Annotated in this window: 50 protein-coding genes (2 of these 50 running past the window's edge); 25 read left to right on the top strand and 25 right to left on the bottom strand. The window is 58.6% G+C overall.

What is annotated here, in order from left to right:
* Positions 1-389, top strand: partial view of a DUF3461 family protein gene (locus DBY66_RS10520; RefSeq protein WP_039382714.1) — the 3' portion only. Its footprint begins 4 nt before the window's first position; the window shows 389 of its 393 coding nt (coding positions 5-393); the start codon falls outside the window, past its left edge; its stop codon occupies positions 387-389.
* Between the two features lie 42 nt (positions 390-431).
* Here the strand turns inward: DBY66_RS10520 and DBY66_RS10515 are convergent, their stop codons facing one another.
* The 3 genes from DBY66_RS10515 to dgt all read right to left on the bottom strand — a co-directional run bounded on the left by DBY66_RS10515 (position 432) and on the right by dgt (position 4,818).
* Complete coding sequence (locus DBY66_RS10515; RefSeq protein ID WP_104085519.1) at positions 432-1,589, bottom strand: CdaR family transcriptional regulator; 1,158 nt, start codon at positions 1,587-1,589, stop codon at positions 432-434.
* 160 nt (positions 1,590-1,749) lie between these two features.
* The gene (gene degP, locus DBY66_RS10510) at positions 1,750-3,189 is read right to left on the bottom strand and encodes a serine endoprotease DegP (RefSeq protein ID WP_039382707.1); all 1,440 of its coding nucleotides are present in this window, start codon (positions 3,187-3,189) and stop codon (positions 1,750-1,752) included.
* A 135-nt stretch (positions 3,190-3,324) separates the two neighbouring features.
* The gene (gene dgt, locus DBY66_RS10505; protein WP_039382705.1) at positions 3,325-4,818 is read right to left on the bottom strand and encodes a dGTPase; all 1,494 of its coding nucleotides are present in this window, start codon (positions 4,816-4,818) and stop codon (positions 3,325-3,327) included.
* A 96-nt stretch (positions 4,819-4,914) separates the two neighbouring features.
* Between dgt and mtnN the strand changes: the two genes are divergently transcribed.
* From mtnN to DBY66_RS10490, 3 genes are all read left to right on the top strand, one after another.
* Positions 4,915-5,613 (top strand): 5'-methylthioadenosine/S-adenosylhomocysteine nucleosidase, encoded by a 699-nt coding sequence (gene mtnN, locus DBY66_RS10500; protein WP_039382702.1) that lies wholly within the window; start codon positions 4,915-4,917, stop codon positions 5,611-5,613.
* Complete coding sequence (btuF, locus tag DBY66_RS10495; protein ID WP_108570004.1) at positions 5,606-6,400, top strand: vitamin B12 ABC transporter substrate-binding protein BtuF; 795 nt, start codon at positions 5,606-5,608, stop codon at positions 6,398-6,400. The genes mtnN and btuF overlap by 8 nt, the downstream gene beginning before the upstream one ends.
* Before the next feature lie 118 nt (positions 6,401-6,518).
* A complete protein-coding gene (locus DBY66_RS10490) occupies positions 6,519-6,770 on the top strand; it encodes a hypothetical protein (RefSeq protein ID WP_039382696.1) in 252 nt (83 codons plus the stop codon).
* A gap of 32 nt (positions 6,771-6,802) precedes the next feature.
* Here the strand turns inward: DBY66_RS10490 and erpA are convergent, their stop codons facing one another.
* The gene (erpA, locus tag DBY66_RS10485) at positions 6,803-7,150 is read right to left on the bottom strand and encodes an iron-sulfur cluster insertion protein ErpA (protein ID WP_039382693.1); all 348 of its coding nucleotides are present in this window, start codon (positions 7,148-7,150) and stop codon (positions 6,803-6,805) included.
* A gap of 231 nt (positions 7,151-7,381) precedes the next feature.
* On the opposite strand from erpA, the gene hemL reads away from it, so the two are divergent.
* Entirely contained in the window at positions 7,382-8,662 is a 1,281-nt protein-coding gene (gene hemL / locus DBY66_RS10480; protein ID WP_039382689.1) for a glutamate-1-semialdehyde 2,1-aminomutase, read from the top strand.
* 81 nt (positions 8,663-8,743) lie between these two features.
* Here hemL and fhuB read toward each other — a convergent pair whose 3' ends face one another.
* The 6 genes from fhuB to hrpB all read right to left on the bottom strand — a co-directional run bounded on the left by fhuB (position 8,744) and on the right by hrpB (position 19,978).
* The gene (gene fhuB, locus DBY66_RS10475; protein WP_108570003.1) at positions 8,744-10,720 is read right to left on the bottom strand and encodes a Fe(3+)-hydroxamate ABC transporter permease FhuB; all 1,977 of its coding nucleotides are present in this window, start codon (positions 10,718-10,720) and stop codon (positions 8,744-8,746) included.
* On the bottom strand, positions 10,720-11,598 hold the full coding sequence (gene fhuD / locus DBY66_RS10470) for a Fe(3+)-hydroxamate ABC transporter substrate-binding protein FhuD (protein ID WP_108570002.1): 879 nt from the start codon (positions 11,596-11,598) through the stop codon (positions 10,720-10,722). The genes fhuB and fhuD overlap by 1 nt, the downstream gene beginning before the upstream one ends.
* 9 nt (positions 11,599-11,607) lie before the next feature.
* Positions 11,608-12,402, bottom strand: a complete 795-nt coding sequence (gene fhuC, locus DBY66_RS10465) for a Fe3+-hydroxamate ABC transporter ATP-binding protein FhuC (RefSeq protein ID WP_104085522.1) — start codon at positions 12,400-12,402, stop codon at positions 11,608-11,610.
* Positions 12,403-12,445: 43 nt separating this feature from the next.
* Positions 12,446-14,653: a ferrichrome porin FhuA gene (fhuA, locus tag DBY66_RS10460; RefSeq protein WP_108570001.1), complete on the bottom strand. Its 2,208-nt coding sequence runs from the start codon at positions 14,651-14,653 to the stop codon at positions 12,446-12,448.
* Between the two features lie 212 nt (positions 14,654-14,865).
* The gene (gene mrcB / locus DBY66_RS10455; protein WP_108570000.1) at positions 14,866-17,406 is read right to left on the bottom strand and encodes a bifunctional glycosyl transferase/transpeptidase; all 2,541 of its coding nucleotides are present in this window, start codon (positions 17,404-17,406) and stop codon (positions 14,866-14,868) included.
* Between the two features lie 97 nt (positions 17,407-17,503).
* A complete protein-coding gene (hrpB, locus tag DBY66_RS10450) occupies positions 17,504-19,978 on the bottom strand; it encodes an ATP-dependent helicase HrpB (RefSeq protein WP_108569999.1) in 2,475 nt (824 codons plus the stop codon).
* Positions 19,979-20,014: 36 nt separating this feature from the next.
* On the opposite strand from hrpB, the gene thpR reads away from it, so the two are divergent.
* The 9 genes from thpR to panD all read left to right on the top strand — a co-directional run bounded on the left by thpR (position 20,015) and on the right by panD (position 27,086).
* On the top strand, positions 20,015-20,545 hold the full coding sequence (gene thpR, locus DBY66_RS10445; protein WP_039382671.1) for an RNA 2',3'-cyclic phosphodiesterase: 531 nt from the start codon (positions 20,015-20,017) through the stop codon (positions 20,543-20,545).
* Positions 20,546-20,554: 9 nt separating this feature from the next.
* A complete protein-coding gene (sfsA, locus tag DBY66_RS10440; protein WP_039382667.1) occupies positions 20,555-21,274 on the top strand; it encodes a DNA/RNA nuclease SfsA in 720 nt (239 codons plus the stop codon).
* 240 nt (positions 21,275-21,514) lie between these two features.
* Positions 21,515-21,970 carry an RNA polymerase-binding protein DksA gene (gene dksA, locus DBY66_RS10435; protein WP_039382663.1) on the top strand — a complete coding sequence of 152 codons (456 nt, stop codon included), beginning with the start codon at positions 21,515-21,517 and terminating at the stop codon, positions 21,968-21,970.
* Between the two features lie 85 nt (positions 21,971-22,055).
* Positions 22,056-22,979: a tRNA glutamyl-Q(34) synthetase GluQRS gene (gluQRS, locus tag DBY66_RS10430; protein ID WP_104085526.1), complete on the top strand. Its 924-nt coding sequence runs from the start codon at positions 22,056-22,058 to the stop codon at positions 22,977-22,979.
* Between the two features lie 40 nt (positions 22,980-23,019).
* Positions 23,020-24,441: a polynucleotide adenylyltransferase PcnB gene (gene pcnB / locus DBY66_RS10425; RefSeq protein ID WP_233499582.1), complete on the top strand. Its 1,422-nt coding sequence runs from the start codon at positions 23,020-23,022 to the stop codon at positions 24,439-24,441.
* Entirely contained in the window at positions 24,438-24,923 is a 486-nt protein-coding gene (gene folK, locus DBY66_RS10420) for a 2-amino-4-hydroxy-6-hydroxymethyldihydropteridine diphosphokinase (RefSeq protein ID WP_039382657.1), read from the top strand. The genes pcnB and folK overlap by 4 nt, the downstream gene beginning before the upstream one ends.
* 81 nt (positions 24,924-25,004) lie before the next feature.
* Entirely contained in the window at positions 25,005-25,799 is a 795-nt protein-coding gene (gene panB / locus DBY66_RS10415) for a 3-methyl-2-oxobutanoate hydroxymethyltransferase (protein WP_108569997.1), read from the top strand.
* A gap of 15 nt (positions 25,800-25,814) precedes the next feature.
* Positions 25,815-26,669, top strand: a complete 855-nt coding sequence (gene panC / locus DBY66_RS10410; protein ID WP_039382651.1) for a pantoate--beta-alanine ligase — start codon at positions 25,815-25,817, stop codon at positions 26,667-26,669.
* Between the two features lie 36 nt (positions 26,670-26,705).
* Entirely contained in the window at positions 26,706-27,086 is a 381-nt protein-coding gene (panD, locus tag DBY66_RS10405; protein ID WP_039382649.1) for an aspartate 1-decarboxylase, read from the top strand.
* A gap of 83 nt (positions 27,087-27,169) precedes the next feature.
* Here panD and DBY66_RS10400 read toward each other — a convergent pair whose 3' ends face one another.
* The 3 genes from DBY66_RS10400 to hpt form a co-directional block, all read right to left on the bottom strand.
* Positions 27,170-27,940 (bottom strand): ABC transporter permease, encoded by a 771-nt coding sequence (locus tag DBY66_RS10400; protein WP_039382646.1) that lies wholly within the window; start codon positions 27,938-27,940, stop codon positions 27,170-27,172.
* On the bottom strand, positions 27,937-28,863 hold the full coding sequence (locus DBY66_RS10395) for an ABC transporter ATP-binding protein (protein WP_039382642.1): 927 nt from the start codon (positions 28,861-28,863) through the stop codon (positions 27,937-27,939). The genes DBY66_RS10400 and DBY66_RS10395 overlap by 4 nt, the downstream gene beginning before the upstream one ends.
* A 235-nt stretch (positions 28,864-29,098) precedes the next feature.
* On the bottom strand, positions 29,099-29,635 hold the full coding sequence (gene hpt / locus DBY66_RS10390) for a hypoxanthine phosphoribosyltransferase (protein ID WP_094110743.1): 537 nt from the start codon (positions 29,633-29,635) through the stop codon (positions 29,099-29,101).
* 167 nt (positions 29,636-29,802) lie between these two features.
* Here hpt and DBY66_RS10385 point away from each other — a divergent pair, with 167 nt between their 5' ends.
* Positions 29,803-31,095 (top strand): cystathionine gamma-synthase family protein, encoded by a 1,293-nt coding sequence (locus tag DBY66_RS10385; protein WP_071669064.1) that lies wholly within the window; start codon positions 29,803-29,805, stop codon positions 31,093-31,095.
* A 42-nt stretch (positions 31,096-31,137) separates the two neighbouring features.
* On the opposite strand, the gene cueO is transcribed toward DBY66_RS10385, so the two are convergent.
* Positions 31,138-32,736, bottom strand: coding sequence for a multicopper oxidase CueO (gene cueO, locus DBY66_RS10380; RefSeq protein WP_108569996.1), 1,599 nt, complete (start codon positions 32,734-32,736; stop codon positions 31,138-31,140).
* 166 nt (positions 32,737-32,902) lie between these two features.
* Between cueO and DBY66_RS10375 the strand changes: the two genes are divergently transcribed.
* Positions 32,903-33,250, top strand: coding sequence for a YacC family pilotin-like protein (locus DBY66_RS10375; protein WP_039382635.1), 348 nt, complete (start codon positions 32,903-32,905; stop codon positions 33,248-33,250).
* A 26-nt stretch (positions 33,251-33,276) separates the two neighbouring features.
* On the opposite strand, the gene yacL is transcribed toward DBY66_RS10375, so the two are convergent.
* The 6 genes from yacL to pdhR form a co-directional block, all read right to left on the bottom strand.
* Positions 33,277-33,639, bottom strand: coding sequence for a protein YacL (yacL, locus tag DBY66_RS10370; RefSeq protein ID WP_094110740.1), 363 nt, complete (start codon positions 33,637-33,639; stop codon positions 33,277-33,279).
* Between the two features lie 171 nt (positions 33,640-33,810).
* On the bottom strand, positions 33,811-36,408 hold the full coding sequence (acnB, locus tag DBY66_RS10365) for a bifunctional aconitate hydratase 2/2-methylisocitrate dehydratase (protein WP_104085531.1): 2,598 nt from the start codon (positions 36,406-36,408) through the stop codon (positions 33,811-33,813).
* A gap of 336 nt (positions 36,409-36,744) precedes the next feature.
* Positions 36,745-38,169, bottom strand: a complete 1,425-nt coding sequence (lpdA, locus tag DBY66_RS10360; protein WP_039385712.1) for a dihydrolipoyl dehydrogenase — start codon at positions 38,167-38,169, stop codon at positions 36,745-36,747.
* A 173-nt stretch (positions 38,170-38,342) separates the two neighbouring features.
* Positions 38,343-40,241, bottom strand: a complete 1,899-nt coding sequence (gene aceF, locus DBY66_RS10355) for a pyruvate dehydrogenase complex dihydrolipoyllysine-residue acetyltransferase (RefSeq protein WP_071669067.1) — start codon at positions 40,239-40,241, stop codon at positions 38,343-38,345.
* 13 nt (positions 40,242-40,254) lie between these two features.
* Positions 40,255-42,930 carry a pyruvate dehydrogenase (acetyl-transferring), homodimeric type gene (gene aceE, locus DBY66_RS10350; RefSeq protein WP_039382627.1) on the bottom strand — a complete coding sequence of 892 codons (2,676 nt, stop codon included), beginning with the start codon at positions 42,928-42,930 and terminating at the stop codon, positions 40,255-40,257.
* A gap of 126 nt (positions 42,931-43,056) precedes the next feature.
* Positions 43,057-43,821, bottom strand: coding sequence for a pyruvate dehydrogenase complex transcriptional repressor PdhR (gene pdhR / locus DBY66_RS10345; protein WP_039382625.1), 765 nt, complete (start codon positions 43,819-43,821; stop codon positions 43,057-43,059).
* Between the two features lie 523 nt (positions 43,822-44,344).
* On the opposite strand from pdhR, the gene aroP reads away from it, so the two are divergent.
* The 3 genes from aroP (at position 44,345) to DBY66_RS10330 (ending at position 48,217) form a co-directional block, all read left to right on the top strand.
* Positions 44,345-45,700: an aromatic amino acid transporter AroP gene (aroP, locus tag DBY66_RS10340; RefSeq protein ID WP_039382624.1), complete on the top strand. Its 1,356-nt coding sequence runs from the start codon at positions 44,345-44,347 to the stop codon at positions 45,698-45,700.
* A 160-nt stretch (positions 45,701-45,860) separates the two neighbouring features.
* Entirely contained in the window at positions 45,861-47,267 is a 1,407-nt protein-coding gene (locus tag DBY66_RS10335; RefSeq protein ID WP_039382621.1) for an MFS transporter, read from the top strand.
* Complete coding sequence (locus DBY66_RS10330) at positions 47,264-48,217, top strand: family 43 glycosylhydrolase (RefSeq protein WP_039382619.1); 954 nt, start codon at positions 47,264-47,266, stop codon at positions 48,215-48,217. Before DBY66_RS10335 ends, DBY66_RS10330 begins: the two co-directional genes overlap by 4 nt.
* Here the strand turns inward: DBY66_RS10330 and ampE are convergent.
* Complete coding sequence (ampE, locus tag DBY66_RS10325; RefSeq protein ID WP_039382616.1) at positions 48,199-49,044, bottom strand: beta-lactamase regulator AmpE; 846 nt, start codon at positions 49,042-49,044, stop codon at positions 48,199-48,201. The two genes, DBY66_RS10330 and ampE, sit on opposite strands and share 19 nt — an antisense overlap.
* 16 nt (positions 49,045-49,060) lie before the next feature.
* Positions 49,061-49,612 (bottom strand): 1,6-anhydro-N-acetylmuramyl-L-alanine amidase AmpD, encoded by a 552-nt coding sequence (ampD, locus tag DBY66_RS10320; protein WP_039382614.1) that lies wholly within the window; start codon positions 49,610-49,612, stop codon positions 49,061-49,063.
* A gap of 305 nt (positions 49,613-49,917) precedes the next feature.
* Between ampD and ppdD the strand changes: the two genes are divergently transcribed.
* Genes ppdD through hofC form a run of 3 tightly spaced genes read left to right on the top strand, consistent with a single transcriptional unit; the run spans position 49,918 to position 52,940 of the window.
* Complete coding sequence (gene ppdD, locus DBY66_RS10315) at positions 49,918-50,367, top strand: prepilin peptidase-dependent pilin (RefSeq protein WP_039382612.1); 450 nt, start codon at positions 49,918-49,920, stop codon at positions 50,365-50,367.
* Positions 50,360-51,748 carry a type II secretion system protein GspE gene (gspE, locus tag DBY66_RS10310; protein WP_108569995.1) on the top strand — a complete coding sequence of 463 codons (1,389 nt, stop codon included), beginning with the start codon at positions 50,360-50,362 and terminating at the stop codon, positions 51,746-51,748. The genes ppdD and gspE overlap by 8 nt, the downstream gene beginning before the upstream one ends.
* Positions 51,741-52,940 carry a protein transport protein HofC gene (hofC, locus tag DBY66_RS10305; protein ID WP_104085534.1) on the top strand — a complete coding sequence of 400 codons (1,200 nt, stop codon included), beginning with the start codon at positions 51,741-51,743 and terminating at the stop codon, positions 52,938-52,940. Before gspE ends, hofC begins: the two co-directional genes overlap by 8 nt.
* Positions 52,941-52,969: 29 nt before the next feature.
* Here hofC and DBY66_RS10300 read toward each other — a convergent pair whose 3' ends face one another.
* Positions 52,970-54,010, bottom strand: coding sequence for a GMP reductase (locus tag DBY66_RS10300; RefSeq protein WP_104085535.1), 1,041 nt, complete (start codon positions 54,008-54,010; stop codon positions 52,970-52,972).
* Between the two features lie 218 nt (positions 54,011-54,228).
* Between DBY66_RS10300 and coaE the strand changes: the two genes are divergently transcribed.
* From coaE to yacG, 3 genes are read left to right on the top strand one after another with little or no spacing between them, the layout of a single operon-like run.
* The gene (coaE, locus tag DBY66_RS10295; protein ID WP_039382604.1) at positions 54,229-54,837 is read left to right on the top strand and encodes a dephospho-CoA kinase; all 609 of its coding nucleotides are present in this window, start codon (positions 54,229-54,231) and stop codon (positions 54,835-54,837) included.
* Between the two features lie 4 nt (positions 54,838-54,841).
* Positions 54,842-55,585: a cell division protein ZapD gene (gene zapD / locus DBY66_RS10290; RefSeq protein WP_039382603.1), complete on the top strand. Its 744-nt coding sequence runs from the start codon at positions 54,842-54,844 to the stop codon at positions 55,583-55,585.
* A gap of 8 nt (positions 55,586-55,593) precedes the next feature.
* A complete protein-coding gene (gene yacG, locus DBY66_RS10285; RefSeq protein ID WP_039382601.1) occupies positions 55,594-55,791 on the top strand; it encodes a DNA gyrase inhibitor YacG in 198 nt (65 codons plus the stop codon).
* A gap of 26 nt (positions 55,792-55,817) precedes the next feature.
* Here yacG and mutT read toward each other — a convergent pair whose 3' ends face one another.
* Positions 55,818-56,213, bottom strand: coding sequence for an 8-oxo-dGTP diphosphatase MutT (gene mutT, locus DBY66_RS10280; RefSeq protein ID WP_039382599.1), 396 nt, complete (start codon positions 56,211-56,213; stop codon positions 55,818-55,820).
* A gap of 125 nt (positions 56,214-56,338) precedes the next feature.
* A protein-coding gene (secA, locus tag DBY66_RS10275) for a preprotein translocase subunit SecA (RefSeq protein WP_071669073.1) crosses the window boundary here: on the bottom strand, positions 56,339-57,671 show its end. 1,373 nt of this gene lie beyond the right edge of the window; 1,333 of the gene's 2,706 nt are visible here — the last part of the coding sequence; its start codon lies off the right edge, out of view — the gene reads right to left on this strand; the stop codon is at positions 56,339-56,341.

Here is a 57,671-nt window from a genome sequence, read left to right as displayed (position 1 = left end):
ATGACAACCTGAAAAGCTTAGGTATCAGCAATCCTGAAGACATCGATCGTTACAGTCTGCGTCAGGAAGCGAACAACGACATCCTGAAAATCTATTTCCGCAAAGATAAAGGCGAATTTTTTGCCAAGAGCGTGAAATTCAAATATCCGCGCCAGCGCAAAACCGTGGTGGCCGAACATAACGGTCAGGGCTTCCGTGAAATTCAGGAGATCAGCCCCAACCTGCGTTACGTTATCGATGAGCTGGATCAGATTTGCCAGCGCGATCGGGTTGAGGTGGATCTGAAGCGCAAGATCCTCGACGATCTGCGCCATCTGGAGAGCGTGGTCTCTAATAAGATCGCTGAGATTGAAGCCGATCTCGATCAGCTGACCCGTAACAGCCGCTGATCCGTTTACACATCGCACTCAGGCCAGCGCTGCTGGCCTTTTTTACGCCCGTTCATCCAGCTGCAGCGCCACATACAGCAGCAGCCGGTCGTCGAAATTGCCGAGATCCAGTCCGGTCAGTTCTGAAATCCGGTTCAGACGATACTCCAGCGTATTACGATGAATAAACAGCGCGCGTGCCGTGGCGCCAGGCTGCACGTTATGGCTGAACCAGGCGAGCAGCGTACGCCGTAATAAACCGTTGGTATCGATGCTTCTGAGTTTTTCCAGCGGACGCGCCAGCTCGCTGGCCTGCCAGCCGCCACGCAGGCTGTCGAGCAGTACCGGCAGCACCAGATCCTGATAAAAAAAACTGCGCTGCTCCGGCATACGCTGCTTGCCCACTGACATAGTGGTGCGGGCAGTACGCCACGAGCGCGCAATGCCGCCCGGTCCGGGGAAATAATTGCCCAGCGCAATCCGCATACGCACCTGACCGCTCTCTTTCATACGCTGCAGCAGCTGGTCAACGCGCCGGCGGTGATCGTCATGATCGTAACGGCCGTGAGCGTTCAGCGCGGGTTTCAGCACCACCATCTCCGTCAGCGATACGATGGCAATGAGGTTATCGCGATCCGGCGTGGTCAGCAGCGTCTGCAGCTGCTGCAGCTCTGACATTGCGCTGTCTACGCCCAGCTGGCCGCTATCCACTTCCACTACCGCCACCACACGCGGCTGGTTAAGATCGATACCCAGCCGCTGCGCCCATTCGTTCAGCGTCGGCGAGAGTGTGTCGCTGCGGATCAGGTTAAGCACCAGCTCTTCGCGCAGGCGGCTATCCTGCGCCAGCAGATGCAGCAGCCGCGCCTGTTCCAGCATCATCTCCGCCGTCATACAGACCAGTTCGCCGTAATGCCGCAGGGCAGCAGGTTCTCCGGTCAGCCCGATGACTCCCACGATGCTGCCTTCAATGCGCAGCGGCAGATTGATGCCAGGCCGCACGCCGTGCAGATGCTTTGCTACCGCTTCATCAATATCTACCACCCTGCCCTGCGACAGTACCAGCAGCGCGCCCTCGTGCAGCTCGCCGATACGTTCACGATCGCCGCTGCCGATAATGCGCCCGCGCGCATCCATCACGTTGACGTTGCTGTCGATAATTTTCATGGTGCGCGCAACGATATCCTGCGCCAGACGCGCATCAAGATGAGAGGTTGCCATGGATCACTTCCTGAGCAAGGGGCAAACCGACAGAATACGCATCCTGCTGACGGCTGACATTGTGCAATTGCACATAGTGGCGGAAAGATTGCGGAAAATGTTACCGGGCGCACAAAAGAAAAAAGGCGAGCCGCAGCCCGCCCGGTTTATGCAGGGAGAATTACTGCATCAGCAGATAAAGCGACGCGTCACCGCGCAGAATGTTGAGCGCCAGTACCGGCGGTTTCGTGTCGAGAATTTTACGCAGTTCACCCAGGTTATCGATCGCCTGCTGGTTAACCCCGAGGATGATGTCACCTTTCTTCAGGCCGATACGCGCGGCCGCGCTGCCTGCTTTCACGCTGTCAACGCGCACCCCTTTGTGGCCATTGCTCTCCACGTTGCTGAGATCGGCGCCTTCAATACCGGTGTAAATGGTCGCCGACTGCACTTTATCTTTGGTGCTCTGCTGCAGCTCTACCGTCACGCTCTGGGATTTACCCTCGCGCAGCAGACCCAGCTGAAGTTTGGTGCCCGTCGGCAGCGAGCCCACTTCAGCACGCAGGGCAGCAAAGCTGCTCAGCGGCTTGCCATTCAGTGAAACCACGACGTCGCCGGCTTTCACGCCCGCTTTTGCCGCCGCAGAACCAGGCAGAACCTGGCTGACAAAGGCGCCGCGCTGGGCATCAACCTTCATCGCTTTCGCCAGCTCTGAGTTCAGCTCGGTGCCGAGGATCCCCAGCTCACCGCGTTTAACCTGACCAAACTCCACCATCTGCGCCGTCAGGTTTTTCACCATCGAGCTGGGAATAGCAAAGCCGATGCCGATGTTACCGCCATCCGGTGCCAGAATAGCCGTGTTAATCCCGATCAGCTCGCCGTTCAGATTGACCAGCGCACCGCCCGAGTTGCCGCGGTTGATGGCGGCGTCAGTCTGGATAAAGTTCTCGTAATTCTCCACATTCAGGCCGCTGCGGCCCAGCGCAGAGACGATGCCGGAGGTCACGGTTTCACCCAGCCCGTAAGGGTTGCCGATCGCAACGGTATAGTCACCTACCCGCAGCGTATCGGAATCGGCCATTTTAATCGCCGTGAGGTTTTTCGCATCCTGCAGCTGGATCAGGGCAATATCAGACTGCGGATCTTTACCGATGATTTTGGCCTCATAGCGGCGGCCGTCGCTGAGCTGAACCTGAATTTTTGTGGCGTTGTCCACTACGTGGTTGTTGGTAACCACATAGCCTTTCTCTGCGTTAATAATGACGCCGGAACCGAGTGCGCGGAACGGCTGTTTTTGTGCATTGCCCGGTGCGCCATCATCTGCGCCACCGCCACCCTGACAGAGCGGCGATCCCTGAAAAGGCGATCCATCCTGACAGAAAGGCGAATTATCGCCAAAGAACTGCTGAAACTGCTGCGGCATGCGCGGCGTTTTTACCGCAGTGCTGCCTTCAACGTTGATGCTCACCACGGAAGGCATCACTTTTTCCAGCATGGGTGCCAGACTGGGCAGCTGCTGGCTGGAGGAGGACGCCGTTTCAGCGGCAAATACTGCAGCAGGCGCGCACGCCATACTCAGACTCAGTGCCAGCGCACTCAGCATCAATCTGTTTTTTTTCATTCGTTTTTTCTCTCTGAAAGTTGCAGCCTGACCATTGCTGTGGCCGTCATAACGGAGATAAATTTTATACGCAAAAAAGGCGATAAAGTTTTGCCTAAAGGTAAATATTTATGCGTCGTCTTTACAAAACTGGCCCTATTCTACCGCCATCATCCGGCGATATTCGTCCCACGCATAATTATCCGTCATGCCGCTGATATAATCCTGAATAAGGCGGAAGCGATAATAGCGCTCCCACAACAGCCGCTGATATTTATGCTCAACGACGCGCGCGCGCATCTGCTGCTGGTACGCCTTACGATGTTTACCGGAGAGCTTATGGAACAGGCGCGTCTCAATAGGATGGCCCGCCAGATAATCATCATTCATTAAGGTGGTAAATTGCTCATAATTGAGCTGCATCAGCGACTGATAGATCTCCAGCAGGCCTTTAATTACCCGGTAGCCCTGCAGCTCCAGCTGCTCTACTTCAGGATGATTAAATACCTGCTGACGCGCCACGGTTTTAAACAGCTTCAGCAGCCGCCCTTCATCACCATCATCTTCCAGCAGGGCGTGATTAAAATTGCCGGAGAAAATGGCCGGCAGGTTATCGACAAAGCGCCGCACCGCATGGCCTACCAGCAGATTCTGCACGTTTACGCGCAGCGACATAAAAAACTGATCGCTGATGCTGCGCCGTTTTTTCTGATTCGCCTCTTTCCAGGCCTCACCAATGGTGCGGCTAAATGCATCACCGGGAATCAGCGGCCCCCAGGCTTTAACCAGCGCGTGATAGAGCGTATCCACGGTAAATATCGCTTTTTCAACGGCATCATCCAGGTCGGCAATACAGTATGAAATATCATCCGCCGCCTCCATTATCCAGGTCAGCGGATAGCGATGATGTTCCGCCAGATCGGTGGCGACGCGCAGCTCCGCAATATATTCCCGTTCAGAGAGATAAAAGCCGGGTTTTTTCATCAGGACGCTGAATTCAGCCGGCTTCTCACCCTGCCACCAGGCGGGGGCAGTATATTTCAGAATGCAGGCGACCTGGGCATAGCTAAGGTTAAGCTGCAGCAGCGTATGGACCAGCCGAATCGCCTGTGCATTCCCCTCAAAATTGCACAGATCCTGACGAATCATTGCATTCAGTTCGTTAAAGTCAGCCTGCTGTTCGTCGCTGGCCACGCCGGCGACCAGCGGATCCACCAGCTCTGCCGGCAGATTATCTTCGAACCAGTCATTAATCGCTGCTTCGCCAAAATGTCCAAACGGCGGGTTGCCGACGTCATGCAGCAGACAGGCCATCTCGACCAGCGTCTCTGTAGCCCCTTCAAAACCGTCCAGGCCATACTGCTCCAGCCCGCCGCCCTGGGTTTTCAGGGTATGGAGAATCTCCTTGGTAATGTAGCGGCCGGTCTGCTGGACCTCCAGCGAATGAGTCAGCCGCGAGCGTACGGCTGCGTTGCGCTCCAGCGGGAATACCTGGGTTTTTTGCTGCAGCCGGCGGATAGCGGCGGAGTTAATGATCCGGCCCCGATCGCTCTCAAAATGGCGGGTGATCGCGTATTCGCCTTCCGGCGCTTTACGGCTGGTATAAGGGCGCGTGAAACCGATCTTCTTCCTGAAATTAATCGCCACCATAGCGGGCCCTCTTTTTGGTGAATTCATCGCTCTGAAGCCATGATAGACTATGCCTCAGTTTCCTCTTAAACATCTATAAACACAGCGAGATTCTTTATGAAAGCAGGCATTATTGGCGCGATGGAGCAGGAAGTTACCCTGCTGCGTGACAAAATTGAAAACCGTCAGACGCTGAAGCTGGCCGGATGTGAAATCTATACCGGTACCCTGAATGGCGTTGAGGTTGCCCTGCTGAAATCAGGAATCGGGAAAACGGCCGCCGCGCTGGGCACCACCCTCCTGCTGCAGCTCTGCAAACCCGATCTGGTGATCAACACCGGCTCTGCGGGTGGCCTTGCGCCGACGCTGCAGGTCGGGGATATCGTGGTATCTGATGAAGTACGCTATCACGACGCCGACGTCACCGCTTTTGGCTATGTGCCGGGTCAGATGGCAGGTTGCCCGGAAGCGTTTGTGGCCGACAGCCAGCTGGTGACGGCCGCTGAGCAGACAATTAGCGAGCTGCAGCTGAACGCCGTGCGCGGCCTGGTGGTCAGCGGCGACGCGTTTATCAACGGTGCAGAGCCGCTGGCACGCATCCGCTCACAGTTTCCGCAGGCGATTGCCGTAGAAATGGAAGCCACCGCCATTGGTCATGTTTGTCACCAGTTTAACGTGCCGTTTGTCGTGGTACGCGCCATCTCTGACGTCGCCGATAAAACCTCCCACCTGAGTTTTGATGAGTTTCTCAGCGTGGCGGCCAGACAATCCTCTCTGATGACAGAGCGCCTGCTTGCCCGTCTGACGCATGGCTAAGTGGCTGCTCGCCGGGCTGCTGCTGCTCTGCAGCGGCCTGGTGTTAGCGGCTCCGCGCGTCATTACCCTCGCCCCGCATCTTACAGAGATGGCCTTTGCCGCCGGTATCACACCGGTGGCGGTCAGCGCCTGGTCCGACTATCCACCCGCTGCCCGGACGCTGCCGCAGGTAGCGAACTGGCAGGGCATCGGCGTTGAGCAGGTGCTGCAACTGAAACCAGACGTGGTACTGGCGTGGCGTGGCGGTAACCCGGCGCGTCAGATTGAACAGCTGCAGCACGCTGGCGTCAGGGTGGTCTGGATCGATCCGCAAAGCCTGGATGAGATGATAGATACCTTGCAGTCGCTGGCGCGCTGGAGCCCGCGGCCTGAACAGGCTGTTTCAGCTGCGCAGGCGCTGCGGGCGCAGGAAGCTGCATTGCGCCAGCGCTACCGGCACGCTGCTCCGGTGGCGCTGTTTCTGCAGTTCGGACAGCAGCCGCTGTTTACCGCTTCGCGTAACACGCTGCAAAATGAGATCGTCACGCTGTGCGGCGGGCAGAATATTTTTGCCGACAGCCGGGTTAGCTGGCCGCAGGTCAGCCGGGAGCAGGTGCTGATACGGCAGCCGCAAGCGATTGTCATCAGCGGCGATACCGCACAGGCCGCCAGCATCACCCGGTTCTGGCGCTCACAGCTCAGCGTACCGGTGATTGCCATTAACCCCGACTGGCTGAGCCGCCCCGGTCCGCGCCTGCTGCTGGCCGCGCAGCAGCTCTGCGCTGCGCTGCATCCGCTAAAAAAATAAGCGCCCGCGCATAAAGTTTAGCCCGCATATGTCGACAATGAAGAGAGCAGGCACGGCAGCCACGTAAGCTCCGTGCCCTTTTAGCGCAACGCGCTTTTGACTACACCAGGAATTAATCATGACCCGAGCTGTACTGCTGGCCATTATGCTGGCGGGCGCGGCGTCCGCCATGGCGGCTGGCACCAGCGGCTCGATTGCGGTGTCGCTGACTATCGTGTCACGCTGCACTGTCTCATCCGCCAGTGCACCGGGGCTGCCCGCCGCTGACTGCGCGGGCGGTAGCGGCGCTCAGCCGCGTATTTCCCGGCAGACGCTCACGGGCGATGCGCGCCGGCACGACACAACACAATTAGTCACTATTGAGTGGTAGAACTGGCTGCCGGAACGGCAGCCAGACTGGCATCAGATACTGAAAGAGGAACCACAGCCGCAGGTGGTTTTAGCATTGGGGTTGGTAACAATAAAGCGCGAACCTTCCAGACCTTCGGTGTAGTCCACCGATCCGCCCACCAGATACTGCAGGCTCATTGGATCCACTACCAGCGATACGCCCTGCTTTTCGATGGTCATATCGCCATCGTTCATCTGGTCATCAAAGGTAAAACCATACTGGAAGCCGCTGCAACCGCCGCCGGTGATATAGACGCGCAGTTTCAGCGCCGGATTCTCTTCATCCGCAATCAGATTTTTTACTTTATTGGCTGCTGCATCGGTAAACTGCAAAGGCAGCGCTGCTACGTCATCACTCATGTTTTACTCCGCGTAAACGTCCAGGTCAGAAAACAACCTTAATCACGCTATTATCTGCCAGCCGCCCGGTGCAATCAAGTAGCACCCTTGACACTGTGTGCCCCTGAAATGAACTACAGTTTAAACCCTGCGTGCGCGAGGCCCCTGCTGCGCGCCGCGCGGCGGTTCACCGTCGCGGCATCTTCCCGTAGAATGACGGGATGAATTTTTCCAGACAGCCGGAGCCAAACCATGAGTAAGTCAGAAAATCTATACACCGAAGCACAACGTCTGATCCCGGGCGGCGTGAACTCCCCGGTGCGCGCGTTTACCGGTGTCGGCGGCGTACCTCTGTTTATTGAACGCGCCGATGGCGCCTTTTTGTATGACGCAGATGGTAAAGCCTATATCGACTATGTCGGCTCCTGGGGCCCGATGGTACTGGGCCACAATAACGCGACCATCCGCAACGCGGTCATTGAGGCTGCCGCGCGCGGCCTGAGCTTTGGTGCGCCGACTGAGATGGAAGTGAAAATGGCGGAGCTGGTGTGCGAGCTGATGCCGGGTATGGATATGGTGCGTATGGTGAACTCCGGTACGGAAGCGACCATGAGCGCCATCCGCCTGGCGCGCGGCTTTACCCATCGAGATAAAATTATCAAGTTTGAGGGCTGCTACCATGGTCATGCCGACTGCCTGCTGGTCAAAGCGGGTTCCGGTGCACTGACGCTGGGTCAGCCGAACTCCCCTGGCGTGCCGGCTGACTTTGCCCGCCATACGCTGACCTGCACCTATAACGATCTCGCCTCTGTCCGCACGGCGTTTGAAGAGTATCCGGACGATATCGCCTGTATCATCGTGGAACCGGTTGCCGGCAACATGAACTGTATCCCGCCGCAGCCTGACTTCCTGCCAGGCCTGCGCGCGCTGTGCGACGAGTTTGGTGCCCTGCTGATTATCGATGAGGTGATGACCGGTTTCCGCGTGGCGCTGGGCGGCGCGCAGACCTACTACAACGTGATGCCTGACCTTACCTGCCTCGGTAAAATCATCGGCGGCGGCATGCCGGTCGGCGCATTTGGTGGCCGTCGCGACGTGATGGAAGCGCTGGCACCTACAGGTCCGGTCTACCAGGCGGGCACGCTGTCGGGTAACCCGATTGCGATGGCAGCCGGTTTTGCCTGCCTGACGCAGATTGCTCAGCCAGGCACGCACGCCACGCTGACCGCGCTAACCACGCAGCTGGCTGAGGGCCTGCTGGCTGCCGCGCAGGCGGAAAATATCCCGCTGGTGGTAAACCACGTGGGCGGCATGTTTGGTCTGTTCTTCACCGATGCTGAAAGCGTGACCTGCTATGCAGATGTCACCCGCTGTGACACAGAGCGTTTTAAGCGCTTCTTTCATCTGATGCTGAGCGAGGGGATCTACCTGGCCCCCTCCGCCTACGAGGCGGGCTTTATGTCGCTGGCGCACACGCCGGAAGATATTGAGCGTACCGTTGCCGCAGCGCGTCGCTGCTTTGCCCAGCTGTAACGCCGGACTGCTCTGAGGAGCGACCCGCCCTGCCCTGGCAGGCCATAACAAAAAGGTGCGCCACGGCGCACCTTTTTTCTGTTACGCGCGGCGCAGCAGCCAGATGAAATAGGGGGCGCCAAAGAAGGTTGCCATCAGCCCTGCCGGGATCTGATCCGGAAACGCCAGCATCCGGCCGCACCAGTCAGCCACCAGCATCAGCCCGGCGCCGGTTACGCCAGCCATCATCATCTGCGGCAGCGCGCGCCGGAAGCCGAGCATACGCACAATATGCGGTGCCATCAGCCCGATAAAGCTCAGCGGTCCGACCGTCAGCGTCGCGGCGGCGGTCAGCGCGGCGGCCAGCAGCAGCAGCAGCAATCGTGAGGCAGTCAGTGACATCCCCGCGGAGCGGGCGGTGGCGCTGCCAAGCGGCAGCAGCGTCAGCCAGCGGCTTGCCAGCGGTGCCAGGGCGACCAGTATCAGCGCGATGACCGCACTCTGCAGCGCCTGCGGCAGCGAGATGCTATAGGTGGAGCCGGAGATCCAGCTCAGCAGCCCCTCCATGCGCGGATCGCCGCTCGCCAGCAGTAGCATCAGCAGCGTGGCAAACGCGCTGTTCAGCGCCATTCCTGCCAGCAGCATACGCTGCGGTGAAAAGCCCCCCCGGCTGGCAACCAGCATAATGACGCCGAGCGTTAACGCTCCTCCGGCTATCCCTGCCGGCAGCAGCCACGCCAGCGCATCGCCCGGCACAAAAAACAGCATCAGCACCACGCCGCACGCCGCCCCGGAACTGATACCCAGCACTTCCGGGCTGGCCATCGGGTTGCCGGTCAGACGCTGGATCAGCGTACCCGCCACGCCCAGCATCATTCCCACCGCCAGAGCCGCCAGCACGCGCGGTGCGCGCCACGGCAGCAGCTGCTGCAGCATGTCACCGCTTACCCATGCCCAGCCCGTAGCGTTACGGCCAAAACTGATACCCGCAACGGTCAGCAGCAGCAGCACCGCCAGCCCCGTCAGCACCCAGCGCAGCACACGCTGACGCTCGGCCGGCACCCGATCCCCGGCGTTCATCTCCGGCGGCTGAGAGCCGGCACGCAGCCGCGGCAGCAGCCACAGCAGCAGCAGCACCCCGGTCAGCGCCGTCGCCGTGCCGGTCGAAATCTCACGCCAGTACACCGTGAGCAACTGCACCGACTGATCGGCCAGCCACAGCAGCAGTGCACCAATCAGCGGAGCCAGCAGAATGCGGCTGAGCAGCCGCCGCGCACCCAGCATTTTTGCCAGCAGCGGCGCAAATAGCCCAATAAAACCGATAATGCCGGCAATGTTCACCAGCTGCGCGCTGAGCAGAATTGCCAGCGCCAGCGCGGCAACGCGTGCGATGGAAAGCGACAGGCCAAGATTTTTTGCCACGCCATCATCCAGTCCCATCAGCGTCAGCGGACGCAGCAGCGCCAGCGTCAGCACAAACGCCAGCAGCAGCCGGGGCCAGAGCAGCGCCACGTTGTGCCCGTCGAGCTGATTAAGCGCCCCGGTGCTCCAGAGGAACATATTCTGCAGCTGATCGTGATTAAAGATGGCAAAGACCTGATTGACCGCGCCGGCATACAGGCTCAGAACCAGTCCGGCGAGGATCAGCGTCACCGGTGAAAGCCGTCTGCCCCACGCCACGCCAAACACCAGCACGCCGACCAGCAGCGCACCACCTGTCGCCGCAAACTGCTGCGTAAGCTCACCACCCGGCAGCTGCCACAGCGTGGCAACGGTAATGCCCAGCTGAGCGCCGGAGGAGATACCCAGCGTGGCAGGCTCTGCCAGCGGATTACGCAGCACCTGCTGAAACAGCAGGCCCGCCAGTCCCAGTCCGGCGCCGAGCAGCAGCGCCAGTGCCAGACGCGGCAGCAGACTGTAGTGAAAGACCATCTGGCGAATCGCATCGATATCGGGCGTGAAAAACGCCTGCGGCCACTGTGCCAGCGGCAGCGCGTGCTGCAGGTTGATAAAGGTCAGCAGCAGAGCGATAGCAAATATTGCGCTCAGCAGCGCGGCGGGAAAAAGAGAGATACGCATTAACGGGGCTCCAGCGCGCTTTCCAGCACGCGTACAAATCGCAGGGCTGCCAGCGTGGCACCGTAATACCATACGGCCGGCACGCGCCGGAAGCGGCCAGCACGCACAAACGGCAATGCCTGCCACAGCGCGGTGCGGGTCACCTGCTGCATATCGCGCTGATTATCGTGGTCAAAGCAGAGCACCTCAACGTTGCCCACTTCAGCCAGCCGCTCCAGGCCGATGACCGCGCTGCCCCAGTAGCTGGTTTCACCCTGCCAGGCGCTGGTAAGACCGAGCCGCTGCATCACATCAAGAAACAGGCTGTTCTGCCCGAAAACAATGGCGTGCCGGCTGTCGAGCAGCGACATCAGCAGGATTGGTCGTCCGGCCCATCCCTGCAGGCGCAACCGGGCCGCCGCCAGCTGCTGTCCGGTCTCCTGCAGATGCTGCTCCGCCTGCGCCTCGCGCCCGATGCGCGCGCCCAGCTGCCGCAGCGAGTGTTGCGCGGCGCTGAACGGCTTGCCGTCGCCGCTGTGAAGCGAAAAACCCAGCGTCGGGGCGATATGCTGCAGCGTTTCTGCTGACGGACCAAAGCCGCTGTAGTACAGGATCAGCGAGGGATCCAGCTGCGTCATCAGCTCCAGATTAGGTTCACCACGCAGGCCAAGATCGACGGTGCTGGCGGGCAGCGGCGGCTCGCCAACCCAGATATTGTAGTTGTGCACATCCGCCACGCCGAGCGGTGCCACGCCCAGCGCCATCAGCAGTTCAGCAGAGAGCCACTCCAGCGCCAGAATGCGTGAATTGTCCGGCACGGCGGCACGCAGCGGCGCGCACTGCATAAGCGGCGAGAGCGCCAGCACCGTCAGCAGACGACGACGGGTCAGTGAGATCATCCCTGCTCCTCAGCGAACAAAACTGACGGGCGCGCCGCCCTGCGGGTGCGGCAGTATGCCCATCGGAATACCGTAGATCGTGCCCAGCACGTCAGCCTGCATGATCGCCGCCGGTTCCCCTTCGGCGATAACCTCGCCCTGACGCAGCGCCACCAGCCTGTCGCAGTAGCGCGCCGCCATGTTGATATCGTGCAGCACGACAATCACGGTGAGTCCGCGCTCGCGGCTCAGCCGCTGGATCAGCGCCAGCACCTCAACCTGATGCGCAATATCCAGCGCCGACGTCGGCTCATCCAGCAGCAGGCAGCGGCTATTTTGCGCCACCAGCATCGCCAGCCAGGCGCGCTGACGCTCGCCGCCGGAGAGGCTATCCACCAGACGGCCGGCAAAGGGTTTCAGCCCCACCAGCGCAATCGCCTCCTCAACCCGGTTGCGATCTTCCGCGCCGTAACGTCCCAGCGCACCGTGCCACGGATAGCGCCCCATCGCCGTCAGTTCGCGCACCGTCATGCCTTCTGCCGCAGGCAGCTGCTGAGGCAGATAGGCCACCTGACGTGCAAACGCTTTGCTGTTCCAGTGCGCCACCGGTTCGCCGTTCAGCAGCACTTCTCCTGCCGTCGCAGCATGATGGCGCCCCAGCATTTTCAGCAGGGTCGATTTTCCCGAGCCGTTATGGCCAATCAGTGCGGTCACTTTTCCCGGTGTAAACGTAAGCGACAGCGGATGCAGCAGCGTGCGCCCCGGCACGTGAAAGCTGGCACTATCCAGCGCAAAAGTGGTTTCGGCGTAGTGCGAATGCAGCATGGTACTCCCTGGCTAACGGGCGCAGCGCGCCCGGATATCAGTCTCAGAAACGGAAGGTAGCGGTACCCACGATACGGCGCTCAGCGCCCCAGTAGCAGGCGTAGTCGCGGTAGCAGCTGGCGACGTAGTCACGATTGAACAGATTGTTGACGTTGACGCCCACAGTCGAACCCGGCAGGCCGAAGCGACCCAGGTCGTACTTCAGCGCGGCGTCTACCGTGGTGTAGCTGGCAACACTGAAGTTCTGGTCAGATTTAGCGCCATTCTGCTCAGAACGTTCATATAAGCCCTGGCTTTCACCGGTATAGCGAACACCGGCACCCAGTGTCAGGCCTGACAGCGCCGTTTCATGGAAGGTGTAGTCTGTCCATAATGAGGCCATATGTTTTGGCACCTGAACCGGTGTTCTGCCTTTCAGCGTCGTATCGTGCGTATATTCTGCATCAGTATAAGAATAGGCAGCCGTAACGTTCACATTGGCGTTTAAAGCCGCTTTGGCTTCCAGCTCGATACCGCGGGAACGAATTTCGCCACTCTGTACGCTAAAAGAGGTGTTGGCAGGATCAACCGTCAGATTTTTATTTTTGGTCAACTGATACAGCGCGGCAGTCATCACAACCGGACGATCTTTTGGTACATATTTCACGCCAGCTTCATACTGCTTTGCACGTGAAGGATCAAAGGTGTTACCCGTTGATGTCGTGCCAGAAGTGGGAATAAAAGATTCGCTATAGCTGAAGTAAGGCGCGATACCGTTGTCAAACACATAGTTTACGCCGCCACGCCAGGTAAAGGCTTGGTCATGATTCTTCTGCTCTACGTTGCCGCTGCGGTTTAACGCCGATGTCATCGCATAGTCATAGCGTCCGCCCAGCGTCAGCACCCAGCGATTCCACTCCATCTGATCCTGCGTATACAGGCCAGTCTGCTCTTGCTTGTTCAGGTATTGATATACATAGGGCGTACCTGTCAGACTGTCGTTACCATACTGCGGATTGACGCTGCTAAGCGGATTTGCGCCGGTAAAGAGTGCGTCAATATCATTGCGGGTGCGCTGATAATCCACGCCGGCCAGCAGCGTATGGTCTACCGCCCCGGTAGCAAATTTTGCCTGCGCCTGCGTATCAACGGCAAACTGGTCAAGCTCTTCTTTTGAACCTGAATACATCCTGTTGATTTCCAGCGTGACCGGATTAAACGTCCGGCCATAAATGCTGCGGTAATCGGTACGCAGTTCGGCATAGCGCAGATTCTGCCGCACCGTCCAGGTATCGCTGAAGCTATGCTCGGCGCTGTACCCGACCATTTTGGTGTTGCGCGAAATCTTGTTGCTCTCTTCGCCTTCATCAAAATTGGTCGGCAGTTTGTAGCTGCTGCCGTCCGGGCGGGTGATGCCCACCACCGTGCCTTCGCGCGGCAGCCAGCCGTAATAGCCAGTTTCCGGTTCATTCTGGAAGTAAGTCAGCAGGTCAACACGCGTATTTTCGTCCGGACGCCAGCTGAATGAAGGCGCAATGGTGTAGCGCTTCTCTTTGTTCATCGCCTGCTGCGCATCAGCGCTGCGCGCGAGGCCGGTCAGACGATAGCTGTAGACGCCTGCGTCATCGAGCGCGCCGCCAAAATCGAAGCCGGTTGAGAACAGATTGTCATTGCCCATCCGGAACTGCACTTCACGCAGCGTCTCCTGCGTGGGGCGCTTGCTGACCAGCGCCACTACGCCGCCCGGATTACTTTTTCCATAGAGCACCGACACCGGGCCGCGCAGCAGCTCCGCACGCTCCAGGAACCAGGGATCGAGGGCAAATTCTGAGAAGTTGTCGCCCTGCAGTTTCAGGCCATCCAGATACTGATTGGTATTGGTTTCGCTGAAGCCGCGAATCGAGAGTGCGTCAATCACGTCCGAACTGCCGCGGTTACCGGTCAGTACGCCAGGGGTATAGTTGAATGCCCCTTTAACGCTGGTGACGGCATGCATCGCCATCTCTTCCTGCGTCACCACCGAAACCGACTGCGGGTTTTTCTCAATCGGCGTATCGGTTTTGGTGCCGGTGGCGCTCTGCTTCGCCGCAATGGTCGGAGCCGGGCCCCATGCACTCTCCTGCGCCACCGTGCCGGTATCGGCAGCGGTGACAACAACAGTCTCTTCTGCCAGCGCCTGCGCGCTCAGCGTACCCAGTGTTAACGCAATGAATAAAGCCAGCGGGCGACGAGGCGTCAGCTCCGGCCGGAAAAAAGTAGTTCGCGCACTCATGAAGGAGTCTCTCAACAGATGAACAATGCGGGCGAATGAAAACGATAATGATTATCAGACGCAAAGATTCTAGGCGAAGCTGCGCGCGATCTGCAAGATGTAATCTGCGCGATTGCCGCAATTACTGCCCGATTGCAGCATCAATTGATCGCGGATAAAAAACCGGAGGCAAAAAAAAAAGGGCGCCGGAGCGCCCTGTATGAAGGGATGACTTATTTACTGCCGAACATATCTTTGATCCAGCCCGCCACGCCGTCAGAATCCTTTTGCTCATTCTGCGACTGTTGCTGCTGTTGCTGTTGCTGCTCAGGCTGCTGCTGTTGCTGCTGGAACACCTGCTGCTGCTCCATCTGCTGCTGGCAGAGTGCGGCCGGATCCAGCGTCCAGACCGGCAGTGAACGCCAGGTACTGCTGCCAGATCCGCAGACGAAATTACCCGCAGAATCAACGTTCATCTGCGTGATATCCTCCGGCGGCGTCAGGACCAGCGGCATCGGCGCCTGATTATCGAGATAGCGACGGTAAATCTGCATCGCACCGCTGGAGCCATAGAGTTTCGACGTCTGGTTGTTATCACGTCCGACCCAGGTAATCGCCACTTCTTTACCGTCAACACCGGCAAACCAGCTGTCGATCAGATCGTTGGTGGTCCCGGTTTTGCCCGCCAGGTGCGCTTTCGGATAGCGTGCGCCCAGAGCATGGGCGGTACCGCGTTCCGCCACCTGCTGCATGGTATAGAGCGTCAGATAGGCCGCCTGAGCAGGCTCCACGCGCTGCGCCTGCGGAAAGCTCTGGAACAGAACCGAGCCATCTTCAGCGATGACCGAACGCACCGCCGACAGGTCAGCACGGTTGCCGCCGCTGGCGATCGACTGGAACGCCTGCGCCACTTCCACCGGCGTCAGGTTCAGCGCGCCCAGCAGCATCGCCGGCACCGGATGTAGCTGATCTTTCGACACGCCCAGTTTATTCCAGGTATCCACTACCGCATCCAGCCCCAGCGTCATGCCCAGATTAACCGTTGGCACGTTCATGGAGTTAGTCAGCGCATCCACCAGCATCACCTTGCCGCTGAAGCGACGATCGTCGTTCATTGGCTTCCAGACGCTGCCGTTGGGCTGCTTCAGCGCAATCGGTTCATCCGCGATCCAGCTGTTCAGCCGGTAGCTATTGGGCTGACTCAGCGCGGTCAGATAGGTAGCCGGTTTCGCCAGCGAGCCGATAGAGCGGCGCGCCTGCAGCGCGCGGTTATAGCCAGCAAACTGCGGATCGGAACCGCCCACCATAGCACGCACTTCACCGCTGAAGCGGTCTACCACCACCATGGCGGTTTCCAGATCTTTCAGCCCGCGCTGTTTCTTCAGCGTGGGGATCCCCTCTTCTACCGCCTTTTCAGCCGCGTCCTGTGAAACCGGATCGAGCGTGGTGAAAATTTTCACGCCCGAGAGATCTTTTACCTTGTCGCCCAGCTTCGCCTGCAGCTCATTACGCACCATCTGCATAAAGGCGGGCTGCGGGGTGATCACGCCGCCTTTTGGCTGTACGCCCAGCGGACGCGCCGAGAGCATGTCATACAGCTCCTGGTCAATCACCTGCTGCTGCTGCAGCAGACGCAGCACCAGATTACGTCGCTCCAGCGCCAGCTTTGGATTCCGCCACGGGTTGTAGAGCGAGGCGCCTTTTACCATTCCGACCAGCATCGCCTGCTGATCGAGGCTGAGCTCATCAACCGGACGCCCGAAATAGTAGAGGCTGGCCAGCGGGAAGCCGCGGATCTGATCGTTACCGGCCTGACCGAGATAGACCTCATTGAGGTAGAGCTCAAGGATGCGATCTTTGCTGTAACGCGCATCCATGATCACCGCCATATAGGCTTCACGCGCTTTACGCCATAGTGAGCGCTCATTGGTCAGGAACAGGTTTTTAACCAGCTGCTGCGTCAGCGTACTGCCGCCCTGTACCGCTTTTCCGGCGGTGATGTTGGCCAGAAATGCACGGCCGATCGAGTAAGGGCTGATCCCGTCATGCTCATAGAAGTGACGATCTTCGGTCGCGATCAGCGTATCGACCAGCAGATCCGGGAAGCCGGCACGCGGCACAAACAGACGCTGTTCGCCGTTAGGCGACTGCAGCATGGTGATCAGGCGCGGATCGAGACGGAAGAAACCGAAGTCGCGCCCGGTATCGAGATTTTTAATACCGGAGAGCTCATCGTTGCTGAAGGTCAGACGCGCGTTGATCTGTCCCTCTTTGCTGTCAGGAAAATCAAACGGCCGGCGCAGCAGATCGATGGTATTGCCCTTGACGCTGAACTCGCCCGGACGCGTAATGCGCGACACTTCGCGATACTGCGTACCTTCCAGCAGCGCAATCATCTCTTTCTTATCATAGGCCATGCCAGGCTCAAGGCTGACCATGCGCCCGTAGACGGCGGCAGGCAGCTGCCAGACTTTACCATCAATACGGCTGCGGATCTCAGAGTCGAGATAGACGCCCCAGGCCGCCATCACAACAACAACAACGAGGAAGAGCTTAATGAGCCAGCCTAACCAGCGGCGCTTGCCGCGCTGCGGGCCTTTACCCCTTCCTTTACTTTTCGGTGGCACCGGAGCGCTCTCCTCATAATCTTCATCAATATCAGTTTGCCCGATGTGGCCATCAGGCTCTTTGCGGTGCCCGCGCCGCGCGGTAGTGCGCGGCGGCTTTGGCGCTTTTCCTTTGCGCCCAATAGGTTCGCGATCGTTCCCAGACATACTCTCTTCTCTCCAGGCATAGCGGTAGCTGCGGCCGTTACTCTAACTGCTTTCTCCCGCGGCGCATGGCAGAACCCTCTGAATTCGATCCACAGGGTTACGGGGAAAACTTTTTGGTGCGCCGTGTTGGCAGGGCGCTGGCCGGATCGTCCGGCCATGGATGTTTGGGGTAGCGCCCTTTCATCTCTTTCTGCACCTCGGGGTACGCGCCGCGCCAGAACGCCGCCAGATCGCGGGTGATCTGCAGCGGACGATGCGCCGGTGACAGCAGCTCCAGCACCAGCGGCACGCGGCCCTCAGCGATAGCCGGATTCTGCGCCTCGCCAAACATCTCCTGCAGGCGAACGGCCAGCGCGGGCGGATTCTCTGCGTGATAGCGGATGGGCAGGCGGCTTCCGGTCGGCACAGTGTAGTGAGTTGGCAGCGCACTATCCAGCCGCTGACGTTGCGACCATGTCAGCAAATGTAATAATGCCCGGCTGAGGTTAATGCCCTGCAGCCCTTTCAGATCGCGCACGCCCGTCATCTCAGGCAGTAACCAGCTTTCCAGTGTATCAAGCAATGCCGTATCGTCCAGCGGCGGCCACCCCTCTTCCGGCAACCACTGCGTCGCGCACTGCAGGCGCAGGCGCAGCTGCTCCGCTTCCGGCGTCCAGCCCAGCACCGACAATCCCTTTTCGCGTATCCAGCGCAGCATGGCAGGATGCAGAATCTCAGCGTCTGGCCGCGCCTGCGGCTGCGCGCTGAGCACCAGCTCGCCCAGCAGTTCGCGTTTCCAGGCGCGCAGCGTGCCTCTCTCCTCATCCCATTCCACGTCAACCCGGCGGGTAATGAGCTGCGGCAGCGCTGCCCGCAGCGCCGTCAGGTCCACCGGCAGCGCCAGCAGCATGCGTGCGTCCGCCGCGCCCGCCCCCTGCAGCAGCGCGGGCGCAATCAGGGCGGGATAGCGACTAAGGCCGTGATCCTCATCCAGCATGGCGCCGAGACCGTTTGCCAGCTGGTAGCGTGCGCTCTCGCCGCGCCGCTGCGCAATGCGGTCGGCAAAACCCGCCGCCAGCAGCAGCGGAATGCGATCGGCATCCACCCGTCCACCGCTGGCGTGCAGACGCTGCTGCCACTGCCGCGCCCGCCGCTGCCACTGCGGCTGGGGATGGTTCAGCGCGTCACGCAAATCGACGCTGCCGCCGCGCGGCGGATCTTCGAGAGTGGCCACCAGCAGCGCCGCGCTGGCAATGGCATCGCTCTCCTCCCCCGCCGCGCAGAGTATGGCCGCAAGACGCGGATCGCTGCCGAGCCGCGCCATTTTCCGGCCGGTGGCGTTAAGCCGTCCGGCGCTGTCCAGCGCGCCCAGCTGGTGCAGCAGCGCGTCCGCCGCCTGCAGGTTGCGGGCCGGCGGCAGGTCAAGCCACTGCAGCTGCGCTGCCGTGCTACAGCCCCACTGCAGCAGCTCCAGCCGCAGACCGGCGAGATCGCTGCTTAAGATCTCTGCATCACTCTGCGCCGGCGCGCGCAGCGCCTGCTCCTGTGCCAGCAGATGCAGGCAGATACCCGGCTCAAGCCGGCCGGCGCGCCCGGCGCGCTGCGTCATGGATGCCTGACTGATACGCTGCGTTTGCAGCCGGGTGACGCCGCTGCGGGCATCAAACTGCGCGACCCGCTCCAGCGCGCTATCGACCACCAGACGGATCCCCTCGATGGTCAGGCTGGTCTCCGCAATGTTCGTAGCGAGCACGACCTTCCGGCGGCCGGCGGCGGCCGGCAGAATGGCGCGCCGCTGCGCCTCCAGCGGCAGCGCACCATAGAGCGGAGCCAGATCGATATCGTCCCCCACCCGTGCGCTCAGCTCCCGCCTGACACGCTCAATCTCCGCCACGCCCGGCAGAAACAGCAGCAGCGAGCCGTGCTCCTCGCGCAGCAGCTGGGCGACCTCGCGCGCCACCGCCTCCTCAAAACGCGTCTGCGGATTGAGGCTGGCATAGCGGCGCGCCACCGGATAACTGCGTCCGGCCGATACAATGGCAGGCGCAGCGGGCAGCAGCGCCTGCAGACGCTGATTATCCAGCGTGGCGGACATCAGCAGCAGCTTCAGGTCATCGCGCAGCCCCTGCTGCACATCCAGTAGCAGCGCCAGCGCCAGATCGGCCTGCAGGCTGCGCTCATGAAACTCATCGAGGATCACCAGCGCTACGTCCTCCAGCATGGGATCGCGCTGCAGCATGCGCGTCAGGATCCCCTCGGTGACCACTTCGAGTCGGGTATGCGCACCGACGCAGCTCTCACCGCGCAGCCGGTAACCCACGGTGTCGCCCGGCTGCTCGCCAAGCTGCTCCGCCAGCCGCTGGGCCACATTGCGCGCCGCCAGACGACGCGGTTCCAGCATAATAATACGCCCCGGCAGCGACGCCTGCAGCAGCTGCAGCGGCAGCCAGGTCGATTTTCCTGCGCCGGTAGGGGCCGCCAGCAGCACCTGGGGCGAACGCTCCAGCGCCGTCAGCAGCGCAGGCAATACCTCGCTGACCGGTAATTCACTCACGCTCTTCTCCTGCTCTGCCTGTGCTAATATGGCGCGCATTGTACACCACCCGGCGCAGATTACCGGAGCACGCTTATGACCACGCAACGCCTGTTTTTTGCTCTTGAACTGCCTGCTCCGCTTCAGCAGCAGCTGGTGCAGTGGCGGGCGGATAATTTTGCCGCTGAGGCCGGTACGCCGGTTGCAGCGGCCAACCTGCATCTGACGCTGGCGTTTCTGGGTGAGGTGAACCGCGAGACGCAGGAGAGCCTGCAACAGCTCGCCGCGCGTATTACCCAGCCCGCTTTTACGCTTGACCTGGATGATGCCGGACACTGGCCACGCCCCGGCGTAGTATGGCTCGGCTGCCGCCGCGCGCCGCGCGGACTGCTGCAGCTGGCGTCGCTGCTGCGCGCTCAGGCGGCACGACACGGCTGCGCGCAGAGCGCACAGCCTTTTCATCCGCACGTTACCCTGCTGCGCCACGCCACACAGCGCATTGTGCTGCCGCCGCGCGGGTTTCACTGGCAGATGGAAGCGACCCGGTTTGCGCTCTGTTCATCGCTCTTTTCCCGCGGCCGTACGCGCTACAAAACCGTGGCGCGCTGGCCGCTCACTTCAGCCTGAGGATCCACCATGCAGTTTACTCTGCCGCTTAAGCCGGCTCGTCTGGTGGCGCGCTACAAGCGCTTTCTGGCTGACATCGTGACGCCTGAGGGCGACCTGCTGACCATCCACTGCGCCAACACCGGCGCCATGACCGGCTGCGCCACGCCCGGCGACACGGTGTGGTACTCCACGTCAGCCAGCACGACGCGCAAATATCCGCACAGCTGGGAGCTGACAGAGACGCAGTCGGGCCACTGGATCTGCGTTAATACGCTGCGCGCTAACCAGCTGGTGCAGGAGGCGCTGCAGCAACAGCATATTCCGGAATTATCCGGTTACACCCACTGCCGCAGCGAAGTGAAATATGGCACGGAAAAAAGCCGAATTGATTTCCTTCTGCAGGCAGAGGGCAGATCAAACTGCTATATTGAAGTCAAATCCGTCACCCTTTTACAGAATGGTAAAGGCTACTTTCCGGATGCGGTGACGGTCCGCGGACAGAAGCATCTGCGCGAACTCAGTGCAATCGCGGCAGAAGGTCATCGGGCCGTTTTGTTGTTTGCTGTTCTGCACACGGGGATTGAGGACGTTTCCCCGGCGCGCCATATCGACGCGCACTACGCAGAACTACTGGTACAGGCACAGCGCCGTGGCGTAGAAGTGTTTGCGTATCAGGCCACGCTTTCTCCTGAGCAGATGCAGCTCTCCCGACCGCTGCCGGTGGCAGCCTGCGCTGAGCTGTCATAATAGTGGCGATAAACTGTGTCAGGATGGAGCCGGAGGCGCGCTAAATACGCTTTTACTCACAGGCTTGTCAAGGTGTGTTCAGGAATAATTGCCAACCTTGATTGCTTCTGCTATTTATAGCGGCCTGTTTTTTTCCCTGATGGGAATCGATAAACCCAGAGCAGACAGGCCAGCCGTGCAGCAATCCTGCCGGGCAGTCTGAATCGCAACGGGTAGTGCGTGTTATCCAGGAGAAACAACATGCAAGAAGGGCAAAACCGTAAAACATCGTCCCTGAGTATCCTCGCCATCGCAGGTGTGGAGCCGTATCAGGAGAAACCGGGCGAAGAGTATATGAACGACGCCCAGTTAGGCCACTTCCGTAAGATTCTGGAAGCCTGGCGCAACCAACTCAGGGATGAAGTAGACCGTACTGTGTCACACATGCAGGACGAAGCTGCTAACTTCCCCGATCCGGTTGACCGAGCAGCGCAGGAAGAGGAGTTCAGCCTGGAACTGCGTAACCGCGATCGCGAGCGTAAGCTGATTAAGAAGATCGAGAAGACGCTGAAAAAAGTGGAAGATGACGACTTCGGCTACTGTGAATCCTGCGGTGTTGAAATCGGTATCCGCCGTCTGGAAGCGCGTCCGACTGCCGATCTTTGCATTGACTGCAAAACGCTGGCTGAGATCCGCGAGAAGCAGATGGCTGGCTGATGTCCATCCGCCTGTTCTCACCGCACAGCAGGGAAAATCAATCTTTCCCCGCCGTGCGGTGTATCTTCCAGTGACACCCTCTGCTATGTCCTCCTGTATTGGTCGCTTCGCCCCTTCGCCCTCCGGCGATCTTCATTTTGGTTCCCTGATTGCTGCACTCGGCAGTTATCTCAGCGCGCGTGCGCAGCAGGGCCGCTGGCTGGTGCGTATTGAAGATATCGATCCGCCACGTGAAGTACCGGGTGCTGCCACGCGCATTCTGCAGCAGCTGGAGCATTACGGGCTGGAGTGGGATGGTGAAGTGATGTGGCAGTCACAGCGGCATGATGCGTATCGGGCGGCGCTGGCCTGGTTGCGCACTCATCGTCAGAGCTATTTCTGCACCTGCAGTCGCCGGCGTATTCAGCAGCTGGGTGGGTATTACGATGGTTACTGTCGCGATCGCCAGCTCCCGCCGGATAACGCGGCGCTGCGCCTGCGCCAGCACGCGCCGGTCCGGCATTTTACCGATCGGCTGCGCGGGGAGCTGCTGGCGGATCCTCAGCTGGCGGAAGAGGATTTTATTATCCATCGCCGGGACGGGCTGTTCGCCTATAACCTGGCGGTGGTGGTCGACGATCATGACCAGGGCGTTACCGAAATTGTGCGCGGCGCGGATCTAATCGCCCCGACGGTGCGTCAGATTGCGCTCTATCAGCAGTTTGGCTGGACGCCGCCGGCATACCTGCATCTGCCGCTGGCGATCGCCGCTGACGGCAATAAACTCTCCAAGCAGAATCACGCCCCTGCCCTGCCCGCTGGCGATCCGCGTCCGCTGCTGGTGCAGGCGCTGCGCTTTCTCGGACAGCCGGCAGAAGAAGGCTGGCAGGATAGCCCGCTGGCGTTGCTGCTGAGCCAGGCCATTACGCGCTGGGCGCCGGCGCAGATCCCGTTACATGACGCGCTAAAGCCGGATGAAATGACAACGCCATTCCTAAATGGTTCGCAACAGGCTATGATTAGCCGCTGATTTTATTACCACCCATTTTTTGTCACTGTCGAGGTGTCCCATTTTTACCCGAGTCGCTAATTTTTGCCGGAGAGTCCTCAAGCGTGACGAGGAGGTGCCTGAAGAGGTGGAAGCTGAAAACCAGATGACCATCATTCCCCGGGAAAACCATAACATCTCACGCAAAGATATCAGCGAAAACGCCCTTAAGGTGCTCTATCGCCTGAATAAAGCAGGCTTTGAAGCTTACCTGGTCGGCGGCGGCGTACGCGACCTGCTACTGGGCAAAAAGCCGAAAGATTTCGACGTGACGACCAATGCCACGCCTGAGCAGATGCGCAAACTGTTCCGCAACTGCCGTCTGGTTGGCCGCCGTTTCCGTCTGGCGCACGTGATGTTTGGGCCGGAAGTGATCGAGGTGGCGACTTTCCGCGGCCACCATCAGGAAGAGAGCGACGACGATCGCAACAGCTCGCAGCGCGGCCAGAACGGCATGCTGCTGCGCGACAATATTTTTGGCAGCATCGAAGATGATGCGCAGCGCCGCGATCTCACCATCAACAGCCTCTACTACAGCGTGGCAGACTTCACGGTCCGCGACTATGTGGGTGGCCTGCAGGATCTGCAGGAGGGCGTGGTACGCCTGATTGGCGATCCGGAGACGCGCTACCGTGAAGATCCGGTACGCATGCTGCGCGTGGTGCGCTTTGCCGCCAAACTCAATATGCAGATTGCGCCGGAAACCGCCGAGCCGATCCCGCGCCTGGCGACGCTGCTGAATGACGTTCCGCCCGCCCGCCTGTTTGAAGAGGCGCTGAAGCTGCTGCAGGCTGGCTATGGCTACCGCACCTGGCAGATGCTGTGTGAATATCAGCTCTTCCAGCCGCTGTTCCCGACCCTGGCGCGCCACTTTACCGAGCAAGGCGACAGCATGATGGAACGCATGCTGGCGCAGGTGCTGAAAAACACCGATACCCGGCTGCACAACGATTTGCGTGTCAATCCGGCGTTTCTGTTTGCCGCAATGTTCTGGTATCCGCAGCTGGAATCCGCTGAGCGTATCGCTCAGGAGAGCGGCCTGACCTACTATGACGCGTTTGCACTCTCCATGAATGATACGCTGGACGAGGCGTGCCGCGCGCTGGCGATCCCGAAACGCATTACCACCCTGGTCCGCGATATCTGGCAGCTGCAGCTGCGTATGTCGCGTCGCCACGGCAAACGCGCATGGAAGCTGATGGAGCATCCGAAATTCCGCGCCGCTTACGACCTGCTGGCGCTGCGTGCTGAAGTAGAAAAGAATCCGGAACTGCAGCGTCTCAGCCAGTGGTGGGGTGAATTCCAGGCCGCCGTTCCGGTCCAGCAGAAAACCATGCTGAACACGCTGGGGGACGATCCGCAGCCGCGCCGTAAACCGCGCCGTCCGCGCCGCCGCTCCACCGGTCCGCGTCGCGAACAGGGCAGCAGCAGCAACGCATCATGAATCGCGTCTATCTCGCCCTGGGCAGTAATCTTGCCGATCCGCTGCATCAGATTGATGCAGCGCTTGCGGCGCTCGATACGCTGCCGGAGACTTCCCGCGTGGCGACCTCATCGTTCTATCGCACGCCGCCCTATGGTCCGGCGGATCAGCCCGATTACCTGAACGCGGTAGTGGCGCTTGATACAGCGCTGCTGCCCGAGACGCTGCTGGATCACACCCAGCATATTGAGCTGGAACATGGCCGCGTGCGCAAAGCTGAGCGCTGGGGGCCGCGTACGCTCGATATCGATATCATGCTGTTTGGCAATCAGGTGATCCATACGCCGCGTTTAACCGTACCGCACTATGATATGCACAACCGGGCATTTATGCTGCTGCCGCTGCTGGAGATTGCGCCGGGTCTGCGCCTGCCCGATGGCCGTCCGCTGAGCGGCGTGCTCGCCACGCTGGACTGCAGCGAAATCACCCTCTGGTCCGTCTGACACGCGATAATTTCCTGCCGGTCATATCCCCCCTGCAAGCAATCCAGTACACTGCGCGCATCAGAAACGCCGGAGATTGCGATGAAACCAACCACTATCTCTCATCTGCGCCAGCTGAAAGCCAGCGGGCGCCGCTTTGCCACTCTTACCGCTTATGATTTCAGCTTTGCCCGCCTGTTTGCCGATGAAGGCATTCAGGTGATGCTGATTGGCGATTCGCTGGGTATGACGGTGCAGGGGCATGATTCCACGCTGCCGGTGACGGTGGCTGATATCGCCTATCATACCGCCGCCGTGCGCCGTGGCGCGCCGCAGGCACTGATTATGGCTGACCTGCCCTTTATGAGCTATGCCACTCCGGAGCAGACTTTCGCCTCTGCCGCGCAGCTGATGCGCGCCGGTGCCAACATGGTCAAACTGGAAGGGGGTGCGTGGCTGGCGGAGAGTGTACGCATGCTGACCGAGCGCGCCGTACCGGTCTGTGGCCATCTGGGCCTGACGCCGCAGTCGGTAAATATTTTTGGCGGCTACAAAGTGCAGGGCCGTGATGAGGCGGACGCTGAACGCCTGCTGGCAGACGCCCTGGCGCTGGAAGCCGCTGGCGCACAGCTGATGGTACTGGAGTGCGTGCCGGTCGCGCTGGCGGCGCGCATCACCCAGGCGCTGACCATTCCGGTGATCGGCATCGGCGCAGGTAACGTCACCGATGGCCAGATTCTGGTGATGCATGACGCCTTTGGCATCACCGGTGGCCACATTCCAAAATTTGCCAAAAATTTCCTCGCCGAAACCGGCGACATTCGCGCGGCAATTCGCCAGTATATTGCCGACGTTGAGGCTGGCACCTATCCTGCCGCCGAACACAGCTTCTTCTGAATCCGGAGATTTATCGTGTTGATCATTGAAACGCTGCCGATGCTACGCCGCGAGATCCGTCGCTGGCGCCAGGCGGGCAAACGTATCGCCCTGGTGCCCACGATGGGCAATCTGCATGATGGCCACCTGACGCTGGTTGATGAAGCGCGCCAGCGGGCTGATGTGGTCGTGGTCTCGGTGTTTGTTAATCCGATGCAGTTTGACCGCGCGGATGACCTTGCACGCTATCCGCGCACGCTGCAGGACGATTGCGAAAAGCTTAACCGTCACGGTGTGGATCTGGTATTTGCACCGGCACCGCAGGCGATCTATCCGCAGGGTACAGAGAACCAGACGTTTGTTGAGGTGCCGGTGCTCTCCGCACTGCTGGAGGGTGCCAGCCGTCCGGGCCACTTCCGTGGGGTCGCTACGATCGTCAGCAAACTGTTCAACCTGGTGCAGCCTGACGTCGCCTGTTTTGGCGAAAAGGACTTTCAGCAGCTGGCGATCATACGCAAACTGGTTGCGGATATGGGCTTTGATATCGACATCGTTGGCGTGCCCACCGTGCGGGCGAAAGATGGGCTGGCGCTGAGTTCGCGCAATGGCTATCTTACTGCCGATGAACGCAGGCTGGCACCGGGCCTGAGCCAGGTTATGCAGAGTATGGCGGAGCGCCTCAGCAACGGCGAACGCCACATTGATGAGATTATTGAACAGGCGAATGCCGCGCTGCAGGAAAAGGGGTTTCGTCCTGACGGGCTGGCGATCTGCGATGCCAGCACGCTGCAGCCGCTGACGGTGGAGAGCCAGCGCGCGGTGATCCTGATGGCCGCCTGGCTGGGCAACGCGCGTCTGATTGATAATCAGCAAGTGGATCTGATGGCGTAAGCCGTCGTTTAAACAGCAGCTTAAGGGTATACCGCGATGATTCGTACTGTTCTGCAGGGCAAACTGCACCGCGTCAAAGTCACGCAGGCCGATCTGCACTATGAAGGCTCCTGCGCGATCGATCAGGATTTCCTGGATGCCGCCGGCATTCTGCAATATGAAGCGATCGATATTTACAATGTGACCAACGGCCAGCGTTTTTCCACCTACGCCATCGCCGCCGAGCGGGGATCAAAAATTATCTCCGTAAACGGTGCTGCCGCGCGCTGCGCCTGTGCCGGAGACATCATGATTATCTGCTCTTACGTGCAGGTAGAGGATGAAGTGGCGCGCAGCTGGCAGCCAAAGGTGGCCTATTTTGAGGGCGATAATGAGATGAAACGTCTTGCCCGGGCGCTGCCGGTTCAGGTTGCGTAGCGTTCAGCCATATTACGCTGAGCTGCCGGAAACATCAGGGGCGCCCTTCCGGCGCCCCTGTTTATTATCCCGCTCAATAACATTCAGGTGCGTAAGCCGCGACCGCGCTGGATCAGCGTATACACCAGCACATAAAACACCACGATAAACGCTAACAGCACCGACAGCGTAAACACCAGCGGCACATCGTTAATGCCGAGGAAGCCGTACCGGAAGCCGCTGATCATATACACCACCGGATTCAGCTTCGAGACTGCCTGCCAGAACGGCGGCAGCAGCGCCAGCGAATAGAAGACGCCGCCCAGATAAGTCAGCGGCGTCAGCACAAAGGTCGGGATCAGGCTGATATCATCAAACGTGCGGGCGAACACCGCGTTGAGCAGACCCGCCAGCGAAAAGAGCACCGCGGTCAGCAGCAGAGTGATGGCAACCATTGGCCAGGAGAAAACGTGGAACGGCACAAAGAAGAGCGAGACCGCCGTCACCAGGATCCCCACGCAGACGCCACGCGCCACGCCGCCGCCGACATAGCCGGCAATGATGATGTGGGTCGGCACCGGTGCCACCAGCAGCTCTTCAATATTGCGCTGGAATTTTGCGCTGAAAAAAGAGGAGGCGACGTTAGCATAGGCGTTGGTGATCACCGACATCATAATCAGGCCCGGCACGATAAACTGCATATAGCTGAAGCCGTGCATGTCGCCAATGCGTGAACCAATCAGGTTACCGAAAATAATAAAGTAGAGCGTCATGGTGATCACCGGCGGGACCAGCGTCTGGATCCAGATGCGGGCAAACCGGTTAATCTCTTTGCTCCAGATACTCTTTAACGCGACCCAATAAAGATGCGTCATGCTCTGCCTCCTGCTTTACCCTGTGTCAGTCCCACAAACAGCTCTTCCAGCCGGTTTGCTTTGTTACGCATGCTCAGCACCTGTACGCCCTGCGCGCTCAGCTGACTGAATACGCTGTTAAGCCCCTGCTCACGCATCACTTCTACTTCCAGCGTCGAGGTATCCACCAGGCGATACTGAAAGCCCTCCAGCTGCGGCAGCGCGCTGCGCGGGGCGAGATCGAGAATAAAGGTTTCCGATTTCAGTTTAGAGAGCAGGCCTTTCATGGAGGTATTCTCCACCAGTTCGCCGCTCTGAATGATGCCGATATTGCGACACAGCATCTCTGCCTCTTCCAGATAGTGCGTGGTGAGGATAATCGTGGTGCCTTTCGCATTCAGCTCTTTCAGAAACACCCACATTGAGCGGCGCAGCTCAATATCCACGCCGGCCGTCGGCTCATCCAGAATCAGCAGCTTGGGCTCATGCATCAGCGCACGCGCAATCATCAGGCGGCGCTTCATACCGCCTGAAAGCATGCGGGCGCGCTCATTGCGTTTGCCCCACAGATCGAGCTGGTTAAGATACTTCTCCGCACGTTTGTTCGCCTCTGCCCGCTCCACGCCGTAATAGCCTGCCTGGTTTACGACGATCTGCATCACGGTTTCAAACGGGTTAAAGTTGAACTCCTGTGGCACCAGCCCGAGCTGGCGCTTGGCATTGACCACATCTTTTTGCAGGTCGTAACCAAATACCCGAACGCTGCCGCCAGATTTATTAACCAGCGAGCTGATAATCCCAATGGTGGTCGATTTACCGGCCCCGTTTGGTCCCAGCAGAGCGTAAAAGTCGCCCGCCTCTACGTTCAGATCGAGACCTTTCAGCGCCTGTACGCCGCCGGGATAGGTCTTGGTCAGCCCGGAAAGTTCCAGTGCATAAGTCATTGCGAGTCCATATCCTGTTGTTGTGACATCAAAGCCTGATGAAAATGATAGTGCGCCCGCGCCAGACGTGCGGCGAATTCAGCAGAATTTGTGTTGAAATCAGACGTGGTGCGCCTGCGGGGAGCGCATGACGCGCTGTATCGTGCAGAAAAGTGCATCAGGCCCGCAAGTCAGTCACTTACGGGCGGCTGATTCTATCCCGGAACGGCCAAAATGACCCAGGTAGATTGTGCGGTTATGCGTCCTGCATGGTGACTTTGCCGATATAAGGCAGATGACGATAGCGCTGCGCGTAGTCAATGCCAAAGCCCACGACAAACTCATCGGGAATGGTAAAGCCCACATATTCGACCGGCACCTCAACTTCACGACGCTCGGGTTTATCCAGCAGCGTGCAGATGGCCAGCGATTTTGGCTCACGCAGGCGCAGGATCTCACGCACTTTGCTCAGCGTGTTGCCGGAGTCGATGATATCTTCCACGATCAGCACATCTTTACCGCGAATATCTTCATCGAGATCTTTCAGGATTTTGACGTCGCGTGACGACGACATGCCGCTGCCGTAGCTGGAGGCGGTCATAAAGTCGACCTCATGCGGAACATCAATCGCCCGACACAGATCGGCCATAAACATAAAGGAGCCGCGCAGCAGACCAACCAGCACCATCTCGCTGCCGCTGTCGCGGTAGGCTTCACTGATCTGTTTGCCCAGCTCGGCAATACGGGTTGCAATCTCCTCCCGGGAGATCATCACATCAACGGTGTGTTTCATTGCGTTCGCCTGGTTAAGGTTTTCAGAAAGCTCCGCAGTCTATCACAATGCGCCTGATGGCTAACCGCGCCCGCAGAACGCAAACGATTACGTAGCAAAATTTACCGCGATGGCATTAACTCTATAGCAGGGTTTACGCGCTTTATCCTGATTCAGCCGGAGCTGCTATGGCAAACTCATCCAGCAATAAAGAACCTTCCGATCGGCGCACGCTGCATCCGGAAACGCAGATGCTTAATTACGGTTACGATCCTCGGCTGTCAGAAGGCGCGGTAAAACCGCCGGTGTTTCTTACCTCAACCTTTGTTTTCAACAGTGCCGAAGAGGGCAAAGATTTTTTTGATTATGTATCGGGTCGCCGTCAGCCGCCTGCTGGTCAGAGCGGCGGGCTGGTCTATTCACGCTTTAACCATCCCAACAGCGAAATCGTTGAAGATCGTCTGGCGATCTATGAGGGCGCTGAGAGCGCGGTGCTCTTCTCTTCCGGTATGTCAGCCATTGCCACTACGCTGCTTGCGTTTGCGCGGCCGGGCGAGGTGATCCTGCATTCACAGCCGCTGTATGGTGGCACAGAAACGCTGCTGAGCAAGACGCTGCACGATCTGGAAATTAAAGCCGTAGGGTTCAGCGAGGGTACGGATGAAGATAAGGTTTATGAGGCGGCGAAGCTGGCGTGGCAGCGTGGCCGGGTCGCCCTGATCCTGATCGAGACGCCGGCCAACCCCACCAACAGCCTGGTGGATATCCGGCTTATTGCGCAGGTGGCGGATGTCATTGCACAGCAGCAGGGTTCGCGTCCGGTTATCGCCTGCGATAATACGCTGCTGGGGCCGCTGTTTCAGCATCCGCTGCAGCATGGCGCAGATATCTCGCTCTATTCGCTGACCAAATATGTGGGCGGCCACTCCGACCTTATCGCCGGCGCCGCGCTGGGCAGCCGGACGCTGATGAAATCTGTGCGCGCGCTGCGCAGCGCGATCGGCACGCAGCTCGACCCGCACTCAAGCTGGATGATTGGCCGTTCGCTGGAGACGCTGGCGCTGCGCATGGAGAAAGCCGCCGCAAATGCGGAACGGGTCGCCGCCTTCCTGCGCGACCGGCCTCAGGTCGCGGCGCTGTTCTGGCTGCCCTATCTTGACGCACAGAGTGCGGCCGGAGAAACGTACCGGCGTCAGTGCAGCGGCGCCGGCTCGACCTTCTCCTTTGATATTCAGGGCGGTGAACCTGCGGCTTTCCGCTTTCTCAACGCGCTGACGCTGTTTAAGCTGGCGGTAAGCCTGGGCGGCACCGAGTCGCTCGCCAGCCATCCGGCCAGCACCACCCACTCTGGCGTGCCGCTGGCGGTACGTCAGCGCATTGGCATCAGCGACGCGACGGTGCGCCTGTCGATCGGGATTGAGCATCCGGACGACCTGATTGCGGATATCAGCCAGGCGCTGGAGGCGGCAGACGGCGGCTGACGCCGAGCGGCTCAGATGCCGCCCTTGCGGTCGTCTGGCCCGCTACGCGACAGTGAAGCCGAGCATCATGCCGGTATCTTCGTGCTCCAGCAGATGGCAGTGTGCCATATAGGCATGCTCCGCGCTGGCAGCATAGTCGAACCGCACCACGACTTCACTGCGCCAGCCGTTGACGTTAACCATATCTTTCCAGCCGGCGCGATGCGCGGCGGGCGGCTTGCCGTTTTCTGACAGGATACGGAACTGTGCACCGTGAATATGGAACGGATGCAGCATCGCATCGCCCTCGCCTGAAATCGTCCACTTCTCGGTTTTACCCAGCGGCACGGCAAACATCGGCTTCTGCATGTTAAACGCTTCGCCGTTGATCTTATTGCCGTGGTGAAAATCGTATGCGGCAGCGTCGTGCGCACCGTGATCCATCGGCATCGCGCCATGTTCGCTCTGTTCCATCGGCATGGCATCGTGTCCGCTGTGCGTCTCTGCCGCGCCGTGGTCTGCCGCGCCCCCCATCGCCTGATGGCCATAACGATCCATCAGCGCCTGCATCCCCTGCTTATCCAGCTGCGGATCCATCATCAGCTGCAGCCAGCGGTTCTGTACGCCGTCACTGGCAGGCAGCGGCGGCAGATCCACCAGCGTGTCCGGCAGCGTCCCGCTCGCCATAATGCGCAGCGGCAGGATCTGCACCAGCGGCAGTGGCCGATCAAACGGCGGCAGCGTCATCCCCATCTGCGTCACCGGCAGCGTGACGATATCAAAAGGCTGCCCGTCAGAGGTATCGAGCAGCACCTCAAAGCGCTCGCCCGGCAGCAGTGACAGCGACGTCACCTGTACCGGTTCAGCGAGCAGTCCGCCATCGCTGCCCACCACATAGACTGGTCGTTTATCGCTGGTGGCGATCTCCAGCGAGCGGGCGTTACAGCCGTTAAGCAGCCGCAGGCGCAGCCAGCCGCGCGGCACGGCGTGCTGCGGATACTGCACGCCGTTGGTCAGCATCATATCGCCAAACCAGCCTACCGCCGCGCGCATCACATCCAGCTGATAATCGATATGCGTGCCGGCGCTGTTAAGCTGTTTATCCTGGAAAATCAGCGGTACGTCATCGGCTCCCCACTGCATCGGCAGACGCAGCTTGCCGGACGCTTCATCCTCCAGCAGCACCAGCCCGGCTAATCCCTGCGCCACCTGATGACCGGTTTTGCCGTGCAGATGCGGATGAAACCAGCAGGTCGCCGCCGGCTGATCGGGGGTAAAGCTCACCTGCCGCGTGGCACCGGGCGCGATAATCGCCTGCGGGCCTCCATCCACGTCACCCGGAATCGCCAGGCCGTGCCAGTGTACGGTGGTCGCTTCCGGCAGCCGGTTATGAATATTGACCGTGACGCGCTTCTCGCGCTGCAGGCGCAGAACCGGCCCGAGCAGGCTGCCGTTATAGCCCCATGTCGGCACCGCTTTACCCTGCCACTGCGTGCTGCCCGTCATGGCGGTAAGGCTGTAGTGACCGCGCGCATCTGGCTCAAGCAGCGCAGGGATCGGCAGCAGCGGCCGCGTAGCCGCCATCAGTGAGCGGCTCCATAGCGGCAGTGCGCCTGCCGCGCTGAGCGCCGCGGTCAGTTTGAGAAAAGTGCGACGTTGCATACGCATATCCTTGTGATAATGAGGCACCCAGCCTAAACCCTGCCCCTGCGGGAGCGTCAAGTGCCGGGCAGTAAAATAGTAGCCTGCCCGTCGCCGGGGTAAAAGAAGCGGAATCCGGACGGTAACTGTGCTAACGTCAATGGATTGTCCTTTGCTGAGAACCATTATGACAAAAAGCATTAAGATCCTGCTGCTGGCGGGACTCTTTGGCTTCTCCACCAGCAGTTTTGCGCTGAGCGAGTCTGAAGCGGAAGATCTGGCTGACCTGACGGCGGTCTTTGTCTATCTGAAAAACGACTGCGGCTACCAGGCGCTGCCGGATGCACAAATTCGCAAAGCGCTGGTGTTTTTTGCCCAGCAGAACCGCTGGGATTTGAGCAACTACAGCAGCTACAACATGAAAGCGCTGGGCGAAGAGAGCTATAAAGATCTCAGTGGCATTGCAATCAATAACGATAAGAAGTGCAAATCGCTGGCGCGTGATTCACTGAGCCTGCTGGCCTACGTTAAGTAAGAATGTATCATGTGGCGTGGTGCCGGTTATCTGCCCGCCATAAACTGCCGGTAAGCCGCGATGACCGCCAGAAAGTCCTCCACGCCGCAGAACGAGAGACTCTCTTCATCGTAGTAGGCCATGCCCTCTTCCAGCCCCTCATCCTCCAGCGCCAGCTGGTTAGCGCGGATCATCACCTCTTCTTCATCCAGCCACAGCGTGTACTCATGTCCGATACGCTGCCACTGCTGATGGGTGCCTTTTACCGCACGCGCCGCCGCTTCTACTTCATCCAGCAGCCCGGCGTTGTCGCGGACCTCTTCGTTAAACCAGTGGCCTACCGCTTCGTGATCCATCGACATGCGCACCCTGACCTGGCCGGTGATATCGCGTAAAAATTCATACTCCATTGGGTTACCTCATACCAGTAGCGCGCCGGACTGCACGTTTATGTGCATTCTGAGCGCAGCGCGCGTAATAAAGTGGGATCGCGCTCGCATTATGCCGGGAGTGCCGCCGGTAAAAAAGGCATAAAAAAAGGGGGATGATGCGCATCATCCCCCCCCGATTTACCCGTCGCGTTATACGGCGGTCTGGAAAATCACGCTGTCCGCTTTCTCGGTATATTGACCCAGCTGGTCAAAGTTGAGATAGCGATAGGTGTCGTCGGCCGTTTTATCCACCTGCACCATAAACTGCTGATACTCGTCCGGCGTTGGCAGTTTGCCAAGCAGCGAAGCGACGGCAGCCAGCTCGGCTGATGCCAGGAAGACGTTGGCGCCGTTACCCAGACGGTTCGGGAAGTTACGGGTCGACGTGGAGACCACCGTCGCACCGTCCTGCACGCGTGCCTGGTTACCCATGCAGAGCGAACAGCCCGGGATCTCAATACGCGCACCGCTTTTACCAAAGACGCTGTAGTAGCCCTCTTCGGTAAGCTGCGCCGCATCCATCTTGGTTGGCGGAGCCACCCAGAGACGCGTCGGCAGCTGGCCCTTATGCGCGTCCAGCAGCTTACCGGCCGCGCGGAAGTGACCGATATTGGTCATGCAGGAGCCGATAAACACTTCGTCAATCTTCTCGCCCTGCACGTCAGAGAGCCAGCGCGCATCATCCGGATCGTTTGGTGCACACAGAATCGGCTCTTTGATATCCGCCAGATCGATCTCGATCACCGCAGCGTATTCTGCATCTGCATCGCCTTCCAGCAGCTGCGGATCGGCCAGCCATTTCTCCATGCCCTCAACGCGGCGCTCCAGCGTACGGCGATCGCCGTAGCCTTCCGAGATCATCCACTTCAGCAGGACGATGTTGGAGTTCAGGTACTCGATGATCGGCGCTTTATCCAGCTTGATGGTACAACCGGCAGCAGAACGCTCAGCGGAGGCATCAGACAGCTCAAAAGCCTGCTCAACTTTCAGATCCGGCAGACCTTCGATCTCCAGAATACGGCCGGAGAAGATGTTTTTCTTGCCCTTCTTCTCTACCGTCAGCAGGCCCTGCTTAATCGCGTACAGCGGGATAGCGTGTACCAGATCGCGCAGCGTAATGCCCGGCTGCATGGTGCCCTTAAAGCGCACCAGCACCGATTCCGGCATATCGAGCGGCATCACGCCAGTCGCAGCGGCAAACGCCACCAGGCCGGAACCCGCCGGGAAAGAGATGCCAATCGGGAAGCGGGTGTGTGAGTCACCGCCGGTGCCAACGGTATCCGGCAGCAGCATACGGTTCAGCCAGCTGTGAATAATACCATCGCCCGGACGCAGCGAGACGCCACCGCGGTTCATGATGAAATCCGGCAGCGTATGGTGCGTGGTCACATCAACCGGCTTCGGATAGGCCGCGGTGTGGCAGAAGGATTGCATCACCAGATCGGCGGAGAAGCCGAGGCACGCCAGGTCTTTCAGCTCATCGCGCGTCATCGGACCGGTGGTATCCTGTGAACCCACAGAGGTCATCTTCGGCTCGCAGTACGCGCCCGGACGAATACCCTCAACGCCACAGGCGCGGCCCACCATCTTCTGCGCCAGCGAGTAGCCGCGCGTGCTGGTGGCGATATCTTTCGCCTGCACAAAGACGTCGCTTGCCGGCAGGCCGAGTGACTCGCGTGCTTTCGTCGTCAGGCCGCGACCGATAATCAGCGGAATACGGCCGCCGGCGCGGACTTCATCCAGCAGCACATCGGTTTTCAGTTCAAAGGTTGCCAGCAGTTCATTGGTTTCGTGACTGCGGACTTCGCCTTTATACGGGTAAACGTCAATCACATCGCCCATGTTCAGGCGCTCAACATCCAGTTCGATCGGCAGCGCGCCGGCATCTTCCATGGTGTTGAAGAAAATCGGGGCAATTTTACCGCCGAGGCAGAGACCGCCGCCCTTTTTGTTCGGCACGTACGGGATATCTTCACCCATAAACCACAGCACCGAGTTGGTGGCGGATTTACGTGATGAGCCGGTACCGACGACGTCGCCGACATACGTCAGCGGGAAGCCTTTCTGCTGCAGCGCCTGAATCTGTTTGATCGGGCCAATGTTGCCCGCCTCGTCTGGCTCAATACCATCACGCGGGTTTTTCAGCATCGCCAGCGCATGCAGTGGAATATCCGGGCGCGACCACGCATCCGGCGCCGGAGAGAGGTCGTCGGTGTTGGTTTCGCCGGTCACTTTGAACACGGTGGTGGTGATTTTTTCAGCCAGCTTAGGACGCTTCAGGAACCACTCGGCATCAGCCCAGGATTGCAGGATTTTTTTTGCGTGGGCGTTACCCGCTTTGGCTTTCTCTTCCACATCGTAGAAGTTGTCGAACATCAGCAGCGTATGGGACAGCGCTTCAGCGGCAATCGGTGCCAGTGCTTCGTCGTCGAGTGCTTCAATCAGCGCGTGGATGTTATAGCCACCCTGCATGGTGCCCAGCAGTTCAACAGCTTTCTCGCGCGTAACCAGAGGAGAGTGGGCTTCGCCCGTTGCGACAGCAGCCAGGAAACCGGCTTTAACATAGGCGGCTTCATCAACGCCTGGCGGGACGCGGTTAACCAGCAGGTCAACCAGAAATTCTTCTTCACCCGCAGGCGGGCTTTTCAGCAGTTCAACCAGCGCGGCCATCTGGGAAGCATCTAACGGCTTAGGTACGATTCCCTGGGCAGCACGCTCGGCAACGTGCTTACGGTATTCTTCTAGCACGACGTTCTCCTCGCTCTCATTGTATAGCTTTCCGGTACACCTTGATGCTGTTAAACAGTAGGGTGAGGTGCCCGGTTCTGCGTCGGCCAGCATAGCAGGATTTCGCCTGATTGTTAATCTGTTTACAAAAAAGCAACATCCAGCCAATTTCCGGCATAACTGTCCGGGTATTCCCCTGCAGACGGAAAAAAAAGCGGCAGATATGCGGCAGGCGGTTTTCAGATCATAACTTTCAGCGTGGCAGAAAATGATCTGGCTAACCTTTAGTTATGCCTGCGGCTGTAACAGCAAAAAAAAAACGGCCCCCGCAGGAGCCGTTGATCGCAGAAGTGAAACTTACTTCTTCTTCGCTTTCGCGTTTGGCAGATCGGTGATGCTGCCCTCAAAGATTTCAGCGGCAAGGCCAACTGATTCATGCAGCGTCGGGTGCGCATGGATGGTGAGCGCGATATCTTCGGCATCACAACCCATTTCGATCGCCAGACCGATTTCACCCAGCAGCTCGCCGCCGTTGGTGCCGACTACAGCACCGCCGATAACGCGATGCGTCTCTTTGTCAAAGATCAGCTTGGTCATGCCGTCAGCGCAGTCAGAAGCGATAGCACGGCCTGAGGCCGCCCATGGGAAGGTGGAGACTTCGTAGCTGATGCCCTTCTCTTTGGCTTCTTTCTCAGTCAGACCTACCCATGCAACTTCCGGCTCGGTATAGGCGATGGATGGGATCACTTTCGGATCGAAGTAGTGCTTCAGACCAGAGATGACCTCAGCGGCAACGTGGCCTTCGTGCACGCCTTTGTGCGCCAGCATAGGCTGACCCACGATATCACCGATAGCGTAGATGTGCGGCACATTGGTACGCATCTGCTTATCGACACGGATAAAGCCGCGCTCGTCCACTTCCACGCCCGCTTTACCGGCGTCGAGGCCTTTACCGTTTGGCACGCGGCCAATGGCGACCAGCACCGCGTCATAGCGCTGCGCCTCAGCAGGCGCTTTTTTACCTTCCATCGACACATAGATACCGTCATCTTTCGCGTCAACCGCGGTGACTTTGGTTTCCAGCATCAGATTGAATTTCTTACTGATACGCTTGGTAAAGACTTTAACCACGTCTTTATCCGCTGCCGGGATCACCTGGTCAAACATCTCAACCACGTCAATCTCTGAACCCAGCGCATGGTAAACTGTCGCCATCTCCAGACCGATGATGCCGCCGCCCATGACCAGCAGACGCTTCGGCACTTCACGCAGCTCCAGCGCTGACGTAGAGTCCCAGACGCGCGGATCGTGATGCGGGATAAACGGCAGCTCGATAGGGCGTGAGCCTGCGGCGATGATTGCGTTATCGAAGTTGATGGTGGTTGCGCCACCCTCACCTTCAACCACCAGGGTGTTGGCACCGGTGAATTTACCCAGACCGTTTACGACTTTGACCTTACGGCCTTTCGCCATTCCGGCCAGACCGCCGGTCAGCTGGTTGATCACCTTCTCTTTCCAGGTGCGGATCTTGTTAATGTCTGTCTGCGGCTGACCAAACACGATGCCGTGCTCTTCCAGCGCTTTCGCTTCTTCAATCACTTTCGCGACGTGCAGCAGCGCTTTTGACGGGATACAGCCTACGTTCAGACAAACACCACCGAGGGTGTTGTAGCGCTCAACCAGAACGGTCTCCAGACCTAAGTCAGCGCAACGGAAGGCTGCAGAGTAACCTGCAGGACCTGCCCCAAGTACCACGACTTGAGTTTTAATCTCTGTACTCATCATGACCTCTTGTTAGATTGCCGGCGGTCAGAGCGACCTTTCCCAGGCTCATGCTACCCTGTCGCCACCGGGACATTTCACCGCGAGAGTTTACAGAATTGTTAATAAACTGCCAACCGCGGTAACAACTGAATGCTTACAACAAGGCCGGCATTTGCCGGCCTTGATTAACTTCACATCACCAGACGGCGAATATCAGACAGCATATTGTTGATGATGGTGATGAAACGCGCACCATCAGCACCGTCGATCACGCGGTGGTCAAACGAGAGCGAGATCGGCATCATCAGACGCGGTGCAAACTCTTTACCGTTCCAGACCGGCTCCATGGCCGATTTGGAGACGCCAAGGATCGCCACTTCCGGCGCGTTGACGATAGGCGCGAAGTGCGTCGTGCCCAGGCCGCCAAGGCTGGAGATGGTGAAACAGCCGCCCTGCATATCGCTGGCGGTCAGTTTGCCATCGCGCGCTTTCTTCGAGGTTGCCATCAGCTCACGCGAGAGTTCAGTGATGCCTTTCTTATTCACATCCTTGAACACCGGAACCACCAGACCATTTGGCGTATCAACCGCCACGCCGATGTTGATGTATTTCTTCAGCGTCAGTTTCTGACCATCTTCAGACAGCGAGCTGTTGAAACGCGGCATCTGCTCCAGGGCCGCCGCAACCGCTTTCATGATGAACACCACCGGGGTGAACTTCACATCCAGCTTGCGTTTCTCGGCTTCCGCGTTCTGCTGCTTGCGGAACGCTTCCAGATCGGTGATATCGGTTTTATCGAAGTGCGTAACGTGCGGGATCATGACCCAGTTACGGCTCAGGTTAGCACCAGAGATTTTCTGGATACGGCCCAGCTCCACTTCTTCCACTTCACCAAACTTGCTGAAGTCTACCTTCGGCCATGGCAGCATGCCTGGCAGACCGCCGCCTGCAGCAGCAGCTGGCGCAGCCTCAGCGCGTTTCACCGCCTCTTTCACGTAAGTCTGCACATCCTCTTTCAGGATGCGGCCCTTACGCCCGGTGCCTTTCACCTTCGCCAGGTTAACGCCAAACTCGCGCGCCAGACGACGGATCACCGGCGTGGCGTGCACATAGGCGTCATTCTCAGCGAACTCACTTTTCGCTTCCGCTTTAGCCGGCGCAGGTGCTGCAGCGGGTTTAGCCTCCGCTTTCGCCGGCGCGGCGGCCGCTTCCGGTTTGGCTGCCGGTGCTGGCGATGGTGCGCCGCCTTCCACTTCAAAGATCATGATCAGTGAGCCGGTACTGACTTTGTCACCGGTGGCCACTTTCAGCTCTTTTACCGTACCGGCAAACGGCGCCGGCACTTCCATAGAGGCTTTATCGCCTTCAACCACAATCAGCGACTGCTCAGCGGTGACTTTATCGCCCGCTTTCACCAGTACCTCGGTCACTTCAACTTCATCACCGCCGATATCCGGTACGTTTACCTCTTTCGCGCCTGCAGCTGCAGCCGGGGCGGAGGTCGCCTCTTCTTTCATCTGTGGTTTCGCGTCGGCAGCCGGTGCGTCGCCTTCTGCGTCAAAGATCATAATCAGTGAACCGGTGTTCACTTTATCGCCGGTAGCGATTTTGATCTCTTTCACTACGCCAGCAAACGGCGCAGGCACTTCCATTGAAGCTTTGTCGCCTTCAACGGTGATCAGCGACTGCTCAGCTTCAACCTTGTCGCCCACTTTAACCAGGATCTCTGTGACTTCGACTTCATCACCACCGATATCCGGTACGTTAACCTCTTTGCTGGCGGTTGCCGTTGCAGCAGCAGGAGCCGGCGCGGCTTCTGCTTTTTTCTCTTCGGCAGCCGGTGCAGCTTCTGCCGCACCTTCAGCGTCAAACACCATAATCAGCGAGCCGGTATTCACTTTGTCACCGACGGCGATTTTGATCTCTTTAACCACGCCCGCCTGCGGCGAAGGCACTTCCATCGAGGCTTTATCGCCTTCCACAGAGATCAGCGACTGCTCAGCTTCAACGCTGTCGCCCACCTTCACCAAAATTTCGGTGACTTCAACTTCGTCTGACCCGATATCCGGTACGTTAATTTCGATAGCCATTACTCTTTACCTCTTAAGCCAGACGCGGGTTAACTTTATCAGCGTCGATATCGAATTTAGCGATAGCGTCCGCTACCACCTGCTTCTCGATTTCGCCGCGTTTAGCCAGCTCACCCAGCGCAGCCACTACCACATATGACGCATCCACTTCGAAGTGATGACGCAGATTTTCACGGCTGTCAGAACGACCGAAGCCATCGGTACCCAGCACGCGGTAGTCGCTGGCTGGCACATAGCTGCGGACCTGTTCTGCGAACAGCTTCATGTAGTCGGTTGACGCTACGGCCGGCGCATCGTTCATCACCTGAGCGATGTAAGGCACGCGTGGCGTTTCAGTCGGATGCAGCATGTTCCAGCGTTCGCAATCCTGACCATCTCGCGCCAGCTCGGTGAACGAGGTTACGCTGTAGACATCAGAGCCGATACCGTACTCTTTCGCCAGAATCTGTGCCGCTTCGCGCACGTGGCGCAGAATAGAGCCTGAGCCCAGCAGCTGCACTTTGCCTTTCTTGCCTTCGACTTCTTCCAGCTTATAGATACCCTTACGGATACCCTCTTCCGCACCCTGCGGCATCGCCGGCATATGGTAGTTTTCGTTCAGCGTGGTGATGTAGTAATAGATGTTTTCCTGCGCTTCACCATACATACGCACCAGGCCATCCTGCATGATCACCGCCACTTCATACGCGTAGGAAGGATCGTAGGAGATGCAGTTAGGGATGGTCAGCGACTGAATATGGCTGTGGCCATCTTCATGCTGCAGACCTTCGCCGTTCAGCGTCGTACGGCCCGACGTACCGCCAACCAGGAAGCCACGCGCCTGCTGATCGCCCGCCAGCCACATCAGATCGCCAATGCGCTGGAAGCCAAACATGGAGTAGTAGATGTAGAACGGGATCATCGGCAGGTTGTTGGTGCTGTAAGAGGTCGCCGCTGCCAGCCAGGATGAACCTGCGCCCAGCTCGTTGATCCCTTCCTGCAGAATCTGGCCTTTCTCATCTTCTTTATAGTAAGCAACCTGCTCGCGGTCCTGCGGCGTATACTGCTGGCCGTTCGGGCTGTAGATACCGATCTGACGGAACAGGCCTTCCATACCAAAAGTACGTGCTTCATCCGCGAGGATTGGCACCAGACGATCTTTGATCGACTTGTTCTTCAGCATCACGTTCAGCGCGCGCACGAAAGCGATCGTGGTAGAGATCTCTTTGCTCTGCTCTTCCAGCAGAGGTTTGAACTCTTCCAGCGTCGGCATTTCCAGCTTCTCAGTGAACTCCGCCTGACGGGTTGGCAGATAGCCACCCAGCTTCTCACGCTGGCCGTGCAGGTAGTTGTACTCTTCTGAGCCTTTTTCAAAGGTGACGTAAGGCAGCTCTTCGATTTTCTCATCAGCCACTGGCACATTGAAGCGATCGCGGATGTAGCGTACGCCATCCATGTTCATCTTCTTGACCTGGTGGGCGATATTTTTGCCTTCCGCGGTATCACCCATACCATAACCTTTAATGGTATGAGCCAGAATCAGCGTTGGCTGACCTTTGGTCTCCTGCGCCTTTTTCAGGGCAGCATAGATTTTCTTCGGATCGTGGCCGCCGCGGTTCAGTGCGAAAATCTCTTCGTCGGACCAGTCTTTCACCAGCGCAGCGGTCTCCGGGTATTTACCGAAGAAGTGCTCGCGCACATAGGCGCCGTCGCGTGATTTAAAGGTCTGATAGTCGCCGTCAACGGTTTCGTTCATCAGCTGAATCAGTTTGCCGCTGGTGTCTTTCTTCAGCAGCTCATCCCAGCGTCCGCCCCAGATCACTTTGATCACGTTCCAGCCAGCACCGGCAAAAATGCCTTCCAGCTCGTTGATGATCTTACCGTTACCGGTGACCGGGCCATCCAGACGCTGCAGGTTACAGTTGATGATGAAGACCAGGTTGTCCAGCTTCTCACGGGTCGCAATGGTGATAGCACCTTTGGATTCCGGTTCATCCATCTCGCCATCGCCAAGGAAAGCGTACACCGTCTGACCAGACGTATCTTTCAGGCCGCGATGCTCCAGGTACTTCAGGAACTTCGCCTGATAGATAGCGTTCAGCGGACCCAGACCCATTGAAACAGTCGGGAACTGCCAGAAGTCCGGCATCAGTTTTGGATGCGGATAGGATGACAGGCCGTTGCCGTGCACTTCCTGACGGAAGTTATTCATCTGCTCTTCAGTCAGACGTCCTTCAAGGAACGCACGTGAGTAGATGCCTGGAGAAATGTGACCCTGGAAGTAGACCAGATCGCCGCCATCTTTTTCGCTGCGTGCGCGGAAGAAGTGGTTGAAGCACACTTCATAGATTGTGGCAGAGCTCTGGAAAGAAGAGAGGTGTCCCCCCAGCTCCAGATCTTTCTTCGACGCACGCAGAACTGAAACAATGGCGTTCCAGCGAATTGCGGAACGGATACGACGTTCGAGAGAGGTGTTGCCCGGATAGTCCGGCTCATCTTCTGTCGCAATGGTGTTGATATAGTTGCTGATCGCTGCAGCAGCACCGCCACCGCCAGCTACTTTTACACCACCTTTGCGGGCAGCGCTCAGGACCTGATCAATCAGATACTGCGCACGCTCAACACCTTCTTCACGGATGACCGATTCGATCGCCTGTAGCCAGTCACGAGTTTCGATCGGATCCACGTCATTCTGTAAACGTTCTGACATGGGGGGTATTCCTTATCTGTGTCTAATACGTTGAATTATCAGGAGCCTGTCTGCTTGTGTTGTGCTTCAGGTTCACAGCACAAGAAGACAGGCCCGTCGTTTATGTCGCACGTTCGTTGCCGTACGTTATTCCTTGCGTTGCTGTAAACGACGCAGGGAGCGTTCACGACGGCTCTGCTCCCGACTTCTGTCCAGCAAGATTTCCTCTATAAACGCCAGATGACGATGCGAGGCTTCGCGGGCCTGTTCCGGCTCGCGCGCCACAATCGCCGCAAAAATACTGGCGCGATGCTCGCTCACTTTCGCCAGCATTTCGCGGCGAGCGTAGAGCAATTCGAAATTCTGACGTACGTTTTGTTCCAGCATCGGGCTCATGGAGCGCAGCAGGTGCAGCAGCACCACATTATGCGCCGCTTCCGTGACCGCAATCTGATACTTCATGACGGCGTCCGCTTCGGCGTCGAGATCGCCGCTCTCCTGCGCCTGCTGAATCTGAAGATGGCAGTCGCGAATACGCTGCAGATCTTCATCGGTACCGCGTAGCGCTGCGTAGTAGGCAGCCACGCCTTCCAGCGCATGACGGGTTTCCAGCAGATCGAACTGAGATTCCGGATGCTGGGCCAGCAGCCCGACCAGGGGGTCGCTTAAGCTCTGCCAGAGGTTCTGCTGCACAAATGTGCCGCCACCCTGGCGACGCAGCAGTAAACCTTTGGCTTCCAGACTCTGAATCGCTTCGCGTAGCGATGGACGTGAGACATCAAACTGTTTGGCCAGTTCGCGCTCGGGGAGCAGTTTCTCACCCGGCTGAAGGGTCCCTTCCATAATCAGGGATTCCAGCTGCTGCTCTATCGCATCGGAGAGCTTGGGCTGGCGAATTTTACTATAAGCCATCTTCCCTTCTTATAAGCCAAACGTCTGGAGTAAATTGGTAATACCAATTGAAAAATGGTGCCCGTAAAGTAACAAAGTATTCACCTTGTGTCTATATGGCCACTCTCCTACTTCCAGCCCGATATAGCCCTGAACCCAGGCATCACGCCTTAAGCCGCCGTAGTAACAGGAAAAAGAAACAACTGCGCGAAGTTGTTAACAGATTTCACTTTTACCAAACCTTACACTGCGAAAGCGGTCGTTTCTCTTATACGCCATAAGCGAAAGCTATTCGTGTTTAAGCATTATTCATGGCAGAAATAGCGCAAGGGAAACCACAGAGTAAATCGCTGCTTTTTCCATCACTCCTTAGCACAAAAAGCAAAAGCAGGTGCAAAGTCGCGCGCTTATCACTATTCTGGTCGCCTGAATAGCGTCTCGCTACAGAGAGCCAGTCTGAATTCGTAAAGAAAAGATTACACGCAGTATCACAGCCTTAAGTGCGGGCACTGCAGGCGCACAATAACAATACAAAGAGGTTTGTATGGAACAACAGCATGGCGAAGCGCTGCATCGCGGCCTGAAGAATCGCCATATCCAGCTGATCGCGCTGGGCGGTGCCGTCGGCACCGGCCTGTTTCTGGGTAGCGCATCGGTTATTAAATCTGCCGGCCCGGCCGTGATTCTGGGTTATGCCATTGCCGGATTTATCGCCTTTTTAATTATGCGCCAGCTGGGCGAAATGGTGGTTGAGGAGCCGGTTGCCGGCAGCTTCAGCCATTTTGCCTACAAATACTGGGGCAATTTTGCCGGCTTCGCCTCTGGCTGGAACTACTGGGTGCTCTATGTGCTGGTTGCAATGGCCGAACTCAGCGCCGTCGGCAAATATATTCAGTTCTGGTATCCCGATTTTCCTGCCTGGGCCAGCGCCGCTATTTTCTTTGTCGTCATCAATGCCATTAACCTGACCAACGTCAAAGTGTTTGGTGAGATGGAGTTCTGGTTCGCCATTATCAAAGTCGTGGCCGTTATCGGCATGATCCTGTTTGGCGGCTGGCTGCTGTTCAGCGGCAACGCCGGTCCGCAGGCATCCGTCAGCAACCTGTGGGCTCAGGGCGGCTTTCTGCCGCACGGCATGACCGGTCTGGTTATGATGATGGCGATTATTATGTTCTCCTTTGGCGGCCTGGAGCTGGTAGGCATTACCGCTGCAGAAGCGGACAACCCGGAAGAGAGCATTCCTAAAGCCACTAATCAGGTGCTGTGGCGCATTCTGATTTTTTACATTGGCTCACTGGCAGTGCTGCTGTCGCTGCTGCCCTGGACGCGCGTCACCGCTGACACCAGTCCGTTTGTCCTGATCTTCCATGAGCTGGGTGATGCGCTGGTCGCGAATGCGCTGAACGTCGTGATCCTGACGGCGGCGCTCTCGGTCTATAACAGCTGTGTTTACTGCAACAGTCGTATGCTGTTCGGCCTGGCCCAGCAGGGCAATGCGCCAAAAGCGCTGCTCAGGGTTGATCGTCGTGGCGTACCGGTTGCCACCATTATGGTCTCAGCGGTCGCTACCGCGCTGTGCGTGTTGATTAACTATCTGATGCCGGGAGAAGCCTTTGGCATCCTGATGTCTCTGGTGGTGTCGGCCCTGGTTATCAACTGGGCGATGATTAGCCTGGCACATATGAAATTCCGCCGTAAGAAAGATCAGCAGGGTGTCACTACGCGCTTCCGCGCGGTGCTCTACCCGGCCGGTAACTGGCTCTGCCTGCTGTTTATGGCCGCCGTGCTGGTGATCATGGCGATGACGCCTGGAATGGCGATCTCGGTATGGCTGATTCCGGTCTGGCTGGTTATTCTGGCGGTGGGTTACGCCATTAAAAACAAAACGCAGAAAGCCTGATAGTCCCGCGTGCCCGGTTCATCTGACCGGGCACCTCTGCCGATCGTCCTCACACTTTTTTCCCTGCACCCGTTTTGTCCATCTACGCGACTCATTGTTGATCACCCCTGCCTGCCGTTTGCGCTGATACTTTTCGCTCCACTTGTCGCAGGAGACGACGATGAAAAGTGCTGCACTCTCATTCAGAGAAAAACTGGGATATGGCATGGGCGATGCCGGCTGTAACATGATTGGTGGCGCGATCATGCTGTTTCTGAACTACTTCTACACCGATGTTTTTGGCCTGGCACCGGCGCTGGTCGGCGTACTGCTGCTTTCAGTACGCGTGCTGGATGCGGTAACAGACCCCATCATGGGCGCGATAGCGGATCGTACCCAGAGCCGATGGGGCCGCTTCCGTCCCTGGCTGCTCTGGGTCTCAGTGCCATATGTTCTGTTCAGCGTACTGATGTTTACCACGCCGGACTGGAGCTATGAAAACAAAGTTATCTGGGCCTTTGTCACCTATTTCCTGATGTCGCTGACCTATACCGCCATCAATATTCCCTATTGTTCACTGGGCGGCGTTATCACCAGCGATCCGGGCGAGCGCGTTTCCTGTCAGTCTTATCGCTTCGTGATGGTGGGTGTCGCCACGCTGATCCTCTCACTCTCACTGCTGCCTATGGCGGAGTGGTTTGGCGGTGACAACAAGGCGCGCGGCTATCAGCTGGCGATGAGCGTGCTGGCGCTGATTGGCCTGGCGATGTTTCTGTTCTGTTTTGCTAACGTCCGCGAACGAATCCGGCCTGCGGTGCCGACGCATGACGATCTGAAGAAAGACCTGCGCGATATCTGGAAAAACGATCAGTGGGTGCGCATTCTGCTGCTGACCTTCTGCAACGTCTGTCCCGGCTTTATCCGCATGGCGGCCACCATGTATTACGTGACCTGGGTCATGGGCCAGTCGACGCATTTTGCCACGCTGTTTATCAGCCTTGGCGTGATCGGCATGATGGGTGGCAGCACGCTGGCAAAATATCTCACCGACCGCTGGTGCAAGCTGAAGGTCTTTTTCTGGACCAATATCGCCCTGGCGCTCTTCTCCTGCGGGTTTTACTGGATCGATCCACACGCTACCGTCACGGTGGTGGTGGCCTATTTCCTGCTGAATATTCTGCATCAGATCCCCTCGCCGCTGCACTGGTCGCTGATGGCCGATGTGGATGACTATGGCGAGTGGAAAACCGGCAAGCGTATTACCGGGATGAGCTTTTCCGGCAATCTCTTTTTTCTCAAGGTCGGGCTGGCGGTTGCTGGTGCCATGGTCGGCTTTTTGCTGTCGGTTTACGGCTATGACGCGGGTGCAAAACAGCAGTCCGCCAGCGCCGTCAACGGCATTATGCTGCTCTTTACCGTAATACCCGGTGTCGGCTACCTGATCACCGCAGGCGTAGTGCGCCTGATGAAAGTGGATCGCAAGCTGATGCGCACGATTCAGGATGACCTGGCGCTGCGCCGCGCTAACTTTCGCGATTTGTCCGCCCCATCCCCGGCCGCAACCACTCAACCCGGAGAGATCAAATGACCTGGCCTAACCCATTTATTACGCAGCGCGCCGATCCCTTTATTCTGCGGCACGGCGCTGGCTACTACTTTATCGCCTCAGTACCGGAATACGATCGGCTGGAGCTGCGCCACGCCAGCACGCTTGCGGGACTGCGTGAGGCACCCGCCGTTACCGTCTGGCGCAAGCCGGATCAGGGTGAATACAGTGAGCTGATCTGGGCGCCCGAGCTGCACCACATTAATGGTCAGTGGGTCATCTACTTTGCGGCAGCGCCGAGCCGGGAAATTAAAGAGGGGCTGTTTCAGCATCGCATGTATGCGCTGGTCTGCGATGATGCCGATCCGCTGACCGGCTACTGGCAGCCCTGTCGCCGGGTCGAAACGCAGTTCGATAGCTTTGCGCTGGACGCCACCCATTTCGTCCATCAGGGTAAAAACTGGTATCTCTGGGCACAAAAAGATCCCGCTATTCCCGGTAATTCCAATCTTTATCTGGCCGAGCTGCTTAACCCCTGGACGCTTAAAGGCACGCCGGTGATGCTGAGCCGGCCTGAATATGAGTGGGAGTGTGCCGGCTTCAGCGTTAACGAAGGTCCGGCGGCGATCCGTCACGGCAACCGGCTGTTTGTGACCTACTCCGCCAGCGCGACCGATGAAAACTACTGTCTGGGTATGCTGAGTATTGACGTGCAGGCCGATCCGCGCGATCGCATCGCCTGGCAGAAGTCAGCGCGGCCGGTGTTTACCACCAGCTGGGAAAATCAGCAGTACGGGCCGGGACACAACAGTTTTACGACGGATGAAGCGGGACGCGACGTGCTGGTTTATCACGCCCGCAACTACACGGAAATTGAGGGCGATCCGCTGTGGGATCCCAATCGCCATACGCGCCTGAAATATTTCAGCTGGCGCGAGGATGGCACGCCCGATTTTGGCGTGCCTCCGGCGGATCACACCAGCGTGCCGTAGATAGTCAGGAGCGCCACCACCACCACCAGCACCAGCGAAGTGCGTTTTGCCAGCGCCACCGCCACGCGTGGGGTGGCGACTTTATCCGTGTGCGGATCGCGCGCCAGCGAGAACTGCGCCAGGCTGGTCAGCACCTGATACTGAGCGCGATGGAGGTCGCTCAGAGAAGCAAACCAGGCGGGCAGCGCGCGCTCGCCGTGACCCAGCAGCGCATAAGCGACGCCCGCCAGCCGTACCGGGATCCAGTCCAGCACGTGCAGCAGCGCATCAACACCTGAGGCAGCGCGTGCCTGATCTGATGCGTGTCGTGCCAGCCAGCTCTGCCAGGCGCGCAGAAAAGCGTACCCCACCAGCAGCACCGGCCCTCCGACCACGAACCAGAACAGCGGAGCGAGATAGAAACGGAAGTTGATCCAGATAAGCGCATTCTGCAGCTCGCGCAGGAACTCACGCTCGCTGCAGTTTGCCGGCACGCCATGAATGAGCGTCAGCTCTGCAGCCATCGCCTGGTGCGCCGCCTCATCATCACGGCTGGCAGCCTGCAGATAGTTATGATAATGCTGTCGCGCAGAACCGGCGCCGATACAGAGCAGTCCGGTCACAATCCAGAACAGCAGCTGCAGCAGCCCGAACAGCAGGCCATGCAGACTCCAGACCACCAGCCACACCAGCAGCATGGCTGCTGCGGTCATCAGAAGCGTGCGCGGCAGCGAAAAGCGCTGCCGGCCACGGAACAGCGGCTCCAGCCGGTGATCCAGCTGCCAGTGTTCGCCCATTTTAAACAGGCGTTCCCATCCCAGAACAAGTAACAAACTAAACAACGTCATAATGGCTCCTGCAGTGTCAGGTATTCTCCTGAGTAGTACCCTGTTTATAGCGTGACCAGTCAAACGCCGGGCCCGGATCGGTTTTACGCCCGGGTGCAATATCGCTATGGCCGGTAATACGATCGGCGGCCAGCGGATAGTGCTGCTGCAGCAGCGCGGTGACCTGCTGCAGCATGGCGTACTGGGCGTCGGTGTAAGGCAGCGTGTCGGTGCCTTCCAGCTCAATACCAATAGAAAAGTCGTTGCAGTTTTCCCGCCCGCTGAAAGCCGAAACGCCCGCGTGCCAGGCGCGCTCGTTTAGTGAGACGTACTGTACCAGCTCACCGTCGCGGCGGATCAGGCAGTGCGCTGCCACGCGCAGCTGCGCGATATCAGCAAAATAGGGGTGTGCATCGGCAGGCAGCGAGCCGGTAAACAGACGATCGATCCACGGCCCGCCAAATTCGCCCGGCGGCAAACTGATGTTGTGGATCACCAGCAGCGACGGCGCTTCATTGTCGGGGCGTGCATTAAAGTGGGGCGAGGGCACCTTACGGGCGCTGCTGATCCAGCCCTGTTCCAGTTTCATCTCTCTCATCCTTAGCAAAATCAGGCCGAGAATATCACGATTCAGAGCAGGGTTTAGCGTCTTCGTGCGATAGCGCGCTTTCTCATCCTCCGGTCATTGCCGCTGCCGCTGCAAAAACAGGCCAGCGTCATAACGCTTCCGGTGGCCCTGTTCTGCCCGGCGTTGTGAGCCCGCCCGGTACTGCAACTGTCGTTTGCTGCAACCGCTAAAAATGGCTGCGCGGCACGCTCCGTTTTTCAGGCGATACGCTTTCATCACCCGCGGGTGCTGCTTATCGTAGCGCTGCAGAACAAAGGAGCCCTGCTATGGAAAGACAACGCGGTTTTACCCTGATTGAACTGATGATCGTCATCGGCATCGTCGCTATTCTCAGCGCAATTGGCCTGCCTGCTTATCAAAATTACCTGCAGCGCGCAGCGCTGACTGACATGCTGCAAACCATGTTGCCCTATAAAACGGCGGTGGAACTCTGCGCCATTGAGCGCGGCGGTCCGGCACAGTGTCAGGCTGGTGAACACGGCATTCCGGCGGCCAGAGGCTCGCGCTATGTCGCCTCGCTCACCGTTACCGGTGGCGTGATTGCGCTTACCGGCCAGGAGAACCTCAGCGGGCTGAGCGTGGAGATGCAGCCCGTCTGGAACACGGCTGAAGGCATGCTTAACTGGCAGCGCAGCTGTACCAGCAGCAGCAGCAGCCTGCGCGATAACTGTCTGAACCAGTTCCGGTTTGCAGATAAGGATGAGACCAATGGCTGAGCATGATCCGACACTGCTGGCGCTGTGCGCCCGCTATCAGGCGCGGCTGCTGCAGCATGATGACACCCGGCTGCGCGTAGCCGTTACCGACTCTCCCCACCCGCAGCTGCTGGAGGCGCTGCAGTTCGCCTGCCAGCGTCAGGTAGAGATTGAGTGCTGGCCGGCTGCCCGCATGGAGCAGGCGCTGCACCCGTCACTATCCGATCAGCGGCTGCCTGAGCAGCGCAGCGCAGCCTCAGCAACCGAGGCGGTAAACCAGATTTTGCATCAGGCCGTACAGCGACGCGCTTCAGATGTGCATATTGAGCCTCAGCCGCAGGGATTGCGTATCCGGCTGCGCATCGACGGCGTGCTACATAATCTGCCGCGCTTGCCGGAGGTGCAGCCGGCAGCCGTGCTGGCGCGGCTGAAGGTGCTCGCCGGGCTTGATATTGCAGAGCGGCGTCTGCCGCAGGATGGGCAGTTTACCCAGGAGATAAACGGCAGCGACGCCGCCTTTCGCCTCGCCACGCTGCCGGTCAGCCACGGCGAAAAAGCCGTTGTACGCTTGCTGCAGGGTGAAAGCAGTGCGATTGCGCTGGATAAACTCGGTATGCCGCTGGCCCAGCTGCGTCTGCTGAAACAGGCTCTGGTTAAACCGCAGGGATTGATTCTGGTGACCGGCCCGACCGGCAGCGGCAAAACCTTTACGCTCTACAGCAGCCTCAGCGCACTGAACGTGCCGGAAAAAAATATCTGCAGCGTTGAAGACCCGATAGAGATCCCGCTGACCGGCATCAATCAGACTCAGGTGCGCCCCCGCAGCGGTCTCGACTTTAATCGCGTACTGCGTGCCCTGCTGCGTCAGGATCCGGATGTGATCATGGTCGGTGAAATCCGCGACAGTGAAACGGCCAGTATTGCGGTAAAAGCGGCACAAACCGGCCACCTGGTTCTCTCCACGCTGCATACAAACTCTACCGCTGAAACGCTGACGCGCCTCAGACAGATGGAGATCCCGGGCTATCTGCTGGGGCCAGCGCTGCAGCTGGTGATTGCACAGCGTCTGGTTCGTCGTCTCTGCCTGCACTGTCGCCAGCCAGCACAGGCTATCGCTCATCTGCCTGCCACGCTCTGGCCCGGCACCCTGCAGACCTGGCGAGCGCCGGGCTGTGACCACTGTTTTTCCGGCTACTATGGGCGCCTTGCGCTGTTTGAAATCCTGCCGGTTAACAGCAGGCTGCAGAACGCCATCTCTTCAGATATGCCGCTGGAACATGTGCTGACGCTCGCCAGCGAGCAGGGAATGAAAACCCTGCTCAGCGCCGGTCTTGAAGCGGTAAGCCGCGGGGAGACATCGTTTGAAGAGATGCAGCGCGTGGTAGGGCTGGATAATGGCTAAACTCTATCACTACCGCTGGCAGGCGCTGGACACCATGGGCGAGCTGCAGGCAGGAGAGTCGCTGCTGCGCGATCGGGCCGCGCTGCTGAATCAGCTCGCCGATCGCGGCATGCTGATCGTGAGCTGGCAACGCGGCCGCTGCTGGCGCAGACGCGACTGGAAATGGCAGCAAAAAATTGAGCTGATGCATCAGCTGGCTACGCTGCTAAAAGCAGGGTTACCGCTGGCTGAAAGCCTGATGCTGCTGGCGCAGGGGCATCCGCATGCCGGCTGGCGCGTAGTGCTCGCGGGTCTGCAGCAGCAGGTGCTGGCCGGAGAGGCATTTTCGCAGGCGCTGCGCACGTGGCCCGATCTCTTTCCGCCCCTCTTTTCTGCGCTGATGCAGGTCGGTGAGACCACCGGACAGCTCGACAGCTGCTGCCTGCGGCTGGCGCAGCAGCAGACAAAGCAGCGCCTGCTACGCCAGAAGGTTGGCAAAGCGCTGCGCTATCCGCTCTTTATCCTGCTGGTGGCGCTGGCGGTCAGTGCCGGTATGCTGTTATTTGTGCTGCCGGAGTTTACTGCCGTCTATGCCAGCTTTGATGCACCGCTGCCCGCCTTTACCGCAGGCGTTGTCGCGCTGTCAGAAGGCATGCAGCAGACCGCACTGCCGCTGCTGCTGATCGCTGCCGGCTGCGCCATCGCAGCGTGCCAGATTGTACGCCGCTCCGCGCGCTGGCAGCGGCGCCTGCAGCATTTTATCCTGCGCCTGCCGCTGATCGCCCCGCTCTGGCGCGGTGCGCAGCTCAGCCAGATTTATGCCATCTTGCAGCTGACGCAGCAGGCAGGGCTTACGCTGCTGCACAGCCTGCAAACAGTGGAGATGACGCTGACGGCGCGCCTGTGGCGCGAAACGATTATACAGCTGCAGGCGCATATCGCTGCCGGCGCCCCGCTGCACCAGGCACTGCAGCAGCATACGCTGTTTACGCCGCTCTGTGCCCAGCTGACAGGAGCCGGGGAAGAGGCTGGCGCGCTTGATATCATGCTGTCCCGGCTGGCAGAGTGGCATGAAACGGAAACCTCAAACCGGGCGGAGGCACTGGCTGCTGCGCTTGAACCGGCGATGATGCTGGTGATCGGTGCGATCGTGGGCACGCTGGTTATCGCCATGTATCTGCCGGTATTTGGTCTGGGAGAGGTAATACGTTAGCGGGCGCCTGCTGCGCCCGTCCGGAAGGTTTATCGGTTGAAAACGCGATTCTCCTGCTCTGCCACGCGGATAAACGTTGTACGCTTGGTCAGCTCTTTCAGACGTTCGGCGCCAACGTAGGTACAGGCTGAACGCAGGCCGCCCAGAATATCTTTGACGGTCTCTGCAACCGGCCCGCGCAACGGCAGCCGTACGGTCTTGCCCTCCGCCGCACGGTATTGCGCTACGCCGCCCACGTGGCGTTTCATCGCCGATTCAGAGCTCATGCCATAAAACAGCATAAACTGCTCGCCCTGCTCTTCCACAAGCGTGCCTTCACACTCATCGTGCGCCGCCAGCATACCACCCAGCATGACGAAATCCGCGCCGCCGCCAAACGCTTTGGCAATATCGCCCGGCACGGAACAGCCGCCGTCGCTGACAATCTGTCCGCCCAGACCGTGCGCGGCATCGGCGCACTCAATCACCGCCGACAGCTGCGGATAACCGACGCCGGTTTTGATGCGCGTTGTGCAGACCGATCCCGGGCCGATACCTACTTTGACAATATCCGCACCTGACAGGATCAGCTCTTCCACCATCTCTCCCGTCACGACGTTACCGGCGCAGATGGTCTTATCCGGAAAGCGTTCACGCGCACGCTGCAGAAACGCAACAAAGTGCTCTGAATAGCCGTTCGCCACGTCGATACAGATAAACTGAAGCTGCGGCGAGAGAGCAAGAATCGCATTCAGTTTAGTGAAATCCGCTTCTGAGGTCCCGGTTGATACCATCACGTAATTCAGCACGGAAGCGGGCACGCGCTGGATAAACGCCTGCCATGCATCAATACTATAGTGTTTATGAACTGCAGTAAGCACCTCAAAACCAGCCAGCGCTTCTGCCATGGTGAACGTGCCAACGGTATCCATATTTGCCGCGATAACCGGCACGCCGCGCCACTCCAGAGCGGAGTGCTTAAAGGTAAAGGTGCGTGCCAGTTCAACATCAGAACGGCTTTTGAGCGTTGAGCGTTTCGGGCGGATTAACACATCTTTAAAGCCCAGTTTGATATCTTCTTCAATACGCATAGCAGAGGGTCCTGGTTAGTGAAAACGAACCGCAGTTCGGGTAGCGCTCACGGCTCCAGTGTCGTTATCATACGCGCCATAACGGCGGTAGCAAGGGTGCGAATTTCACTTTACTTACGCTACAATCCGGTAAATTTAGCCGATCGCTAAGTATGTGATCGCCTTCTCACTTTTGTGACACTGCCGCCCTCTGATGCGCTGCATACCGGGAGAAAAATATGCTGTTTACCGTTGCGCTTACCGGCGGCATTGGTAGTGGTAAAAGCACCGTCGCTAACGCCTTTGCCGCTCTGGGCGTGGAGATCATTGATGCTGATGTCATCGCCCGCGAGGTGGTAGAGCCGGGCACGCCAGCGCTACAGGCGATTGTAAAACGCCATGGCGAATCCATTCTGACGGCAGAAGGCACGCTCTATCGCGCTCGTCTGCGGGAGATTATTTTCCAGCAGCCGCAGGAGAAAAACTGGCTTAATCAGCTGCTGCATCCGCTGATTAATGCCCGTACTCAACAGCTCAGGGCGCAGGCGTCATCCTCTTATGTTCTATGGGTGGTTCCCCTGCTGATTGAAAACAACCTGCAGCGCCAGGCCGATCGCGTGCTGGTGGTCGATGTAGATGAAGCGGTTCAGCTGCAGCGTACGCGTCAGCGCGACGGCGTGTCGCTGAGCCAGGCACAACGTATTCTTGCTGCGCAGGTGAGCCGCGAACAGCGCCTCGCCTGCGCCGATGATATTATTGATAATAGCGGCACACCCGAACAGGTGCTGCCGCGGGTTGCTGAACTTCACCAGCGTTATTTGCGCCTGGCAGCAACCGGACGGGATTAAGATAATGAGTACAGTTGTTCTGTTTGAGCATCCGCTGAATGAGAAGATGCGCACCTGGCTGCGCGTCGAGTTTTTACTCAATCAGCTGCATGAAACGGTACCGGTGAATCATTCCGTTGCCGCACTGGGCGTGTTTCGCATTCTTGCCGACCTGCTGGATATTTTTGAGCGCGGCGATATGCGGACCGAACTGCTTAAAGAGCTGGAGCGTCAGCAGCAGAAACTGCGCGCCTGGCTGGATGTGCCCGGTGTTGATGAGCAGACGGTAAGCCAGCTCAGCAACCGCCTTAAACAGCTCTCCGCTGAGCTGCTGAGCGCACCGCGTATGGGCCAGCATCTGCGTGACGATCGGCTGATATCGCTGGTACGTCAGCGTCTCAGCATTCCCGGCGGCTGCTGCAGTTTTGATTTACCTGGCCTGCACATCTGGCTGCACCAGGAGCAGACGCTGCGCGATACGCAGGTAGCTGGCTGGCTGGCATCGCTTGAGCCGCTGCGTAACAGCCTGATGATGATCCTCGATCTTATCCGCCAGTCTGGCGTATTTCGTCATCAGACCAGCCTGAATGGATTTTATCAGGACAATGCTGAAGGAGCAGACCTGCTGCGGCTGCGGCTGACGCTGGAAGATGCGCTCTATCCGCAGATTTCAGGTCATAAAAGCCGTTACGCTATTCGTTTTTTGCCGCTGGATAGCGAACAGGGCGCGGTGCCTGCCCGCCTGAATTTTGAACTGGCCTGCTGTTAGAGGATATTATGCCGGAAGAGATGATTACCGTACCCTGCCCGAACTGCGGCAGAGATGTGATGTGGGATGAACTGAGCCCGTGGCGTCCGTTCTGCAGCAAACGCTGTCAGCTGATTGATCTTGGCGAATGGGCCGCAGAGGAAAAACGCATTCCCAGCAGTGGCGACCAGACCGACAGCGATGAGTGGAGTGAAGAGCAGCAATAAAATAGCAGGGGCATCGCGCCCCTGTTTCAGAGTTCGTCCGCCACCAGACGGGCAATCAGCGCATGGTTTGCAGCCGGAAACTCCTCTGCAATAAGATCGCGCTGCGCTACCCAGCGCTGCGGCTGCCCCTCGCGTCCCCATGGCTCACCCTGCCACGCTTCCACCAGAAAGAAATGCAGCGTGACGCGCAGGTCATCATAGGCGTGGTCAGCCTGGCCGATTGCGGTCGCACGGGTCACCTCAATACCGGTTTCCTCCATAAGCTCACGCTTCAGCGCCTGCTCCGCACTTTCATTCTGTTCAATTTTTCCGCCGGGGAACTCCCATTTGTTTGCCATATAAGAGCTGGCTGCGCGCTGCGCAAGGAAAATCTGGCGGCTGGCATTACGGATAATGCCGACTGCGACCTGCAGGTGCTTCATAGAGTTGATCCCGCTTTATTATCAAAGTGCGCAAAGTGTAAAACAGCGCGGCGCGGATGTTAATAACCCGTCCTGAACGGCGTCATAACCGTAAAAAAAAGGAGCCCGCAGGCTCCTTTTCAGGGTCAGGCCAGACGGCCGTGACACTGCTTATACTTTTTGCCCGAGCCACACGGGCAGGGATCGTTACGCCCGGTTTTACGTTCACCACCCTGGGCGGCAAGCGCCTCGGCGGCGGCGGTTTCATCATCCACGTGACTCAGCTGCTGCTGCTGTGCCAGACGTTCAGCTTCTTCGCGACGCTGCTGCTCCATCGCTTCAACTTCTTCCGGCATCCGCACCTGAACCTTGCTCAGCGTGCTGATCACTTCATACTTCAGTGACTCCAGCATTGCCGCAAACATGGCAAAGGATTCGCGCTTATATTCCTGCTTGGGATCTTTCTGGGCATAGCCGCGCAGATGGATCCCCTGACGCAGATAGTCCATCGCCGCCAGATGCTCTTTCCACAGCGAATCCAGCGTCTGCAGCATCACGCCTTTTTCGAAGTTGCGCATCATTTCGGTGCCGACAACCTCTTCTTTCGCCGCATAGCTTTCGCGCGCGCGGGTCATGATCCGTTCACGCAGCGTCTCTTCATGCAGATCCGGCTCTTTATCCAGCCACTCAGCAACCGGCAGATCGAGATCAAAATCGGTGCGCAGACGCTCTTCCAGGCCCGGCACGTCCCACATCTCTTCCAGCGACTGCGGCGGAATATAGGTGTCGATCGTCGCCTTAAACACATCCTCACGAATGCTGTTGATGGTGTCAGACACATCAGAGACATCCAGCAGTTCATTACGCTGGCTGTAGATAGCACGACGCTGGTCGTTTGCGACGTCATCATACTCCAGCAGCTGCTTACGAATATCGAAGTTGCGGCTCTCAACCTTGCGCTGCGCGTTTGCGATCGCTTTGGTCACCCACGGATGCTCAATCGCCTCACCTGGCTTCATGCCGAGTTTGCGCATCATGTTCGAAACGCGATCGGAGGCGAAGATACGCATCAGTGCATCTTCCATAGAGAGGTAGAAGCGAGAAGAGCCGGCATCGCCCTGACGACCGGCACGGCCGCGCAACTGGTTATCGATACGACGTGATTCATGACGCTCAGTACCGATGATATGCAGACCGCCTGAGGCCAGTACGGCATCGTGACGCAGTTTCCACGCCTCTTTAATCGCCTGCACCTGCTCTTCAGACGGCGCTTCCAGCGCGGCCACTTCAGCCTGCCAGCTGCCACCCAGCACGATGTCGGTACCACGACCCGCCATGTTGGTCGCGATAGTCACCGCTCCCGGCTGGCCTGCCTGCGCCACAATATCGGCTTCGCTGGCGTGGAATTTGGCGTTCAGCACGCTGTGTTTAATACCGGCGCGCGTCAGTTCATTAGAGACCACTTCTGATTTCTCAATC

Origin of the sequence: Pantoea sp. RIT413 (genome assembly GCF_003057675.2) — a bacterium.
Classification (GTDB): Bacteria; Pseudomonadota; Gammaproteobacteria; order Enterobacterales; family Enterobacteriaceae; genus Pantoea; species Pantoea eucrina.
The sequence above is the reverse complement of the archived record's forward strand: the minus strand, read 5'-3'. Positions and strand labels throughout refer to the sequence as shown.

Bases quoted from the DNA above. Each gene is read 5' to 3' on its own strand.
- dksA (WP_039382663.1), top strand. From the start codon at position 21,515: ATGCAAGAAGGGCAAAACCGTAAAACATCGTCCCTGAGTATCCTCGCC.
- aceE (WP_039382627.1), bottom strand. From the start codon at position 42,930: ATGTCAGAACGTTTACAGAATGACGTGGATCCGATCGAAACTCGTGAC.
- aroP (WP_039382624.1), top strand. From the start codon at position 44,345: ATGGAACAACAGCATGGCGAAGCGCTGCATCGCGGCCTGAAGAATCGC.
- ppdD (WP_039382612.1), top strand. From the start codon at position 49,918: ATGGAAAGACAACGCGGTTTTACCCTGATTGAACTGATGATCGTCATC.
- fhuC (WP_104085522.1), bottom strand. From the start codon at position 12,402: ATGCTGCATTCGCACTACGCCGAAACCACTTTTGCGCTGGATAGTGCC.
- gspE (WP_108569995.1), top strand. From the start codon at position 50,360: ATGGCTGAGCATGATCCGACACTGCTGGCGCTGTGCGCCCGCTATCAG.
- DBY66_RS10395 (WP_039382642.1), bottom strand. From the start codon at position 28,863: ATGACTTATGCACTGGAACTTTCCGGGCTGACCAAGACCTATCCCGGC.
- gluQRS (WP_104085526.1), top strand. From the start codon at position 22,056: ATGTCCTCCTGTATTGGTCGCTTCGCCCCTTCGCCCTCCGGCGATCTT.
- hemL (WP_039382689.1), top strand. From the start codon at position 7,382: ATGAGTAAGTCAGAAAATCTATACACCGAAGCACAACGTCTGATCCCG.
- btuF (WP_108570004.1), top strand. From the start codon at position 5,606: ATGGCTAAGTGGCTGCTCGCCGGGCTGCTGCTGCTCTGCAGCGGCCTG.
- DBY66_RS10335 (WP_039382621.1), top strand. From the start codon at position 45,861: ATGAAAAGTGCTGCACTCTCATTCAGAGAAAAACTGGGATATGGCATG.
- degP (WP_039382707.1), bottom strand. From the start codon at position 3,189: ATGAAAAAAAACAGATTGATGCTGAGTGCGCTGGCACTGAGTCTGAGT.
- ampE (WP_039382616.1), bottom strand. From the start codon at position 49,044: ATGACGTTGTTTAGTTTGTTACTTGTTCTGGGATGGGAACGCCTGTTT.
- hofC (WP_104085534.1), top strand. From the start codon at position 51,741: ATGGCTAAACTCTATCACTACCGCTGGCAGGCGCTGGACACCATGGGC.
- lpdA (WP_039385712.1), bottom strand. From the start codon at position 38,169: ATGAGTACAGAGATTAAAACTCAAGTCGTGGTACTTGGGGCAGGTCCT.
- mutT (WP_039382599.1), bottom strand. From the start codon at position 56,213: ATGAAGCACCTGCAGGTCGCAGTCGGCATTATCCGTAATGCCAGCCGC.
- fhuD (WP_108570002.1), bottom strand. From the start codon at position 11,598: ATGATCTCACTGACCCGTCGTCGTCTGCTGACGGTGCTGGCGCTCTCG.
- aceF (WP_071669067.1), bottom strand. From the start codon at position 40,241: ATGGCTATCGAAATTAACGTACCGGATATCGGGTCAGACGAAGTTGAA.
- ampD (WP_039382614.1), bottom strand. From the start codon at position 49,612: ATGAAACTGGAACAGGGCTGGATCAGCAGCGCCCGTAAGGTGCCCTCG.
- DBY66_RS10490 (WP_039382696.1), top strand. From the start codon at position 6,519: ATGACCCGAGCTGTACTGCTGGCCATTATGCTGGCGGGCGCGGCGTCC.
- sfsA (WP_039382667.1), top strand. From the start codon at position 20,555: ATGCAGTTTACTCTGCCGCTTAAGCCGGCTCGTCTGGTGGCGCGCTAC.
- pdhR (WP_039382625.1), bottom strand. From the start codon at position 43,821: ATGGCTTATAGTAAAATTCGCCAGCCCAAGCTCTCCGATGCGATAGAG.
- yacG (WP_039382601.1), top strand. From the start codon at position 55,594: ATGCCGGAAGAGATGATTACCGTACCCTGCCCGAACTGCGGCAGAGAT.
- dgt (WP_039382705.1), bottom strand. From the start codon at position 4,818: ATGGTGGCGATTAATTTCAGGAAGAAGATCGGTTTCACGCGCCCTTAT.
- panB (WP_108569997.1), top strand. From the start codon at position 25,005: ATGAAACCAACCACTATCTCTCATCTGCGCCAGCTGAAAGCCAGCGGG.
- DBY66_RS10400 (WP_039382646.1), bottom strand. From the start codon at position 27,940: ATGACGCATCTTTATTGGGTCGCGTTAAAGAGTATCTGGAGCAAAGAG.
- yacL (WP_094110740.1), bottom strand. From the start codon at position 33,639: ATGGAGTATGAATTTTTACGCGATATCACCGGCCAGGTCAGGGTGCGC.
- erpA (WP_039382693.1), bottom strand. From the start codon at position 7,150: ATGAGTGATGACGTAGCAGCGCTGCCTTTGCAGTTTACCGATGCAGCA.
- mrcB (WP_108570000.1), bottom strand. From the start codon at position 17,406: ATGTCTGGGAACGATCGCGAACCTATTGGGCGCAAAGGAAAAGCGCCA.
- DBY66_RS10515 (WP_104085519.1), bottom strand. From the start codon at position 1,589: ATGGCAACCTCTCATCTTGATGCGCGTCTGGCGCAGGATATCGTTGCG.
- DBY66_RS10330 (WP_039382619.1), top strand. From the start codon at position 47,264: ATGACCTGGCCTAACCCATTTATTACGCAGCGCGCCGATCCCTTTATT.
- DBY66_RS10300 (WP_104085535.1), bottom strand. From the start codon at position 54,010: ATGCGTATTGAAGAAGATATCAAACTGGGCTTTAAAGATGTGTTAATC.
- folK (WP_039382657.1), top strand. From the start codon at position 24,438: ATGAATCGCGTCTATCTCGCCCTGGGCAGTAATCTTGCCGATCCGCTG.
- fhuB (WP_108570003.1), bottom strand. From the start codon at position 10,720: ATGCGTATCTCTCTTTTTCCCGCCGCGCTGCTGAGCGCAATATTTGCT.
- thpR (WP_039382671.1), top strand. From the start codon at position 20,015: ATGACCACGCAACGCCTGTTTTTTGCTCTTGAACTGCCTGCTCCGCTT.
- fhuA (WP_108570001.1), bottom strand. From the start codon at position 14,653: ATGAGTGCGCGAACTACTTTTTTCCGGCCGGAGCTGACGCCTCGTCGC.
- mtnN (WP_039382702.1), top strand. From the start codon at position 4,915: ATGAAAGCAGGCATTATTGGCGCGATGGAGCAGGAAGTTACCCTGCTG.
- zapD (WP_039382603.1), top strand. From the start codon at position 54,842: ATGAGTACAGTTGTTCTGTTTGAGCATCCGCTGAATGAGAAGATGCGC.
- panD (WP_039382649.1), top strand. From the start codon at position 26,706: ATGATTCGTACTGTTCTGCAGGGCAAACTGCACCGCGTCAAAGTCACG.
- hpt (WP_094110743.1), bottom strand. From the start codon at position 29,635: ATGAAACACACCGTTGATGTGATGATCTCCCGGGAGGAGATTGCAACC.
- DBY66_RS10385 (WP_071669064.1), top strand. From the start codon at position 29,803: ATGGCAAACTCATCCAGCAATAAAGAACCTTCCGATCGGCGCACGCTG.
- hrpB (WP_108569999.1), bottom strand. From the start codon at position 19,978: ATGCGCGCCATATTAGCACAGGCAGAGCAGGAGAAGAGCGTGAGTGAA.
- cueO (WP_108569996.1), bottom strand. From the start codon at position 32,736: ATGCAACGTCGCACTTTTCTCAAACTGACCGCGGCGCTCAGCGCGGCA.
- DBY66_RS10375 (WP_039382635.1), top strand. From the start codon at position 32,903: ATGACAAAAAGCATTAAGATCCTGCTGCTGGCGGGACTCTTTGGCTTC.
- coaE (WP_039382604.1), top strand. From the start codon at position 54,229: ATGCTGTTTACCGTTGCGCTTACCGGCGGCATTGGTAGTGGTAAAAGC.